Source organism: Bacillus bingmayongensis, from assembly GCF_000299035.1.
Taxonomy (GTDB): Bacteria; Bacillota; Bacilli; order Bacillales; family Bacillaceae_G; genus Bacillus_A; species Bacillus_A bingmayongensis.
This window is the reverse complement of the sequence record NZ_AKCS01000005.1, coordinates 56889-114559: the sequence shown is the minus strand read 5'-3', so window position 1 is coordinate 114559 and position 57671 is coordinate 56889. Positions and strand designations below refer to the sequence as shown.

Here is a 57671-nt window from a genome sequence, read left to right as displayed (position 1 = left end):
TATTCTATAAAATAAAATGTAATAAGGCTTCTATGAATCTCATAGAATACCTTACCCCTAATAAAAAGTAAAAAAGAATCCTTGATGGATTCTTTTTTACTTTTTTACCATGACATATTGATAAAGAGCATGTGCAACTCCGTGTTCTTCATTCGATAGCGTTTCATAGTGACAAATCCGTTTAATTTCGTCCACTGCATTTCCCATTGCGATAGATATATGTGCCTTTTCCATCATAGAAATATCATTTAGCCCATCACCAATTGCAACAGTATTTTCCACTGGAATATTAAGATGTTCAGCTAAAGTATATAAACCATTCCCCTTTTGGGCGTCACAATGGTTTATTTCTAAATTATGCCAATACGAAGCAGTAATTGCTAGCTCTGTATTATGTTGAAAATGCTTTTTTAACTTTTGTAATTTCTCGATATTATAGGAAAATGGTAAAAGTTTATGCACATAAATCTCTTCTTCTAATATCAGTTTACAACTTTCTGTTATATGAAATGCTGTATGTTCAAGATACAATGCTGCGATGATTTCTGGCTCTTCTTGATCTATATCTTTTTTTGACCTTTTTATCCATTCTATTTCCTGATTTACACTTTCTTCACCATACGCCGGAACGTATACACCTCGATCTGTATATAGTTGATAATACATACGATTTCGTTCAAGATACTCGACAATTTCAAATGCCTGTGTATTTTGAATTGGGCATCGCTTCATCATTTTTTGATCCGTATAAATAAGAGCACCGTTTTCTGCGATAATAGGACATTGTAAATTAGCTTCGAGTAATAGACGTTCAATATCTACTATAGAACGTCCTGTACAAATCGCTACTACATGCCCCTGCTCCTGACATTTCCGAATAGCTTCTGCGTTTTCTTTACTAATCATTTTATTTCCGGAAAGAAGAGTTCCATCTAAATCAATTGCGATTAGTTTCATTGTTCCGTCACCACTTTCTATAAATAAACATACTTGTATAAATACACAAACGAGGAATCGTTTCCATGTTCGCATCGTCAAGCACACCTTAGTTATAATTTATGAAAAGCGTTTCAGGTCAAGGGGTATTTTTCAGTTCGTTTGAAAAAATCTTAGATATTATAAAAAATAAAAACTCCTACTTAAAATAGGAGTTTTTATTTTTTATGCTTCATTTCTTTAAAAGAACAGGAAGCTGTTTTAACGTTTGTTCATTCTCTAAAATACAGTTCGCTAAATGAAAGGATGGAGAAAGCTCTAGCTTTTTAAAAGTGCTAATAAACGTAGTTAATGCAACTTCGGCTTCTAAACGAGCAAGTGGTGCACCTAAACAAAAGTGCGGCCCTTTGCCAAATGTTAAATGTTTTTCATTTCCAGGCCGATGTAGATCAAAGCAATCTGCTTGTGAAAATTTATTTTCATCTAAATTGGCAGCACTTATCCACGTAATAATCATTTGACCTTTTTTCATTTTTGGTCCAAATATTGTTGTATCTTCCGTTATAGTACGGGCTAATGTAACTGGGAAGCGATAACGTAGTACCTCTTCTATCGCTTTAGGAGTCAACTCTGGACTTTCACTTAGTTTTTTGTATACCTTAGGTGCATCTACTAAGAAGCAATAAAAGCTATTAATAATAAGGTTTGTAGTGGTTTCATTCCCTGCGGCTAAAAGTCCTAATGAAAATGTAACAATTTCCTCGTCAGTCAATCTTTCTCCCTCATACTCTGCTCTGATCAGATCTGAAATAATATCTTCTTTCAGATGGTATCGTTTTTCTTGAACAATCGGGAGAAGATAGGCTTTAAATTCATGTAAAGCAACTTCTTTCTGCTTATCTAAATCGCTAAACTTCTCTTTACTATATGGCATAAACAAAATATCTGACCACATCTTAATTTTTTTCCTGTCTGTTGTTGGAACACCTAATAAATCAGAAATGACGGTTACAGGTAGAGGTGCGGCAAATTGCTCTACAATATCAATTTCACCATAATTATTCATATCTTGTACAAGTTCATTTGCAATTGCTTGTATCCGTGGCTTCCACTGCTGAAGACTTCTTGGGGTAAATGCCTTTGAAACAATAGAGCGAACATTTCGATGCTCTGGAGGATCAGAAGAGTTTAAATTTACTCTTGTTTCTAAAGGCGGGACGGAAAATTGACGACGATCCCTTCTACTTGAAAATAGGTGATAATCAGATAAAACACGGTTCACATCATCATATAAAAAAACATTCCATACATCCTGCTCCGCATCATAATAGACCGGATGATTTTCCCTCATATGCTTATACCACTCATAAGGATTCCACAGCTCTTCTTTTGTTTTGAGTTTTGAAATTTCATGAACTAAAATCACATTTTCAGGCGAATTCATAGTTCTTTCCTCCCTTTTCTTTTAAAATAAAAAGTAATAGGTAGGCAGTTCAAAGATGTATAGACTAACATATGTTATTTTAACATATATAAAAGAGATATTTACGGATATAAACTTGAGAAAAAATTAGGGGGATACATATGTATGTTGATATTTTACTACTCGCAGAATTAACTTCTGGTCCAAAGTATGGTTATGAAATAAAGAAAAATATTCAAAATCGTCTTGGAGAAAATTTTGAATTGAATCATAACATGCTCTATCCTGCTCTTCGTCGTTTTGAAGATATGGGAGCAATTACAAAAGAGATTCATCAACAAATGGGTAAACCAAACCGTAACATTTATGCATTAACTCCTACAGGTGAAGAAATCTTTTATGAAATGATGCGAGAGTTCCCAGAGAAACTAGCTGCTAATGATGCTGAATTTCTTGTACGTGTTGCACTGTTTGAGAAACTGGATTACGAAGCTCGAAAAGAAGTTTTAACGACTCGTCAAAATGTGCTATACACACAATTAAGCTCCATTCAATCTTTAGCTGAAACATCACTTTTTATTTCTGAGGTCATACAGCATAGTAAATCACGTATTGAACATGAGCTAGCTTGGATTACTTCTCTCATGAAAAAAATATAAAAAATAACAAGAAAAGAAAAAACATTGAATGAAAATGAAATTTATTATCAATACTATAATTAATAAAAGGGCAACCAGCTGCGGTTACCCTTTATCGTTTAAGCTTCAGGAATGAAAGTTTTGCAATCAGTTTCTTCCGTTGTAGATGCTTGGTTACCTTTATGACTTACTACATAAATTGCATCTGCGTTACATTTGTTTCCGTTACCCCAATATTTACAGTTATTTACTTCGCATAAAACATCTTGTGCCATAAGTATCACACCTCCTTATTCTTTTATCATTAACAAATTTGGGAGGTATGATACTTCTATTTTTTCTTTGTATTGATACTACGCTTGCTAATTATCATGAAAAATTGGACAAGAAAAACATTTTCCTCAAACTTTTTTCTCTGTTATATAATTGATTTATTATTTAATAAATCATAAAGGAGATTGTATTATGAAAGATCCGTGGAACCCTACAACAAAGGAAATTATTGAATGAGCTTATACAAAACATGCTGTTTTCCCTGAGCAAGACTGGGACTTATCGGTTTGTACTATCACTAATGCAGCAGAAATTATACTGAGTATTGCAAGTGATACAAATTGTCCTAATCAAACTTTTTTTCTTCATTGTTTATATCTATTAGTTGGAGATGCTATTCGGACTGACGGAAACACATATGATTTACAATGCCTTCAAAACATCTTACAAAGTGCAGCAAGTTCAACAAATACAGATATTTCAAAATGGGTTGAGCGCTCCAAAACCCTTCTATCTAAACCAGAAACATTTAATTATGATCTTTGGTGTGATGGTGGTTTTGTTTATAAAATGGATAAAGTGAATGAAAAAAAGAGGACTCACCTTTCATAATGGAGTCCTCCTTTTTTGCATATTTTTCACACTTAAGCGTCTGATAATTTTTTCAACGCATCCATATTTCCACTTACAATCACATCAATATTTTTAGAAATAGTCTTAATGTCCAAGTCCCACCACTTTATTTCTAACAATTCATTTATTACATCATTTGAAAATCTCTTTTTTATCTCAGTAGCAGGATTACCACCAACAATTGTATATGGCGGAACGTCTTTTGTTATAACAGCTTTAGCAGCAATAATGACCCCATCCCCTATTCTAACTCCAGGCATAATCGTTGTGTCCATTCCAATCCATACGTCATTTCCGATTACCGTATCTCCTTTGAACGGTAAATCAGAAAGTGTAGGCGTGAATTTATCCCAGCCATGACCGAAAATATTAAATGGATACGCTGAAAACCCATCCATTCTATGGTTTGCGCCATTCATAATAAATGTAACACCGGGTGCTATACAGCAGAATTTCCCCATAACCAATCGGTCTCCAAAAATTTCATAATGATATAGCACTTGCTCTTCGAATGTTTCCTCGTCTTTCGAATCATAATAAGAATAATCTCCAACAATAATATTTGGTTTTGTTATTGTATTTTTGATAAAATGAACACTTTTGTTTCCTTCAATAGGATATTTCACATTTGGATTAGGATTCATGCTGAACAGCACCTTCCTCATTTGAAGTTCCTATTACTGGTTTCAAATTGTATATTGGCAAAATAAATAATACACCAATAATAAATAGTAATGCTGTTCCTTCATACATTGTACTAAGTGAAAATACTTCTTTTAATGATCCTGCTATACTCATCGTTAATACCATTGAACCTGTAAATAACGGGCTCAAAATCCCATTTACACGCCCAATAAAGTCTGTATCAGAGTTTTGAATAATTAGTGTGTTTATCCCAATTTGTATACAAGGAAGAGCTAGCCCGCTGAAAAACTGAGCAATAAGTGTGATCCATAAATTTGTAGAAAATCCGATAATACCAATACCTACAGCCTGTGCAAACATTCCTAAAATTAACATCTTTTGTGGAGCAATATTTTTCGCAAACACCATTGCTAAAGTACCACCAATAATCATTCCTGCTCCATTTACAGTTAATAACCATTGTAAGCCTTCTTTTGGTAGACCTAATTGTTCTGTCACGATAAAAATACCTAGCGGCTGAATCAGACCAATCCCTAATCCTGCTGCCATAAAACAAATTCCGAGTAATGTTAATGTTTTCTTTGCCTTTACATATTTAATTCCGTCTACCATTTCTTGCAATAAACTAACTTTTTTCTTTTCTTCTTGTTCTTCAATATCTTTTGGCAGAAATAACAAGACTAAAGCCGCAAGTAAAAATGCAACACCCGTCACAATAATTGAAGTGTAAATTCCGAAGGCTTGAAATATAAATGTTCCAAGTATAGGACCTAATACCATGAAAATCGCAAAAATGGTTTGATATAATGACATAGCCAACTGTACTTCTTCTGTAGATAGATGTTGTTTAAATAATTTCATACCTGAAGGCTGTGAAAATTGCGAAAGAATTGCAGAGATAAGTGTAACAAAAAATACAACTTTCCACGTACCAAACATAAGTGTGAAAAGTACTGCAAATACAGATAATGAACTTAAAGTTTCGCACCAAATCATCGTTCTTTTTGGTTTCCACCTATCCGCGAATGTGCCTCCTATAAATGAAAAAATAAAAATTGGTGCAAATTCCGCAACTGAAATCATAGAAATGGCAAACGCATCACCATTCGTCATATCCATTACATACAGCAGTACCGCAAAGTTTCGGATCCAAATTCCAATCTGGAGAAATAATGCTGAAGCAATAATTGCTTGCACAAATCGATTTTTTAATACTACAGACATACTACTCTTTTGTTTCGCTTCTACATTCATAGACATAATAAAGCCCCCTATTCTACATTCTGAACAGGAGGCAGCACCATCATCATATTATAAAAGTCAGTTTATTCGCAGTGCGAAAATACATCCCTTTTACATATAAAAATGTACATACTAATCCTATTCAGAAGAATATTTCGTTTTATAACGAAGATTTCTTAAAAAATAGAATTAGTTGATCATTGGGATGTTTTCACCCTTCCGTTTCGATTTTAAATGACACATACATACTCTATGTGAATGAAATACAATGTATGCACGTCTCAAATACTTATTCTAGAAAGTTAACGGCAATTCCTCTAAAGAACGCATTAAATAATTGCCTTGCCACTTAATTTTTTCTCGCTCACCTTTAATTCGCATATTAGGCACACGTTTTAGCAATGTGGAAATTGCAATTTTTGCTTCTAGCCGGGCAAGTGGTGCTCCTAAACAAAAGTGACTCCCAAGTCCAAAGGCAATGTGCCTGTTATTTTCCCTTGTAATATCAAAAACCTCTGGATTTACAAAAACATTCTCATCACGATTCGCTGAAGCTAATGAAATAGTCACCATATCCCCTTTTTGAATTTCTTGATCATGTATCATAAAAGGTTCAGCTGCCCAGCGTGCTGTCGTAACTTCAACAGGAGAATAATAACGTAATCCTTCTTCAATTGCGGAATCAATAAGCTCTGGGTTTTCCTTTAATAACTGTAATTGATCTGGATTTTCTAATAATGCTAGTACTGTATTCGTAATGAGATTCACAGTCGTTTCGTGCCCAGCTACAATGAGTAACATAATCATTGAATAAAGCTCCCGTGCACTTAATTTACTTCCTTCGCTTTCCGCCTGAATCAATGCGCTAACTAAATCTTCTTCTGGATCTTTTCTTTTCACATCAACTAAATATTGGAGGTATGTAATAAACTCAGATAGTTTTTCTTCCGTTTCCATTATTTCCTCTTGTGTTTCAGGTGAAGCAATTACAGCATGAGACCATACTCTAAATTTCTCTTGATCTTCTTTTGGAATACCAAGCATTTCACTAATTACATTGATTGGTAATGGGAACGCATAGTCATTAACAAGGTTTAGAGAGCGTTTCTGTTCGGCATGATCTAATAAATTATCCGCAATATGCTGAATACGTTCATCTAATTGTGAAATCATCTTGGGAGTAAATGCTTTCTGGACTAATGATCGTAATCGATTATGATCGGGCGGATCCGAATTTAACATATGAGTCGTTAAATAGTCTCCATTGTCTACAGAAAGAAATGGATTAATCTCTACTTTTTCAAATACATTTTCAGGGTCTTTCTTTAAACGAGAATCTTTTAAAAATGCTAATACATCTTCATATCTTGTAATAAGCCATTCAGTACCCAATTCCCCCTTATATACAAACAAAATAGGTTGTAATTTGCGTGATTCCTTATAAATGTCATAGGCATCTTCTTTAAATTCCCGAGAAGCTAACTGAATACCATCTGTTATTTTTTGACCAACCTTGTTTTTAGAAGACATTGTACTCCCTCACTTTCATATATTTGTAAAAATCACTTCAATATATGAATTATAACTTAATAAAAATGCGAAAATTGTAAATTTAGTGTTATGGATCTTACTTTAAATATTGAAAAATAATAAAACGATGACATTTTCAAAAAAATAGGCAAGAAGAATGTATTTTCCTCTCGCCTACTGAAAGTTTCTTTCCCTCCGTTTATTTTATTGCTAAGCGAAACACATGAAATTGCTAATTTGTTGATATCGGTAACTTACTTTCCGGCGACGCCCGTCTTGCCAAGTGTACCCTGATACTCCATTCCTTCTCACTTCAGTTGGGAAAAACCATAAATCTCTTCCAAAAGGTCCTGGTCGATGTAAACGTAAGTATCCCCATCTTCCTAGACAATTGCACATCCATGATTTTATATTACTGCTTTGTACAGGAGCAGCAAATGTTGATGGTACAGAAGGTGCTTGTGATGGTGGTGGTGACGTTGGAGCGTCTTCAGCATCATCAGGTCGATATTCTTCATGCTCAGTTTCTCTTACTTCACTAGATGGTTCATATCCAAAGTTTTGTGGATTATAATACGGTGTTTGATTATACTCTACATATGGAAAATACGTTGGTTGATTATACATAGAAAAAATCACCTCTTATGATTTATCACTCTATCCATTCATATGTCGTATCGTTTTTATATGTAGCTTATTTATATAGCCCAAAATAACGAGGAGATTTTTAAGTGTTCAATCAACCCATCTTCTCATCTTGAAGTAAAAAAGACTCCTATTAATAGGTAATACTGAATCTAAAATATTTAAAGAAATATAAGTATTACTACACGACGAAGCATGTTGTTTAAAAATGTAGTTTTAAGGTGTATCAACACTTTGCTGGATACGTTTATTTTTTATGACTTCTCCTTCGTTTTATCACTACTATGAATTTGAAATAGAGTCACGATTTTTCTATAATTTTTTAATAATAAATTAGTTAAAAATAAAAGACTACATACTATACGTGAAAGAGTATAAAACAATAGAAGTTTTTATTGGAAAGTACCCCACTATTAGGAGAAGTTATTTAAAAACTTATGGGGATTTATGTAAGGCGTGCAGAGCCTGTCCCCACAAATAGTGGAGTGCCCCATAACCATCAAACTAAAATTTTATAGTACCCCAAGAACAGAATTAAATGCCTTTATTAGTCCAACACAAATAAACCTCATGGATAACATGAGGTTTATTTGATTCGCAGTAAAACTAATCCTTTTACTATTTTCTTTTCAGAACTACATTTTTGAACAAACTTTATTTCAAAGCTACAATTCACTCTATTTTGAAAGTTTTTCCCTCTTTGTCTTTATCGTCATAAATGTATGACAAATACTCCAGCCGTCGAATTTTATAATTATAAATCACGGAACAATTTCAAAAACAGTACCTCGGTTAAAATCAGTCACTTTCATAGAGCCATAAACCCCTAAATATAGTCTGGTTTGATCCAGATTCGTTCCCAAATTAACATAATAAGCTGATTGAGATCCAAAATTATAATCGGTTTCAATCACACTAAAATCATTTAGTTTACAATCTGTCCTTACTCTGGTATAGGCTAAACCCCCTCTAACCGGAGGCCGAGATTCTTCATACCGGGCAAGATCGGTAAATACAACGCTTCCCGTTAAATTTGGGATTCCGTTCCCCATATATGGCTGGACTCCTGTAAGTGCAGTTCCCCCAAACTTATTGGGCCGGGGATCTTTATGAAAATAACTAGTTAAAGGCTGAAGACGCCTCACTAAAGTTTTTACTGCTTCATCATAATAAGCGATTGTTTTTTCAGCCAAAGCCGGATTTGCAGAGCAGCCCCTTATAAACGAAGTAGGAAAAGCACCTTCCCACCCTCGCCAGCCAAAGTTTATAAATCCTTCTTGATCAGGTGTAGAGTTCATTAATGAAGCTTGAATAAGCTGTGTAACCGGCATTGGTTTATAATGAACGAATGAAAAAATCGACTCTACCAAATCCTGTCCGACATTTCCTGCATATTTAATATATTGATTATAAAGCTTTTGAAATGAAATGCCTGGTATATTACGAACCCCTTTGGCGATTACCGTAAGCGTTTCCTGAATAGGTGCGGGAAGTTCATTAAAACGTGTGACTACGGGTGGATTATAGATAAATGTATTCTTAACTACATCAATTCCAATTATTTTACCAGCCATTTCCATGTCATCCTGACTTAAATTAAATGGATCATAGCCTGAACCACCATCTCCGGTTGTTAAAACAAGTTTTCCGGTTTCAGGTGAAAAGTTTAAGCTATTGAAACCATTATGATTAAAAAATGGTCTTCTTAAGTTAAGTAATGTCCGTCGTTTTTGAGGTTGACCATTCGATTGTAAAATCCATTCTTCAACTGTATCAACATGATCATATTGAGTTTCTCTATTTATCCATCTTAGGTTTAACGTTCTGGGATCACACGGGTTAGGCTTAAAAGATTCAGGAAGAGCACCTGGACCTTGTGTTCCAGCTACTGAATAATGAAGATAAAACAGCCCGTTATAATAAAATTCTGGATGAAATGCTAGCCCTAGCAATCCCCGTTCATCATATCCACTACCAGAAACACCTAGTTCAGAATTACCTAGTTTTATGATTCGCGGGCGAATATCTAAAAAAGTCCTTATATCTCCGTTTCCTGTGTAAAAGATCTCTCCTACTTGGGTTGCAATAAATAATCTTTCAATTGAGTCACCCGGAAGTATAGCTGTTTTCAAAACAGTAGGTAAATTTATCTTACTTACAATGGGTCGTAAACTAACCTTAACTTTTATCAACTAACTTTACACTCCTTCTTATTGTCTTCTTTTATAAGAATATGATTAGAACTGTGCTATTAGTATCAAATTAGGGCCGGGGAATTGAGTAAATTTCCTTTTAATTTTGGTACGTTTTTGATAGGTTCTATGTGGATATTCAGATGGATATATGGAAATTTCAAACTGTTTATATTACTCAACGCAATTAAGGTGTAAAATTTAAAACGACTTTATTATCCATTTTTTAAATAGTTACGATTTTATTTATTGCGGATTAAATAACTTTAAAGGGCAATACTACTTACAAACTGTAGCCTTGCTCTTAGTTTTTTACATCAGTATGCAACGACTTTATTGTCTCTGTGCATCTCTAACAATCTACTCTCTAGGTTATTGATTGATATTCTAATGAAATAAGACATCACCATACGTTCGTAGTGATGCCTTATACTGTAGATCATGTATTACATTCGTTAAATTAGTGATTTTTATTATTTTACTCATGTGAAAATACCAAATTTCTTACGCTCTTATACTTTTATTATGGGAAAATTCTTTTAAATGGAGCTTAACTATTTCTTAGTTAAGAAGTAGAAGAATAAATGTATTCAAAAGATAATTAGGAAAATATGAAAAATACTGTACCAGAAGGCAAGTGTAAAATTTCTCCAACTGTAATTTTTTATTAATCATTTGCTTTGACTTCTAACATAGTTTTTTCAGCTCCAAGGCCACAAGGGAGATTAAGCATTGTTATTCAAAATGTTTCACATACTCCAATAACGTTTGGTATTGCTGATCAAGGGCATATTCATCTGTTCCAATTGGGGATTTAAAGAAGAGTGATAAGTGCTCCATTATTCCTACCTTCCCCTTCCGAAGTGCATGATCCATAAACCGGGAAAGGTCAATTATAAGGGGAGCAGCTAAAATAGAATCAATGCCTAGCCAATTGATTTTCATTGTCATCCTCTCTCCTAGCCACCCTTCAAAGTCAACCGTATCCCATGCTTCTTTTCTATCTCCCCGGACAGGAAAATAATCAATCCTAACTTTATGATCAAAATGACTGTACCCTAGTATACGTTCTAATCCAATGGATTTTGAATCAATCTTTGTTGAAGAATGCCTCGGATGATCCAATATTGCACCATCTTGATTCCCTAGGATATTCGTGCTGTACCATCCGACAATATTCAACCCTCGCTGTTTGAACATTTTCCCTAAAACATGTTTATATAAAGTCTGTCCTGTCCTTCCATCTTTCCCTGCTGTCGGAACACCCTGAATTTCTGCAAGCTTCTGCAGCGCCGGTATCTCAGCCGTCACACTCGGCGTAAAGTTCACATAAGCACATTTAGCCTTCATTGCCGCATAAGCGTAAAGCATACCTGGTCGAATGTCCGGTGAATTCTCTCTTAACGCGGTCTCAAATGCTTTTAATGATTGATATAACGAATGGTTTTTTGTTTTTTCTTCTGTCGAAGCGGTGTTTATCATAACAATTCTCTCAAGATCATATTTTTTCCTAAATACCTCGATGTCTTCTTGTATCTTATCCACTGCGCTCTCTAAAGTCTCAGGCTCTCCTTTCAGTCTATATACCCCTTTGACAAAATCATTCACATTAGCCAGTGGCGCTTGCCAAACAGGAACATCATTGAGATTCATTTCAATCTTCTGCAAAATAGGTTCCTGAATGATACCATGACTCTTTACTGCTTCCATCAATGAATTTTTTTGTATATCCCATCCACCGAAAGCAATTTGGTCAAGCAGAGTTAGCTGCAGCGCCTCAAATTCCTTCTCTGAAGAAATAACTCCCCTTAACGGAGCAAGATTTTGATTGACTGCAAAGAGTCCTGAAATTGTTGTTGTTGCAACCGCACCCAGCATCCCCACGAATAACACACCCGTTTGATATGTCACTTTTTCACCTCTTCTATTTTCTTGAAAGTTGTAACAATAAGTCATGGACTTCGGTCGCTTCTAATGTTTCTGGAAGTTCAAAATCGTTCCCTGTTACTACAAGTGATACATAATCCCCTTCGTCCTTTGGCGGCAAACCGTGAGATCCTTTGATTCGATCCGGTTCTAGTGGGATTTGGAATGTTTTTGGATTTACAAACAGCTCAACTGGATCATAACCGGGCTTCCTATGAATATCCACAGTGTATGCAAATTCTGGTGCCTGTTCGCTATTCAGCCACCAGTAATATACAAACCAGCTGTCGGGTTCTGCAATTGCAATTAACTGACCTGAAAGCTCATGATCAATCTTATGAGCTCGCTTTTCCTCCTCTCCCCATACCTCGGCTATACCTGGGATTTTTTCAAGAATTGCCTTAACTGCCCCTATATCATGTGGGTCTTGAATATACACATGGGCCAATTGATGGTCTGCCAAGGCAAAGGCCCTCGACATCTCTAAATCGAGAAAATCCATATTTTCAACATGTTTGATAGCCACATATCCCTCTTTGTTCAACGTTTGATTGATAAGGATAGGTCTGTTAACTGACTTGAAGTTATATTCTGATAAAACAACGAGACGTGTGTGATCCCTTAATCCGCGTTCTTCCAGTTGCCCGATAAAATTTCCAATCAAATCGTCAATTTCTTTAACCGATCTCCTTGCTGCTTCACTATTCGGTCCAAACCTTTGCGCGTTATAATCTATATTGGGTAAATATACAAGCGATAATCTTGGTTTGTAGTCTTCTAATACATCTATTGCTGCATGTAAGATCCATTCACTGGACTTGACAGAGGAGAGTGGGCCCCAGAAACTTTTCAGGTCAAATTCCCCATATTTCTCCCTCAATTTTCCGTATAAGTCCCTCGGCTTCGAATCACACCACAAGATCATTTTGTTATCGAGATGGATAGGGGCAGGTGTAACTACATAGTCCGCTGTGCTCAGCTTGCTGAACTGCCAAAATAGCACTGCTGTTTCAGCTGTCGGGTCTTCTTTCTTCAACTTCTCCCAGATCTTTTCGCCTTGAATTGGAACCATCGTCTGATTCCACATTGTAATTTCTTTAGTATCCAAGTTTGGGAGACCGTTACAAATAATTCCATGTTCAGCAGGCGGAGTTCCAGTGATATAAGTAGCTTGTATTGAACCAGTTACAGCGGGAAATACTGGCTTAATTCTTGCATGTTGACCATCCTTTAATAATTCCTGAATATTCGGAGTTAATTCGGTGTCATTCAGATGTTCCACTGTCAAACTGATAATATCTAATACAACCACGTTTTTTTTCTCCAAAGATAACCATCCTTTCATCTAAGTGACCGGAAAGATACGAGACATGATATAACTCAGAATTAGGAAAGAAGATACAGAAAAAAAAGCTGGCCATCCGCCAAATGAAGCAGCAATCGCCCCATCCAATAACGGAAGACCTACTATACATGTTCCGACAGCCTTTCTAATGTTAGGTGATGTCGGCTTTGCTAGTGCTGGTACAATCCCTGAAAAAGTCCATAACAAAAAAAAGATTAAAGCAATAACTGTTGCTCCCCTTGTACCGTCGAATTGCAAGAATAAAATAACAATAGCACACGTTAAAACCGACCCTGCCATGATTCTGACTCGATTCGGATGACTGCCATTTCCAACCTCGCCTTTGGACATCACAGTAACAGTGAAAATATATAAAAATCCTAATCCCGCTATCCACCAAAATTGCGCTAATTTATCTGTTGCCACGCTCAACCCTAATAACAAATTGACTCCTCGGCAAATTCCCATTGTCAACGGTCCAAAAACATCATGATGCTTTGAATAGCGATTATAAACGAATACCAAAACAATGAGAATGCACGCAATCAAAAAACTTATCTTGGACACAAAACATACAGATACAACACCAGCCGTAAGGAGTACAAGACTAAAACGCAGCGCTGAACGAAGTGAGATGAGGCCAGATGTCAAAGGCCTTTCAGGTCGCTCTTTCTTATCAATTTCAAAATCAAAAAAGTCATTTAAAATAATTCCTGTCGCATATATACATGCACTTGCAAACATGAGAAGGATAATCTGAATGAAGTAGCTCTGATCCAAAACTACACCTGCAATCCAAGTACCTGCCAATATGTCTGCCATAGCTGTAAAGGTATTCGGAAATCGTATGAGCTCAAAATAGGTGCGAATCTTTCTCATAGGCTGTTAATGATGCTTTGCACATAGTCATAAGATTCCGTGGCAGCCTGTATCGCCTGACTTTCATAGGGGTATAATTCAATGGTAACAAAACCATCATAGCCCGTTTTCTTTATAGATTGTAAAACTTCAAGAATAGGAATAGCGCCATACCCTGGAATGAGATGTTCGTGAACACGGTCCTCGGCAATATCCTCCAGATGATAATGCTTTGTATAGGGCAACAACTTATGAACTAATGTAGCCGGATCCTCTCCAACACAAAAAAAATGTCCTATGTCAAAATTTAATCCAATTGCCTGGGAGGGAACAGACTTCTTGAATTCAATAAATTGATCAGATGTTTCAATTAGCAAGTCCGGCTCCGGTTCAACAAGAATTGTTACACCAGATTTTTCGGCATGGTCAGCTAATTCCTCCATTGCCGAAATAAAAACTTTATTTGCCCATTCCCTTCCTACATTGATGAGCGGCCCCCCTGGTTCGGTAGACAATGTCTTTGCACCGAGTTTTCGAGCCAAGTCAATGCAGTTATGCGTATGTTCTATACGCTGTCTTCGTTCTACTACATCAGCCTCAACAAAAGACGGGTGCCAATTATCTTTTATTCCATACAGCATGAACGCATTCAAATTTGATATAGTCATGTTTCGTTTCTTCAACCTGTCTTTAATCATATCTATCTTCTCGTTGGTCACTTCAGGTGGAAAAGCATGCGGGATGTCTAGTAAGATTTCTATTCCTTCATATCCGATTTCAGCTAATAAATCGATTGTTTTTAACAGGTCAAATCTCTTAAATCCATTACTGCTATATGCGAGTTTCATGGTCTTTTCACCCCTTATGAATCTAGTTTCAACTTTCCAGACTGTTCATAAAAGCGGAACGGGTTATTCCAAACTAGCTCTTGGATGATATTTTCCGTATGCCCTTTCTTTCTCATCTCAAGCGCAGTTTTTACTACATTAAGAGGATTAGACGGTCCCCAGTCCGCTGCCGTATTAATCATGATCTTATTTGTGCTGTAATGTTCGATGATTTCAATTGCCTCGCCAGTTGAAACTTTTGTCGGATAAATTGTCATCCCGCTCCAACCGCCATACTCCTGGAAATTTAAAACAGAGTCCCAATGTTTGTAAAAAAGATGCGAAGTTTTGAATAAAGATGTAACATTTATAAAAAAAGATACGGGGCTTTATCTCTTCAATCATATTTAGGACGTATAAATAAACCGCACATTGTCGTCAGAAAAGGAGTGGATTCCCCCACTCCTTTTCTTATCCCTTTATTTGTTTAACAACATCTCTTTAGTGCTAAATCAAGCCTTAAATTTCGTTTTTCTTATCTTTCAGTAAAAATTTTTATAGAAGTTTTTAGAAATATATGTTTGTCCTTCACTTTTTTAATTTAACACTATAATAGCGCATCGCTTTCAAAGTACCTTCCATTTCAAATACACCTTGCCCAATTAACGTACGCAAGCGATATTCCAGAAAAACATCCCCAACTGACTGTTCCAAATGCCCAAGAACTTCGCCAATTAGTCTTGGAGCCTTATAAAAATCTCCTTCTGTTCTTTCTTTCTCCAAATTCTTTGCACATTCAATGATGAAAGAATCGAAATAATCTTCTTGTACAGATTGAACTTGGTTTTCATTCCAAATTCGTAATAAATCTGTAGTTTCAGAGAGTAATTCCCATTCTTGTTCAAGAGTTTTTCGTGCTTCATTAGTCAGTAATGCATCTTTCCCGTACTTTTCATAAATAACTGCTAGTTTCTCTGAAGATAACTCCCCTGTTCCGCGTATATCATAACCTTCTGGGAACAGTTCTCTGTATGCTTCTGATGTGTTAATTACACGAATATTATCTCGATTTTGTAAATGTGCAAGTACAAAACAAAGACCTACATGTTCATGCGCATTATCAGCTTTCCAAATTGTGATTGGTATATCTAGAGGAATAGACTGTAATTCTTCCATCGATTGTCTAAATGTTGATAAATATTCTTCTTCAAAATAAAGATCATAAGAATTTAAATTTCTAGATAGCCATTGCTGACGTGCTACTTGTCCAGCTTCTAACTCCAATTGATGGATTGGCCCGATAGAGAATGCATCTGAGAAAAGAATTACATAGTCTTCTTTTAAATTAGCTTGTTTCAGCATGTACTTAATACACCCAGCTGGCGAGTCACCAAATGCAATATGTACATGTTTACTCTCTCTAATATGTAGCCTAGGTTTTTGTGATTCAATGAGTTGTTTTGGGATTTCTGTTAAGATTGCCATTCTATCTTCGCTTGGCTCTGTTTCCATTAAATCGAGTTGAATTAAGATGTGATGAAGTAAAGATTTCGCTTCATCATCTGGCATATTTTTAATAATTTGATTCAGTTTTTCTATCACGTATAATCCTCTCTTTCGTATGTTACAGTTAATTGTAGTATATCAGAAGAGCTCATACAAAGACCTCTTGAAAATAAAAATAATGAATTAAGTTCACTTAAAAGTAGCAAAAAATTACTTTCTTTTAGCAACCCCTCGTTACCAACCGCGCAAGAATAAAATCTTCTTTTCTTTTTATCAACTTTTTATATATAAAAATATTTTTTCTAAAGATAGAAAGATACGATTTAAGAGCAATATTGGAAGGAAATCCTTTGTATCTCAGAAGTTTTCTAAAATTAGACAGTACCTTTGAAATAATGTCACTGTTTTTAGAACAAGCATACTGAGCTTACTAAAATATTACGAATATCGAAATCTTTGAAGGGTAAGATAGTTATAAAACATCCGATTTCATAACTTGGAGGAATCAAACATGCCTATTGAAAACTACGGTGTATTTAAAGGAAACGTCAAAAATTGGAATGAAGAAAGAGATAATGATACTCCTCACTTTCAAATTCACATGATAGGTGAATTTAATAGATATTACAGAATCGCTGTTAATGTCATGTCTAGTGATGATGAATCTGTGCTTCTCTATAAAGTGGACGAACAATATGATGCTTCTGCTATTACTCAACTTCATAAAATGGAGAAGGGATTTACTCCAATTATTTACTGTAATAGACAAGAAATAGCGCTTGACTATATTCGGGGTAACTTATTTGACCCCCGAACTATGAAACCTTTGCCTCATAATGTTTCAGGGCCAGATAATGATTTAAATGAATTACTTATTAAGTACATAGAAAAGGCGAAAGAAGAAAGTGCAATCGTTTATGTATATGGATCTAAGTGGGGACCTGAAAAAGGGCAAGATGACAAGTTTAGATTTTCTCCAAAAAGAGGTATTCATAATGTTCATATGAACCAAGGTAATGATGAAAATGGACGTTGGGGAGATGATAACGGAATCTGGCATGATGGGGGAATTCTCATCCAATTTACAAATAATTGGGTTGCTATCTTTTTAGCATTTCAGTCTCAATCATGGTGCACAAACGATTTGGGGCATCCAATTCGAGACTGTACACATGAAAATTGAGATGAAAAATAAAGCGAATTTTTTAAAATATGTCCATGATGTACACTCCCTTTATATAATGGAACTTAACTTATTTATTTTTGATATAAGTTTCAGCTTGTGAAAAGATCTCCCATAACAATGATTGTACCCATCTTAATTATGGGAGATACTGATACTCTGAATTTGGTAAATATACTTATTCAAGAATCATTTTTTAAACTAACTTCCACTTTTATTTTTAAATTTTTTATAAGTTATAATTTTCCCTCACCAACCTTATGATAAAAAAATTCCATCGTAGTAACACCTGAATCGTTAGTTTGAGTTACAAAAATGCTGATGTTCCAATACAATACAACAACTATTGAATATAATTGTGATAAAATCACGTGAAATCAATGAAATTGTCGCTCTAATTGAAAAAGAATAGGATTATGTTGAAAGAACCAAAATAAAAAAGAACATAGAAAAAGGCGATTTTCCATTCAAGACTGAATGAAAGATCGCCTTTCTAATTCTACATACGTTTTGTGAAATTAAAAACGTATATTTTTCAACCCCCTTCCTGGTAATACTGATTCAGTATTCTTTATTTTTTAAATTTTCTTTTTTATATTCTATTTATAATATACACTTATTTTTGGTTGTTCATTTCAAATACTTGTTGTACATCTTTATCACCACGCCCAGATAAATTCACAATAATACTTTGATCGTTTCGTAAGGTTGCTGCTAACTTTATAGCATACGCCACCGCATGAGAACTTTCCAATGCAGGAATAATCCCTTCAACACGAGATAACTTATGAAAAGCTTCTAATGCTTCCTTATCATTAATTGCTACATATTCTGCACGACCAGTTTCTTTATAATAACTATGCTCTGGTCCAACACCTTGGTAGTCCAGTCCCGCAGCAATGGAGTGCGCCTCTGCAATTTCTCCATTTTTGTCTTTCATCATATAACACTTAAATCCATGGATGATACCAGGCTCTCCTGCTGTAAGAGGTGCTGCATGCATCCCTGTTTCAATCCCTTTACCACCTGGTTCAACACCTACCATTTTTACTTCTTTATCATTATAAAATGGGGCAAATAGCCCAATCGCATTACTTCCTCCACCTACACAAGCAACCAAATAGTCAGGTAAACGTTGTTCCTTTTCAATATGTTGCGCTCTTGCTTCTCTTCCAATTACAGCTTGGAAATGACGAACAATCGTTGGATACGGATGTGGTCCCAGTGCAGAACCTAATAAATAAAATGTGCTTTCATAGTTTTGAGCGTAATCTTCAAGTGCCGCATCTACTGCTTCTTTAAGAGTTCGTCCTCCTTCTTGAACAGCAATTACCTTAGCCCCTAATAGTTCCATGCGAAATACATTTAATTGTTGGCGTTCTGTATCCATTCCTCCCATATAAATCGTACAATCTATTCCGAACATCGCACATGCAGTAGCTGTAGCCACTCCGTGCTGCCCTGCTCCTGTTTCTGCAATGATGCGTTTTGCTCCCATTCTCTTCGCGAGTAAAATTTGCCCTAATACATTGTTAATTTTATGGGCTCCTGTATGATTAAGGTCTTCTCTTTTAAGATAGATTTTTGCACCACGAATCTCTTCACTCAAACGTTTCGCATAATACAACGGATTTGGGCGCCCTACATATTCTTTAAGATAGTATTCATATTCATTTATAAACTCTGGATCATCTTTGTATTGATTAAACGCATTTTCTAGGTGAATTAAAGCCTCTTGTAGCTGTTCTGGTACAAAACTACCCCCAAAATCTCCGAAATATCCATTTTCCGCTTGTAATAAATTCATGTTAATTCCTCCTTGTAATTTATAAATATTGAATGAGAAAAGTAAAAAAATGCAAAAAGCCCTCTACATGCTGTATGCATGTAGAGGGCGATATATACGATTATACCGTGGTGCCACCTCTTTTGGTTCTTTATCACATAGACTCAGAACCCTCTCGTTTTTGGATACGGAAAAATAAATTCGATATCCTCATCCTTGTAACGGCGGAACCCGGGTCGCATACTCCTAATGTTTCAGCGTACCTCTCCTAAGTCCATTCGGCATAATCTATCGTACTGGATCGCACCAACCCCAGCTCTCTGTAACGCATCAATTAAACGTACTCTTCTTAGTCAACGATTTTTGATTATTGAAATTTAACTATGATATTATAGAACTATTTTTGTTTTGTCAATTGAGAAAATTAGAAATAAAACTATTTATTCAACATAAACTAGCAATTAACAGTCCTAAAACACTTGATACGAAATACAGGAAAATAGATGGTTTCTCGATTTCACGTGCTTGAAATGAGACCATATTTTTTTGTATTGTCTATCGTAATACATTATTAATACTTATGTAAATTTATATAGCACCTTTTACTATGTTACGGATTATCAAAAAATGAAGACGTATTAATACGTTGAAAATTGTTGCATAAGTGCTGCTCTCATCATTTCAACTGGATATTTTGGTATTTTCAGCATAACAGTACGATTTAAATATTGGTTTAATTCTGCAATATTAATAACATCCCGTTTGTTTATTCCCCATTCATCATAGAAATAACTTTCAATTGTAAAAATCGCTTCATTCATTTGCGAAATGATACTACGATTATTCGTCGCTGTATATTGAATAATAGGATCTTGATTTAGATATTGCTCAATCACTTCCGGTTTAATTCCATCTAATAATAAGTTTGTTACTAAATCTTTCTGGAATAGAAGATTTAATTTTTGTAATTCCCGTTTTGTTACCCCATATATAACAAAATGATACCTTGTGATATTATTCATAACAACTACACATTTCTTACGATTGATTCTAAATAAGTGCGCATGCCAGCAATTAAGGGAATTGTTATCACTTGTTGGGTCTATTTTCTCTACTGTTATTCCCATTTCATCTGCTAGTTTTTTTGTGCATTGGATAAGTTGCATAATAATTTAATTCCTTTCGTTGAATCAAAATTCTTAATCAAAGATATCATTTCTTTACTTGTTATAAAGTATAACAAAAAAAGGTCATATTTAAGGCCTTTTAATAAAAACGTCTAATACAAAATTCAAATTTCTTAACAAAACGTTCTCTTGTGCATGCTGTTAAAAATAATTGTTCTAATGATTGTGTCATGTCAGCAATCCTCTTAAAGGTAAGCTTCTTCTCTCTGTTTTATGGCAGCGTTGGAGAAAAAGATTAGAAGCGTACATGCATTTAAGTGGTAACCTTTTAGAATCTAGAAATTTCAAAAGCCCCTGTCCAGTCAGATAAGATTACTAAGTCAAGTAAAATCATGAATAGTTTTACCTTTCAATCGTAATCAAAAATACTATTCGCATTACAAGTAGCCGAAACCAGGAACCACAGTCCTTTGATAGGAACTGCTTATATAATTGTTCATTTCACTAAAGGAATATAAATAAATTCATACATAAACTTTATGAATTTTCTCACCAATTAAACAATAGCAAATTCTTCTACTATTTTTTCATACCATATAGATTCATTAGATGTACGATGGTGATCTACAATGTAAACTTTTAAATTTGTTGATGTATGTAATCTCAACTTTTCTTGATATTGTCTTAATAATTGGTGCTTGTTACTACCATCAGTCTTATAATGGATAATAATAAGTTTTTTATTTTCTTCTTCCACTAGGCTTCTTAACATCCCGTTGATATGTCCATCATCACCATTAAAACCATAACCAATTATACAAATGATATCAGAATTAACAAAATGATCATATAAATCCACATATTTTCTCGACATAGACACTGAAGTCAAAGGTTTTATCCCGCTTTGGGTAAACATAAATGGAACCAGTATTTTCCCACCACTCTCCTCCACAGTAGGTTCTTTTAATATTGTATTTTTATATGGATCATAGAATTCATCAACACTTCCATTCAAATGATATATCGGAATATCCTCGAGCCCAAGGTTAGCAGTTACTTGACTAACAAAATTATTATAATTTGTTGTACCTATCGCTTGTACGTGAAAATGATCTTTTAATTGTAAAAGATCATGATAATAGCCTGGCCCTTCAGAAATTTTTGCATCATCGACTTTAACATGATTTTTTATATAACGTTGGACTGTGTGAAGAAAAATACCAATTCGAGTAAATTTCGCCCAATGGGCTTTTGGTTTATACAAGTATGCAAAATGACTATCGATTAATGTTTGATAATCCATAGCCTGACAATAGATTTCTTCTAAAATATTACGTCCCAATTCTTTGAAGATAGTTAATCCTTCTGTTTGTTCATTTATTTCAAGAGGTTGTTCTTCAATAACGATTTCCATTCCTGTTTGACCTACCCCTTGATAATTCAGAGAAAAAATACCTGTTAAATCATCAAATACTGTAATTTCATCTGGTGCTTCTGTAAATAACTCTTCATTTAGTTGGGAAACTAAGCTCTGTCCAAAAGCTCCTAATAATAATTCTAAATAAGCCCTTACAATTCTCTTTAAGTATCGATCTTGTGGAAATTTTTCTAGTAATCTTAAAAAAGCAGAAAAATAATGAGATTCGAAAAGTTGTACACGTGATGCTAATTTTTCATTTAACCGAATTAATTGATTGTATAATACATCGCCGATCTGTTCTTCAGTTTCATCAAAATATTTATTTCTAATAATCTCTTCTGTAACATGCCAATTTCTTAATAAATCTGAAACTTTATTATCAAAATTCTCGAGATACTCTAATATGTTAGCCCGTCTATGTTCTAAGCTAGAAGCAATGAGGCCTTCAAATTCCCCCTTTCCAAAAACATTTAATCTCTTAGTATTATAATTATCTGGCAGCCATTTTGCAGCAATTTGAGATCTAGGTTCTATATTTCTAATTTGCTCACGAAAAGCTTCCTTATCTTGATCATTAGACATTCTAAAAATCTCTAAAGCAAATTTTCCTCCTGAGGGTAAACCATATCCAATTTCTGCTCCTGCTCCAAAAAACAAAGATAAATTAGGTAAATTCATGTTTTCTCCTCCAACAATTGTAACTATAGAACTTAATACCATTGTATTTTTTTAATATTTACGACCAGATATTCTTTATAAAAAAATATTTAAATATAATATCTGCACTTAAATATAATTATACAATCTGTCATATAAAAAACTCCTTCTTATAATCTGTTTTGAATTTTTTTCAGTAGGATACCACAAGCATTCTTTCTTTAACTTCTAATTCTTCAGCTAATTCTCGAATTTGCATTTTTCCTCTTGCTTGTAACAATTCTATCATTCGTAAACACTTACTTAATTTGCTCATAATATTCCTTTCTTATCGTTATTCTTCTAAATAAAACTCTTCGATAATTAAGCTATTCATATGTTAATTATTATACAGTGAAAAACGCTAAATGCCCCATCAATTGTATGAAGGAGCATTTCGGGTTCAGCTATTTATATAAAAACATTCTCTATACTTTATAACGATTTTTTCTTCGTTCCATCCTTGTTTGACCTTGTGGTGTTTCAACTTCATGATGTTGGTGCTCTGTTTGCGTTGTATGATACGTTTGTGCTCGTTCTTCACGATTTGGTTCATACGGACGTGTTTCTTTTGAGTTAGAAGATTTTCGACTGAACTTTGGCATCTTCACTTTCAATCGTGGTAAACTCGGAATACGAATCTTAAATTTCGGTTTGATTCGTTTCTTTTTTTGTTTGAATAGGTTTGTTTTTTCTTGTTTTTCATTACTATTTTCACGATGTAGTGCGTTTGCAAGGAATCCACCAAATAAAAAGCCTACTACTAGCAGAAGCAGATACAATCGTTCTGCTGTCAGTAAGTTCGTAATACGCTGAAGAACTACTAATGATTGGATTTGTTTTATATCCCATAGTAACGCCCCCCATAATGCAAGTAATCCTAAGGTAATTGCATAGGTACGAAATCGGAATAATAACGGAATTATCGCAATACATGCAGCAATTTTTGCATTTGCTACTAAGGAGCTCATTGTTACGTATTGATCCCAAATCGCCAGCAAGAATGTGATAAATATAGTATAAGCTATCCAACTAAATATTCGTGAATGCATTCGTTTTGCATAATAACTTCCTAAACTAGTTAAAAATAATAATCCACCTATATACAATGACAATTCTAGAGGGATTTGTTTCATAATTCCTGCAATCGGAAACAGGCAGCTGAGCACCATTAATAGCACATCAAGTTTCTTCACAATTCTCCACCCCTTTCAGCTATCTTTCTACCTTCTATATAGCAAATTTTATTTTTTTATAACATATTACTCACTTCTGAAAAAGTATAGCATAAATGTATTTTGCATAGGTTAACGCTCAATGAAATAATAACATTCCTAAAAGATATCTTAATCCTATTCATGCCAAAAAGTAAACAAAAAAACAAAGCTATAAATGACAATAGATAACTACATTTATATAAAGAAATGACAAATCCCGCTGATTTATAAATTAGCGGGATTTTGAATAAAGTTACATAAAAAGGAAATAGAAACTTCGTGCTTTGCAAGACCGACATTCATCCCCTTCCTACCACATGTACTATGTCCTGCGCGTGTTTGAGTAAGGGGACTTCTGTTGGAGTACTGTTAAAATTTATTCATATTATATTTATAATTCAGACACATCTGTCATGCTGCTTTCCTAATATTTAGTGATATTATTAATTTATCGAATTCGACTTAATTCGATAAATAATAAATAGCCTTCTTTACCCTTGCATCCCTGCCCCTACCTAGCAGGGATGCTTGTCATTATTTTCATATCTGCAAGGGTGTGATGAACAAGAGATCCGAGACTTGAAGATACCATTTTAATACGATTATACTTTCACTCATAACGCATATACTTCACACGATAGCATATTTACTATTTCTCATTCACTCCCAAAGCTCCACGCGCCATCTTCAAATGTGCTTCCTCCTTCGTCTGAAGAGCAAATAATCCAATCATCACCGGATAAGCAGCACCAAGTTCAATAATGTGTTCAAACATTCTCGGCCAAACTTTTCCTCCTGCTTTTTCATATTCGTTTAACAATACTTTCAAATTATCCTCTCCAAAGATTGTGAGATAAAGAGTAAAGTCCGTAGCTGGATCCGTTACTTTCGCTTCCGTCCAATCTAGCAGACCGGTTACTTTGGTATTTTTATCAACTAAAATATGCGGCGGATGTAAATCGCCATGAACAAATGCAGAATGCTTTGGCCAATACGTTTTATCTGCAAGCCATTTTTGCCAGCGCTCCCATAGTTCACCTGACACACCAAGTTGCGACTTTATTTGATGCATCCTGTCTATTAACAATTGCTTTGCTTCAGCAGGTTGAAGAACTTCAATTCCATGTTTATTCGCCTCATTATGATCAATCGAATGCAAGGCAACAAGCGATTCTGCTAAAGATCGAACAAACGTTATAGATGGTGGATTATTTTGAATGCGCCACACATAATTTTGTATTTCTAAATCAATCACAGCAGCAGGATCACCCTTTACTAATGGATACGCAATTAATTCTGTTGTATTGATTTTCCAGTTTGGTACTGCAACAGGTAAATACTTTTGAACAAGCCCTAGTATTTTCCATTCTAACGCTCCTCTTTCAATGACATCTGCTCTTCTTGGTTTGCGAAGCACCCATGAACTCCCCTGTTCATCAGTAGCGAACACCACTTGAAAGTCCATTCCTGATTCGTTTAATTCAGCGCTTTCTTTATTCAATTGTAAGCCATTCTTTTCAGCGATCTTTAAAATTTCTTCTATACTTTTCTGTTCATTTACATTTCTCATAGATAAACACTCCTTTAAATTTCTTCATATAAGCACAAAAACACAGGCTAGTTGCCTGTGTTTTACGTAAACGGAATAAGCTATTACAAATAAACAGAAAGAACCCTCTTGTTTATAAATAAAGGTTTTCTCAGTCCTATGAATGGTCTATAGATAGAATAAAATAATTTATGATTCACATCTTATCACCTAGAAAACTTTATCAAAAAATAAAAATGTTTCTGAATCATATGACATTGTTTATTATATTTTTAAAGACATCAAAAAGAGAGTAGTTTCGTTCTCTTTTTACGTCACCCAAATAGGGTTTACCTTAAATTAGGCAGACCAATTCCGATTACCCTGCGCACAGGCAGAGCCTTTGTAGCACTATTCAATTAGCAGCTCAAAGTATCCATTCGGAATCTGGAAAATGCCATTAGGTAAATCCCTCCGTTCTTTATAGTTGCTTACATCATACTATGATTATATGTGTTTTTCAAAAAAAAATGATTTTATCTTAAATGTAGAAAATCGTTATTAAATGATACTGTTCCTATTTTTTATTTCGATCTTCCTTGCACCCAAGTAGCAATATCATTTATAACATATTCAGGAATATTGGCAGGTCTATTATATTCTTCTGGTTTACTCAATTCCCCATCCCCTTCTGTAAAGAAGTGATTTAACTTTGGATAAAGTCGATAATCTATATTATCACGATTTTTAAGTTGTTCTTTCCAAAGGGGGATTTCAATTTTGGATTGAACTTGATAGTCCCTTTCTCCTTGAATAATAAAAAGCGGTGTCTTTTGTTCCCTGGACATTTCTGCTGCTTTAATTTTACGGATAGAATCCCAAAATACTGGTGAGCCTAAATAAAAATCTTTTGGAGGATTCTGGCTAGAGAAATTAGGATCATTTAATAATTCAAATTGCGATTTGTAAAACTTATATTCTTCAGGTTTCATTCCTCCAATAGAAAACAAGTAATCAAATTGATCTAAAACAACATCTTGGATCGTGCGAGCTGGCCCTCCCATCACAATTGCCCCAGCAATGTTTTTGTTTTGATCTTTTTCAATCATTTGCGGGACCATCATTCCACCTTGGCTATGGCCGAGAATATAAATTTGATTCTTGTCTATCCCTGGTTGATTTTGCAGAAAACGAGTCGCAAGGAGGGCATCATCTGTTGTCTCTTTATCAACTGTGTAAAAAGGGCTTAATTGTGTTTTTAAGGTATGTTCGTACGTTCGTTTATTATAACGAAGGACAGCAATTCCTTTTGAAGCAAGACCTTCAGCTAGATCACGAAACGGTTTTAATGCAAAAGCAGTTTCATCCTTATCACTGGCTCCAGATCCTTGAACAAGAATAACCACTGGAAAAGGTCCAGCCCCCTTCGGAACAGACAATGTTCCTGGTAATGGAAACGCGCCACTTCCAACTACTACTTCTTTTTCAACAAATGATTCAGGCTTACTATATGATGGGCGTTCTGCAACAGAACTAAACGACATGCTAAGTTGAAAATCATCTATTTTTCCAGATGGATTCAATTTAATTAGTAAAGGCACAGTGAATTGTTCAAAAATTAATCCGATTTCTACATTTGTATGAACGGAATTTGTTTCTTTTTGTTTCACTTCCCCGATTCCAATAAAATGACCTGCTTGTAATTGTAGCGGGAGTCCCTTCCAATAGTTTTCCAACCATTTTTCAGATATTACCTTTTGCAAAGATCGAGAAGTTAAATCAAATGCAGATTTATAATTTTCAGTATTCATATCACGAATAAATTTAAGAGTAGTAGATATAAAAGGGGTTTCATCGCTGGTATTTTCTACTTCCTTAATATTTGTGTTTGTTTCTTTTAACATTGAGGTTAATTGCTGGCTGAATAATGGATTATTATACGAATTCATAAATAAATCAGGATAAAAACTTGTTTTCAGTTCATCTGTATTTTTCATCTCATTCAAACCAGGTGCGATGGAGAATTTCGTATGTGTAGTTGTTTCTTCCGCATATATAACAGTCGGAATGCTTATCGCAAAAATTGTACTTACAAGTAATAATTTATTCCCTATTCGTTTTCTCGTCCTCATATTTTTCGATTCCTCCAATATTAAATTTTTATAACTATCGTACAACCTAGGTAGATACATTTTCTAAAAATACGTTTGTTGATTATTTCCTTTAATTAACTTCTTATCCCTAAGAAAGCTTTCGAGAAAAAGTGAATGATTTGCTAAATTTGAAGTATATCAATCGATATTCCAATTATTGCAAGATGAATAGAGAGTAACAATTTTCTTTACAGCTATTTCCCTCCTAAGAATCTTCAATAAAAATCATACTCTCCCTCTTTTTATTGTGTAATTTTTTTATAATATGTCCGCAACTAATTACTGAATTTAATTTTTCTAAAACGTAGAATATTTTTGTACACAAAAAAATGACTAAACTAAGTTAGCCATTTTTTGTAATCCACAGTTACTTTTGCAATGTGAGTAATATCTTTTCCTTACAGACTTACACCTTCTCCCTTTTCTTCCACTGGCCACTTTTCTAATGTGTAAGCCATCTCCCAAAATGAATATTCATACTGGCTGCTAATTACAAAATGTTGTTTCATACGCTTACGATCAGCTTCTGTTACTGTTTCAGCAATTGCATCTAATCGTGCAATTTGCTCTTCTACTAAAGTACGGAACCAGTCAGAGCCGTATGCGGAAATCCACTCTTGGTAAATTGGTTCTTCAGGTTGACATTCTTTCAAACGTTCACCAATTTCATAATAAAGCCAATAGCAAGGTAAAATCACTGCAATAATATCCCCTAAATGTCCTTCATAGGCAGCGCGATACATATGTGATGTATACGCATAAGCCGTCGGTGCAGGAACGAATGATTCTTTTTCATCTTCAGTAATTCCTAATTTTTTTGCAAAATTCTCATGTAACGATAATTCAGCTTGGTATGTATTTTGTGCATGATGCGCCATGCGAGCTGTCGTTTCTAATTCAGTAGCTTTTGCCGCCCCTAACGTTTGGATTCTTGCGAAATGACTTAAATAATATGAATCTTGCAGTACATAATAGCGGAAACTAGCTAAATCTAGCGTTCCATCTCCTAGTTTTGTGACAAACGGATGGTTAAAGCTTGCCTCCCAAATTGGATTAACTTCTTTGCGTAATAACTGTGAAAATGACATTATAAGACCCCCAATAAATATATAAATTACAAATAATAGTTACAATCTGTATTTTTTATAAAATATTATTCATCTATTCCCACTAACTGTTCAATCTGCTCTTTAACATTTAAATTACAAACACCACCGTGGTAACAAATTACAGTCTCAATATCAAACTCTAAAAATCTTCTAAGCGATTCTGTAGCTATTTCCATATCTGGTGTCGTTTGCGGGACGGGCCCTTTTAAGTTTCCATCAACACATACCATTGCGTCACCTGCAATTAATGATTTATGTTTTTCACTATATAAACTAATATGTCCCGGAGTATGCCCTGGTGTATGAATTACTTTAATACCTCCGAAAAAGGGTAAACTTTGTCCATCTTTTAATGTTTGATTTACTTTTGCTATAGGTGGATTTTTATATAGAAATTGCATAACTTCCGGAAGTGCATCCCATTGGTCTTTACTCATTTTACTTGGATTTGTTTTCATTAAATGCACTTGTCCTTCAATATACGGCTTATCTAATTCATGTGCGTACACTTCAATAGGTTGATCTGCTTTTTGTTGTATTTCAGGAAGACTCCCAATATGATCTATATCCTGATGTGTTAAAATGACTGCTTGTAATTGTTCGAAAGGCACGCCAACATCATTCATCACATCACGAATTTGTTTCAATTGTCCTGGCATACCAGTATCGACCAATATAGCTTCTTTTTCATCCCAAAGTAATGTTGGATTTAATTCAAATCCTTGAATTTTTAATTTCAAAACCGCTAGACCATTTCCTATTTTCATGTTACACTTCCTCCTCGATACATAATGTAGTTATTATTCTTACTAAAATGTATCACATTAGAGAAAATAAGGTCAATCATAAAATATTTAATTATAACACAAAAATAATTATTTGTCAATACGTATTTCTACTATGATTCGTGCTACTTAGTTCCTCTTGTCAATTCAAAACCGCTCTTCTTTTTCATCATATATCTGTTCGATATAAATTAATCAAATCTTTTAAAGCCGCTGCCGCTGCTCCTCTTGGGCTCGAAGCTCCTCCGGTTGAAGTAACTTTTCCCATCGTATCAGTATGAAAAGTGATTCCTTTTTCCGTTCCATTTACATGAGCCAACGAATGTTCTTTCCCTATTTCACACGGGCAGACTTCAAGTTTAAGATTTCCTGAATAATCTTTATATGCTTTTGCTATTAGTTTTAGAGATTTACCTTGTTCTTTCGCTTTCAGTATATCTTGTTTCGTAACACTCTCTATACCTTTTATAGATATACAATTCAATGAACATTCTACTCGCAACAAACTATTTGCCAATAATAATAGTTTACAAGCACTATCCATTCCACTTACATCTAATGACGGGGCTGTTTCAGCTATTCCTTTTTGCTGTGCTTGATGTAATGCTTCCTGGAATGTTACATCTTTTTCATACATCTCTGTAAGAATATAATTTGTCGTTCCATTTAAAATACCTTCTATGCTTTCAATTTGACATCCAGCTAAACTAAATTGTCCAATATCTAAAGTAGGGAGTGCAGCTGCAGTTGCCCCGCTATAACGAATACGTACGTTTGCTAGTTTTGCTTTTTCTTTTATTTCTTTCCACGCGGTAACAAGTGCCCCTTTCGAAATAGTTACTACATCCATTTGATTTTCAATCGCTGTTTCAATGTATGTTCTTCCAGGCTCGCCAGTTTGAAAATTTGTTGGTGTAGATTCTATTAATACATCACCAAAAAGAATTTTTTCAGTTTTATCAAGTGGATAGTGTTTGATATATTTCTCTAATGCATAAGAACCAGTACCATAAATTAATAGTTCTTTAATATGTAAGCCCTTGTCATTATAAAGATTGACTGTACTTCCAATAATTCCAGTAATGACAAGTTCAATTCCGTACATCTCTTTTATATATGAACATTTCTCCAATACCAATCTCACAAACTCTTTACCAACAGTTCCATATCCAGATATCACCACGTTAACTCTCATATCATCACCTCAAACTACTATGCTATTTTAATGTTAGCTCCATTATACTCCAAAGATACGATACAATTCACGAAGTAAAAACTCCCTCACCATACTTTGAGGGAGTTCTTGCTTTTCAATATAAATATGAATTCAGTTATTTTGGTAAATTGGATAACTTTTCAACAATTGTCCGGTAAAAAGTATTAATATCAGAAAAACCTAATGAGTCCGAAACACTTAGTCCAACCATATCAAGGTGATCCCAATTTTGTTTTGTCTCAATATGATTCCATTTTCCAATCTCTGGTGCACTATTATTATTTATGATTGTATCAGTTGATGGCCCTACCATCGAACTTGTATTTACCACACCGTCATTTTGCCACCAAGATGAATCAATGAATGGTTGATTTTGTTCATACCTTTCATATGATCCTAAGAAAATTGCATTCCCCATTAACGTTTTATTCATTGTGATGTGCGGTAAGTGAAGCCCTGTTATAGGAGTTGCTTGTGTTGCATGTCCACTGTAAGAAAAATAATATACGTCTGGTTGCGCTTTTACCCATTCATTCAATTCTCTCGCTCCGTCTGTACTTAAATCCCATTGACTTATATCTTTCGTCCCATTCCAAATGGAACTATTTAACACACGATTTGAATATTGAAGAAATGACTCTCCGGCTTTCTTTTTAATTCCCCATTGATCCAATTTAAAGTCGTATAGTGATAGATTGTTATTTTCTCCAATTCCAGCAGTTGCAACTAGTAATTGCTTTACGGCTGGCAGAAGTAAACTTCCATCTGCAAGTGTCGTCCCGTTATGAGGCGTTGCCAATGTCGTTACACTATGAACATATGATTTTCCGCCATGGAACAATGGAGACATCTTCACATCTGCATGTTGTTTTGCATACTCCCTCTCCTCTTGATTTCCTTCTTTCAATAATTGAACGAGCGCGCGTATCGTTTGACCACCCATGCTATGTCCTACTAAATGAACCTTATTTGTTTCATTCCAATTTTGAACAGACCCTGTATATGTTCTACCATATCGATCGTGTCCATGTTTCTCCGCATGTGCTGCTCCATAATCTACTGTTCCACCATTAATTTCAGCATATAATTCACAAGCACGGTCCCAGTTACTTGATAATGGCCCAACGGCGGCGGTATGTACATTGTATCCATTCCTCTTTAAATTCTCTTGAATATCATGTACACCACCCCAATACTTTACACCCAACAATTCATCTCTTCCCCATCCCGTAAAACCATGTACTAAAATAATAGGATTGTTATTCTTCTTTCCCTCCTCTGCGTGCGTTGGCATTGGCAGCATTACACTCGAAGCGATAAAACATAAAATTAATAATCCCCAAAATAATCTTCTCATTTTACATCCCCTTTTCTTTTTTCTACCCCTCTAATAAAACGCTTTCATTTTTACCCCCTTTTTATGTAATAGAAAAAAGATTCACAAAGATATACCTACGCAATTCGCGAAGGTTATATAGTGTGGATCTCCAATTCTCTATCACATTTATTAACTTAAAGATACTGTAAACTACATCATTTGAATTGTCTATCAATTATGAAATATTACATAGTTGATAAAGTTTTGTTGACAATTCTCTTTTCTTCTACCTTTATTCTTTAACTTGTACAGCCATTTGTCATCCAAATTCATGAAAAAGCAAAGTCTTTACAGAAAGAGCTAAACGCCGTAAACTCTCAAATTGAAAGATATATTCAAGAAGAAGAAAGACACCGAATCGCGAGAGACCTTCACGATACACTCGGACAAACATTAACAATGATTAAAGTGAAAAGTGAACTGACAATAAGATTAATAGAAAAGGAGCCACCACAAGCAAAACGAGAATTAAACGATATTCTAGATACATCACGCTTTGCATCAAAACAAGTGCGTAAACTTGTTACTGATATGAAATATATATCAATCGAAAACGAATTTACTCACGTTCGTGAGCTATTACATACAGCCGGTATTCAATGTAACAAACGGAACTGTTAGAAATTATTTATCATCTGCCATTCAAAAATTTGAAGCTGAATCAAGATTTCATGCTATTCGTATTGCCGATGAAAAAGGTTGGTTATGATGAAAGATGCGGTGTAGAAAAGGGATGCTTCTCCCCTTATTAATATAAAAACTATTTTTCCATATATATACAATGAAAAACCTAGCATTTCTATGTATTCAATCGGTAGCTCCATTTGAGCTGTTTTGAGTGAAGCAACAACTTGACACACATACGGTGTATTTGAATTACCAGATGGAGATATTTTGCGTCAACATCATGAAGAACGAGTAAAGGGATGGATGAAGGATTTTAAACAGCTAGCATATGAGAAAGTGGACTATACAACAATGAACGGAAATCTTTCCAATGGGATAGTTTGTATAGACAGGTTAATAAAATAAAGATCATAGAGATAAGAAACGCAAGGATTCATACATACAAGTCCTTGCGCTCTAATTATGTTATTAAAAAGTTTATTTAATTATTTCACTCTTTTTTATTACCATGTTTCTGCATGACTGTACTGGACAATAGGAGTATTTGATTTAGATGAGATATCTTTAGTTGCTTGATGTGTTTCTGAAGAAATATTCAATCCACATGTTACAATGAAGGTAAACACAAGACCTGTGATAATCGATGTGATTTTTTTCATTATTTTAACGCTCCTTTTTCGAATTTTTTACCTTTAGCTTCATGGCTAAGGTAGAAATATTTACTTGCTTTGAAATGGTTATCTTCTTCATAAAACTTAACTGCTAATATACTTGCATATTCTTGTGTGTAATTAAAAAGTTGTTCTTTATTAAAGTAATTAATTCCCTTAATAATTGTTTCTTCAAGTTTTTCGGCTGATACATTTTTATTAAGCCCATCTAAAATTACAAAATGATGTTTATATTCCTCATTGTCTATTGTATTACAAATATCCAATCCTTTTTTAATAATTTCTTCAGCAATATTTGTTTCACCTAATTTAAAGTGTTCTTTAGCTTCTAGATACAAAGTTCTGAATTGATTAGGGATTTTATGATTAACCTCGGATAAATGTCTTATTGCTAAAGTAGATAAATTTTGGCTCGCATATAATAACCCTAAATTACTTCGTACTTTTAAAATTAATGTTTCTTCATTTTGTTTACTTAGAATGTTTATAGCCGAATTAAAACTTTCTTCCGCCTGTGGAAATTGCTTAATATCGATACAGGCTGCACCTAGAATGTTATCACAAGCTGCTGTATTATTCTCGTATCCTGATTTTTTAGTGAAAAATTCTTTTGCTTTCATTACATGTTTAATTGCTTCTAATGGCTGATAAGTATGGAGATAAAAAGAAGAAATTCGATAGTTAAATTCGGCTTTTTCACAATCATCTGGTATAAGTTTTAATAATCCTTCAGCTTTTTCATAGTGTTCCATAGCCTCATTGTTATTTGTAAGAAGTGTGGCATGAATTGCTTTGAAAAAATGATAATAATAAGATAAGGAATTACCTTTTGGAATTTCTAATGAATCGATTTTTTCAAAACTTGTCGGAGTTATATTTAAAATATCTGTTAAAACTTTATATCGGAAATCTAAAAGAGCATAATACAGCAATAAATTTGACTCTTCTATATCATTAATTTTTTTATCGATTTCTTTTTTTATTTGGCTTGCCGAAACAACTTGCTGCTGGATCATTAAGTGATACCATTGATTTAAAAGATTTGTAACTTGTTCATTTCCCTTTATTTGGACAAACATAATATCCCCCTCTTCTATTTATATTTTACTATGCTTAATTTAAACAATAACAGATATTAAATTTAGATAGGGAGATTCCGCTATTTCTCAATAAAAATCTGAATACTCTGATAATTTCAGTTCCTTCTATTATCTGGTCTCTCTTTTCTGGAACTCCCTGATATACTTCAAAAAAATTTTTACAAAAAACCCTGACTAATTGATTTTATTTTACCAATTTGAATGAGCCGGCTTAATTCTTGTAATTGCTTTCTATTAGGCTGTAACCATAAAAGTCTTTTTATATCCTTTAATCCCTTTCTTCTTCAATAGGTGGATGCACAATAGAAATAAGAACACCATTTTTTCTTTAAAATTTGAAAGCTTTTCTCTTGAACTTCTTCACTAATCGTATCTAATACGATATCGTATTCTAATATTAACTTTTTAAATACGAGCAAAAAAGACCCTCCACTTAATCCATATGTACAGTGGAGGGTCTTAAATATTCTTTTATATGTTTTAAAAGAAGGGGCAATCTATTTGATCAATACATTCCCAAGGCTTATTCTCTACACGTTCAACAAATTCTTTCTTTCTCATGGTTACTTTTTGAAAAGGATTCACTTCAATTTTAAACATAGACGTAGGTTCCATATACATGGAAAAAGCATGACTGGTTGGTAATGTTTTAGATACATCAATATGTCCCACTTGTTTAAACAATTGCTGGACACCGTATAAGAAAAAGCTTGTTACATCAGATTGCTTATTAATCCAATCAATCATTTCAGGAGATACAGACTTATTTAAATGTATTTTTATCCGATCGCCACGTTTATAACGCTTGCGCCCCATACTCACACCAACTAACTAATTGTTAAATTCGTAAACCCTAATTCTTTTTGTTTATGTTCTCTATATCGTGGTGAACACGTGTAAACTAATAATCCACGTGCATTTGTAAATAGAGGATTATCTACAAATATTACATTTTTTAAACGACCTTTTTGTTTTAAAATAAGTTGCAAACTATTTTTAATGATAACCGCTCCACCACCATAGATAAATACATATGGATCATCTTTCATATCATCAATTTTATTAATGATATCCGTTGCAACTCGTGCGGCTAATCCTAAAAGTGCTTGTTGGGACTCTTCTACTAGTAGAGCATGCCTTGGGTGTTTCTCATTTAAATAAATTTGATTAAACTCTGTAATACTATCTATTGTTTTTTTCGGATGCTTCCTATTCCATCTTGTAATAATCTGCAATAAAGTTTCTTTAACTCCATAGGACAATCCTTTACTTAATTGCGGTCTAAAATTCACTCCAAATGAAACAACTTCTTCAGTTGTACCAGCACCAATATCGAAAGACAATAATGTCTTGTCAACGAAATCAACCTCAGTAATTGCATTTTTTTCGCTTTCAACTTTATGTTTTAAAACATTTCCGTCTTCATCGTACACAATCCCCCAAGTACCGGATGCTCCTTCAGGTAAACATTTGCAAAACTCAACAGAAACATTTATCATAACATTTCTTCCATTTGGATAATGAAATATAACTTTATGATTTCCCATATAACGTTTGGAATTTTCTGCTGCTATTTCTTGCGTAATAATTTGCATCGGTAGCGCAACTGATAAATCATATCGAATATTGATATGATTGGAATTTGGGTTATGGCGCATAGCACTAATTGCCAAACCAGATAAAATCGTAAGAAGCATCAATTCATCTGTAGATTTATCAGACTTCTTCTCCACTTCTGTCCCTTTCAGCTGATCATTGATAACTTTTTGACCAACAATGTAACGGACATTATTTAACATGAGAGATGGAGAACTAATTGTTACATCAATATGATTTTCTAATTCTGACATCTGCACCTCCTCTTCATCTAATAAACCTGTCGACTCTCCAATATATAGTGAATAAATACTCGGAATATAAATCGGCTTTTGACCTTTCACCATTAACTTCAAACCGTTATTCCCAGCATCTGCACCAGCTTTTAAATGTACGGACATATATACCCCCCTAATTTAATCTGACATCCCTTCCCAATATATGCGGCTCATAACTTTGACATTCAAGTCAAATAAAAATCTTTTTCCTTTTTATTTTTTGATATTTGTTTCTACAATGAGAAATCAATAGTGAATTTTTATAAATCCCTTCATTTGTGTAAAATATATTTGACATTATTCTCTACCATTTTTATACTATTACGTGTAAAGAGTTTTTTACACGTATAAAGGGGTGAATCAGATGAATCAGAATAAGTTTATTTTTATTATTATTGTACTATCATTATTTGGAATACTCATATATAGCACATATAAATATATGACTGAAGGAACTATTCTCGGAGGGACCATTTTTGCGGGCTCTTTAATAATTAGTTATTTAATGAATCATATTACATGGGGAGATCCAAATGGTGTTTCGAAAGAAAGTCAAGATGAAATGGGACAACAAATTACATATAAAAGTTTCAAAATTGGATATTTTGTATTAGTCGCTATTATGTTTATTTTATTGATTTGGTCAGAAGGATTTTCTACCTTATACTCACTTGATGATATTCGTAATCTCCCTTTATTTATTGCACTTTGTTCTTCATTCATTATTATTCCATTTGTAGAATTTATTGTTTCGAAACGATATCATTGAACTACCCCCACCTTCACTTCGTTTAGAGGAGGGGGTCTTCTCGGTTAAAATAATAAAAAAGCCTACTGCATAAAATATTTTTGCAGTAAGCTTTTTTACTATAATTATTTACTTTTCTAATGGTAAGTATAAAACAAGTTGTCTTCCGATCGGGCCCATTCTTCTTTGACCTCTATCTTCAAAACCTACTTGTAAATACAACTTTTGAGCAGGAATATTCCGTTCGTTTACAGCTAGTACAATTTCATTTTTATTCGGAAAATAGGATGCTACAAAGTCATTTAATAATGTTAATCCCTTTTTCGCATACCCTTTTCCTTGTTTCTCGTAATTGATAGAAAAAGCAACTAAAAGTAAAGCATTAGGATTATCTGTATATTCAGCTACCCTTGCTCCTGATTGCAATGCAAAAATTCCTACTGGTGTATGATTTGCCATAATTACAACAACATTTCGAGTTACATCTTTTTTAGCTTTTTCAAGCAAGTCAATCGGTTTTGCTGTAAACTGAATTTGTTCACTAGGTAAAATAAATGCTTCTATGATTTCTTTATATTTTTCATCATATGGAATAAGTTGAATATCTTCTGCTTGCAAATTCATTTTCATTTCCCCATTTCTTCTCATTACTCACTTAATCCTTGCTGTGACTTGGAACGTACTCTTCCATCTAAAAAGATAATCTCAGCAAATGATTACGGTGTATTTCCTTTCCATGCAAAAGTTTGTTTATAGTTAGCTGAATTTTCATTTCCTTGTTTTATATGTAAACCTCCTTCTTTGTTAATTATTTTTCATCATTTTCAGATGGTTTTATATAATTTTATATATTGTTGAACTATTGTAACTTCCTCATTATTATTAAATCATATATTCCTCTTTCAATAAACCGAATATTAATAATTAACAAAAACATCTCGCGCCATATAGCACGAGATGTTTTTGTTATCTTTTAAGATGAGTATTCGATTGATCTTCTTGTTCTTTTCTTAATTGGTTTTCCTCATTTTTCGGTAATTGTTTGTCATTTTCTTTAATTGGATTCGTTTCTTTATTTTCTATCATATCATTTGGTACTTGTGGCATAACACGTCCAACAATTGCAGCAAGTTCATCAAGAATTCCTTCGCCAGCTTTTCCATGTCTAATTTGATTCCCCATTTGCTTTAATCGTTCATACGTATCAACATCTGCTACAACAACTGCATTTGCACCATTTGGATCATGTTTTAAGCTTTCAGCAACAGAATACTTGATTGATTCCACTCGAGAACGATCCAATTTCGCTTTTACATCTATACCGACAACTGCATATTTTCCTACAACTACCGCTGTTGCATCTTTCACCCCTGGTATACTAGAAGCTAAAGATGCTAAATGGTCTGCTACCTTTTCATTTGGCCTGTTTTGATCTGCCTTATAATTAACGTTTCTCATGGAAATATTTTGTTGCTCTTGTTTTTCTTGAGCATTATTTTGCTTCCCAACACTACATCCTGTAACAGCAAAACAAATCATAAGCATGTATATAAGAATTTTCATTATTCTCACCACTTTATCATTGATGTTTAATCATAAATTTTTTCGATAGCCTGCATCTTTTTCACTTTTTCTTCTCTTCCGTCATTCGCATTAATAAAAATTTGGTACGTATCTTTTCCTAGTGTACCAATAAATTCATAGCACAGTACTTCCTTATGCACGTCATTTACAATAACCGCTTGACGCTCTTCCATTACTTTTACATCTGGATTAATTTTCTTTCTTGCATCCGCGGCCGTTAATGTTGCAGTTGGAATGGTCCGCTTTTGATGTGATGCTAAATAATCTTTTGCTGAAAAACCAACAATTGATCCATCATCTAAAGCAATTTTCATTTGAATTGCTTCTGGATAAATACGCACATTATTTTCATTAACAACGTAGGTAAACACACCGATATTATCGTATTGTGAACTATCATACAGCTCCATATTGGTAAACTTATGGTCCTTTAAGAATGTTAATCCTTTACTTCCTGCGTCATTCAAACTAATTTTCGGTTCCTTAATCTCACGGTCATTCATCACCCAAATTGGATATCCACCTTTTTCGGTAATATCCATATAAAATTCATTCTTTGTTTTAGGATCTTGAATCTTTACACTATAAAAGGATTCTTTCGCACCTTTTCCACTTTTCTCAACTTCTACTTTTTCATTGCCTTTTAAATTTAAAAACGATTTTGCAATTTTTGCTGCTTCATCTTTTGAAATTGCTTTGCCTTCTGCTTGAAATCCGCCCTTTTTCTCCTTTTGTAAGCTTGTAAAGGTCGGACCAAAGTTAGTTGAAGAATAGGATGTTACATTTTTCTCAACCGTTTTAAATCCATCTATTATCGTGTTATCTGCTGGATCTTTATTTGATGCAAGCGCAAGTTCTACATCCATCCAACGTAAATTATTTTTTAAAACAAGATGTTGTACTTTTCGAAGCTCGTCTTGAATATCCCCTGCATTTGAATATAAATTTTGCAATGCTTTATACTCTTGATCGTTTAAAGGCTCTTTCTCTAAATCGCGAATTGCAGTACGATAACTAAAATCACCAATATTCGCTAGAAATTCCTCTGTTTTATTAAACGGCATTAATGTTAAAGGTAATTGTCCTACATCAGAACGAGCTTCCGATGTTAGACGCCATACATCTGATAATGCCGGTGATAATGATGTACGTGAATTCATTGCGAGTGTTGTTCCAATTTTATCGTGTAATAAATCAACTTCATATGTTAAATCATGAAAAGCTCGCTGGTAGCTGTTTTCAGCTCGAATCAGTACTGCATTTTTTTCTTGATGTTCTTTATAACCCCAATATCCTGTTCCTACTACACCAATTGTTAACAATACAATTATGATACCTCGTAACATTTTTTCACCTCCACTCTATTTACAGAAAATGTGTTTTCCAATTTTTTTAATTTGTGGTCGAGTCCAAATCCATTTACTCGTTGCGGTATCTGGATTGAAATAATACAGTGCATTTCCAGTAGGATCCCAGCCGTTAATAGCATCTAATACTGCTTTTTTAGCTGTTTCATTTGGTGTTAAATAAATTTGTCCATCCGCAACCGCAGTAAAAGCTCGAGGCTCAAAGATAACGCCAGATACTGTATTAGGAAAAGATGGACTCGTTACACGGTTTAAAATAACTGCAGCAACTGCAACTTGTCCTAAATACGGTTCACCACGAGATTCACCATATACAGCATTCGCCATTAATTGGATGTCATTTTTTGAATAACCATTTGGTACATTTGAACCTATATTTTTGGGTGGCTTATTACTTTGTCCACCAGTCGGTTTCTTATATTTTGTTGCTTTCACGAGCATCTGCTTCGTCTTAGCCCCCGCTAAGCCATCAACAGGTAAACCAAACTTTTGTTGGAAGTTTCGCAGTGCCCAATATGTACCCCAACCAAATACACCATCAACTTTTCCTTTATAAAATCCGTTATATTTCAATCGAGACTGTAATTCAATGACATCTTCTCCAGAGGCACCCCTTTGAATTACTTGATTAGAAAAGGCTTGGACATTTCTCGTTTGCCCGCTACTTACAATTATAGATATACCGATTAATACAAATAAAATCAGTATTTTAAAAATAACTGTATGACGCATATAGTTCCCTCCTTATTTGTAGTAATGATTTCATGGTTATGTTTTGTAAATAAAACGCTTTTATGTAAAAAAGACAAAAAAATCCAAACTTATATGATTTAGACTGCATGTATACAATAAGGAAAACGAATAAAAGGAGTTTATTATGAAGCGTATTTTTGCATGTTTCGTATTAGGAATTGTATTTGCTACAGCATATTGCAATACATATACCCATTCATCTGTTGTTCACGCACAACCACCCTATGCAAAATGGGGTAAACTTGCGGTAGAAAAAACGAAAGAAAAATATCCAACAGCACAAATTATTGATTACCTTCATATTGGGAGAAAGCCGAAGACGGTGAATATAACAACTGAAAAATTTAAATTATGGCTGCGTGAAGATGGAAAAGAGTATGGGGTTTTTGTTGATGTAGAGTTTGATACAAGAACGGAGAAGTTTTTGAAGATTACATTTCAGAAAAGTAGTAGTTAAAATGGGGTTCCATCAGCATGCATTCTTCTACACTGATGGTTAGTAAACCAATCCAGATTTCACGGACAGTTTTCCCACCTATTTTCTTTTGTTTCTTCAATTCTTGACGTTCATTCATGCAATAAACAAAAAGAGGGAATCATTCGATTCCCTCTTTTTGTTTATCATTTGTATACTGCAAAGCTTTTACATACGTTTCTCTCTTCTCAAGAGCTTTTTTTGCTTCTTCAGCTGTTAATACATAATCTACTACAAGATTATGTATTAAGTTCTCATCAGCATCTGGTAAAATAATTTTCATATCTTCAATTCTACACTTACTCTGTTCAATTGTTTTATTAAAACTTTGTATATTCCTTGCAATTTGAGCTAATTCTTCCATATGTGAAGAGTTGTTTAAATCTAAAAAAACGTTACTTTTAAAAACCGCTGTAAAATAATGATTCGAATTTTTCTTAGTTGCTTCCTCAACAATTTTTTTATCAAAAACGACATTTCCCGTTTCCATTTGATCAAATAAAAATATATTGTTATTTAACAATTTGGCATTATATTTTTTATATTTCTCTAGTAAGTCATTTGCTTCTTTTTTTAGTTTATAGTTATCATTAGTTACTTTAGGAGAAATTTGGCCATCAACCTTAAGTTGGAATTCCAGATTTGGGTTTTCTAATTGTTTTACATAAGCAGTTCTCGTTTCTGGGCCAAATAAATTCTTTCCGTCCCCATGTGTTTCAACTTGATTTAGCTTAACAGAAATACCATAATAAGACTTTGCATAAGCCTGTGCTTTTTTCTCAATTTCTTTATCTGATATGTCACAAGATGTTAATGGTAGCAACAGAACGAGTAGACTCCACATAATTTTTATTTTTGTCATATTTCATCTCCTTTTTAATCGTAATTTTATAATACAAAAATATTAAAATTAATAAAGAAAAATAAAATTCTACTCATAATTAGTAGAATTTTATTTTTCTAACAATGTAAACCTCAACCAGCAAATGAACTATTACTTATTAGTTCACCATTACAACTTTCATATTTTTATTTATTCTTTCACTCAAAACTTAGAGTGTATTCATTTAGCGCTAATATTCCCCTTTTTATTACCATTTAACTTTACATTCACATAAAAAACAAGAGTTTATGAAAACTCTTGTAAATGCTCTATAAATAATTTAAGCGGTACTAACCCACGCTTTGGCATTTGACTGCTTATTACTGCTACAAGTTCTAACTGTGGCATAATAATAATATATTGCCCACCATACCCCATTGCAAAATACATAGAATACGGTATGTGAAATCTTTCGTTATCTAACACCCACCAGTGATACCCATATGCTCCGACATGCTCATATGTTTGAAACCGAGCTACACTCGACTCTTCAATCCATCTTGCCGATACAATTTTATTTCCATCCCAAAATCCATTTTGCAAACATAACAGTCCTAATGTTAATAAGTCATCGACCTTCATTTTCATACCAAATCCACCGACATGAATTCCTTGGGGATCTTGTTGCCACTCATATTCAGCAATATGTAATGGCTCAAATAAATATTTCTTCGCAAATTGTTCAGTCGACATTCTTGTTGCGGCTTGTAAAATATAGCTTAACAGATGGGAAGAACCTGAGTTATAATTCATTTTCGTACCCATTTCTTCTATTAATGGTTTCTGTAAAATGTATTTTACCCAATCGTCTGATTCCACAAAATCATTAGGAAATACGACTCCATTCCCGAACTCCTTCCACTCTTCACCAGTTGTCATTGTTAACAAGTGATAAATAGTTAATTCTTTCTTTTCTTTTGGTACATTTGGAATCCATTTTGTAATAGGTGTATGTATGTTATTTATATAACTTTTATCTATCGCAATACCAATTAGAATAGATATGATACTTTTAGTGATTGAATTAATTTTATATAAATTTTGTGCGCATTCTTTTGTTTTATAGTATCTCGTAGTCAACTCACCTCGTTGAAATACAAGAAATGCATTGACTTTCTTCAGTTTAAACATATTTTCTAACGTGTGAAAATCCAATATTTATTCCTCCAAATACTTACCTTTTCTAATAGTCTTTACATATCTTCTTAGACAATATGTTTTACATCGAGAATATTTGGTATTCATTCCAAGTATGTATTAATAATTTTTATTATAAGTAATACTAATTATCAATAGCTACTATTTTTTCCTTTTTAAAAAATCTCTTCATCATTCATAAAATAAAAAGAGAGACGCTTGTCCCTCTTTTTTCACAATAATATCTGTACTTTAAATCCGTTGTTGTATTACAATGTACCTTTCATCACTAAGCCTAAAATCCCCATTACAACTGCCCCGATAATAATTCGCAAAATCCAAGTTGTGTTCATACTAATTTTCTCTAATTGCTTATTTATTGTCGCAATATCTTTTTCATTTATAGTAGTGCGCGTTTCTAAATTTCGGATATCACGCATTATCTCTTTTTGCTCTGACTTTAAGCTATCTATTTTTTGATTAAGTTGTTTTAGTTCTTTTAACTCTTCCATTCTTTCACTTCCTTATTTGAAATAAATAAGAAACAGTATTTTTTCCTATTTTGACTTCCCTCCCTCTAACCAACTTTTATAACATCTATATATCTTATTCTAAAGATAACAAAAACGTTCTTCTATAAATAAAACCAACGCTATTAGCAATTTTTCAATTATAACCTTGTTTTAAAAGTGTGATACTCTTTTGTGCTAGTATATGTTTCTCTTCACCTAGCTAAACCGTTTCATTTGTTCTTACATTTGTCTAGTAACAATATATGATCTGCTTCATTAAACATCTTTACATTGATGGAATTCCATACGAAAAAAGACCTTTCATTTATTTGAAGGGTCTTTTTTATTAATTATTTAAAAATCTTAATTAGATAACACTTTATTAAACAAGAATGATAAAGATAGAACTTCTTAGTCACCTTAATAAGAGCTACTGACTTTTTATAACTTCGTCCGCACATTCCAAAGTTCAGGGAAAAAGCATTGATCAAGAACACGCTTTAAATAAGAGACACCAGACGATCCACCCGTTCCCATTTTATGACCAATAATGCGTTCTACAGTTTTCATATGACGGAATCGCCACTGCTGGAGCCAGTCTTCAATATCAATTAACTTTTCTGCAAGTTGATATAAATCCCAATATTTCTTCACATCAGAATATACTTCTAGCCATGCTGCTTCAACAGTCGCATCTTCTTCATAAGGCTGTGTAATATCACGATTTAGTACATCTTTGTGAATTGGGAATCCCTCTTTTACAAGTGCCTGAATTGCAACATCGTAAAGACTTGGCGAATGCAGCGCTTTATGCAAGCGAGCATGCAGCTCTGGATCTTTTTCATAAATTTTTAATGCGTGCGGTGTTTTATAGCCAAGTGCGTATTCAATCATACGGTATTGGTAAGACTGGAATCCCGATGCTTGACCGAGTGAATCACGAAACTCGATATATTCAGATGGTGTAAGCGTTGCAAGAATATCCCAAGATTGAATAATTTGTGATTGAATTTTTGAAACACGCGCAAGCATTTTAAAAGCTGGTGCCAACCTTTCATTTTGAATAGATTCAATCGCTGCGCTAAGCTCATGTAAAATCAACTTCATCCAAAGTTCACTTGCTTGGTGAATGACAATAAATAACATTTCATCATGATGATCGGAAAGCCTTTTTTGACTTCCTAGCAAACTATCTAATTGTAAATACTCTCCATATGTCATATTTTCTTTAAAATCCGTATGAATTCCCTTTTCCATGATTACTTTTTCATTTTCTTTCATAAAAATGAACACCCCTTCTATGCATCATCTGTCTACTCTTATAGTGGTCTTATTACAGCACGAACTGGACTACCATCCGCATCTGTCAATGCAAGTGGCAAAGCAATCAGTTCATAATCTCCATCTTGTACATGATCTAATAAAACATTTTCTAAAATATGAATACCGTGCTTGAATAATTGGTGATGCGCCGCTAATTCTTTATCATCTAGCGGGTCTACAGAAGGTACATCCACTCCAATTAACCGGATGCCCTTCTCTGAAAGAAACGGTGCAATATCAGCACGTAAATATGGAATTATTTTGGGGAACTCCTGTGTATTACCATGTGAAGAAGTCCGCAGTAATAACCTCTCTACACCATCTAAAGAGAATTTTTCTATTTCTTTTGCACCAATGCTTTCCATACTTGATACATCAATGATTCGAGCTTTCCCAACATAGACATTAACATCTAAATCTAGTACCTTTTTTCCGTTGTTATCAAAATGAAATGGTGCATCAATATGTGTACCCGTATGAATACTCATCGTTAATTTCCCCACATTGACAGATCCGCTTTGTTCTTTTGACCAAGACACTTCATATGAAAATGGGGTATCTCCTGGCCATGTCGCAATCTCATTATTTAAAGGTTGTGAAATGTCAATCCAACCAGCTTCTTTCATCGCTATGCCACAACCTCTCGCTTATTTTCGAATTGTTTATATTCTTCATCTTTCATGATCTTCTTCAAAATTTGCACAGACTTCCACACCTCTTCGTACGTATTATATAAAGCAACTGGCGCAAGACGAACACCATTCGGAGCACGAAAATCAGGAATAACTCCATTTGCTTTTAAAGCTTTACATATACGTGCAGCTTCTGGGTGCTCTAAATAAATATGTCCCCCACGTTTTTCATCCTCTAATGGATTTCCAATTGTAAATCCCATCCCCTTCAATTCATGATTGATTAAATCTAGCATATAGCGGGTAATGTGTAATGATTTTTCTCGCAATCTTTCAATGCCAGCTTCTTTGAAAATCTCAAGAGAACCGATGAGTGGCGCTGTACTTAATACGTGAGGTGTACCAATTTGATACGCTCCAGCATGTTCAGCTGCTGTTAATGTATGTTCCATATCAAATTGCTTGTCTTTTCTAGAACTAAACCAACCAGAAAGCCCTGGAAGGCGATCGAAATGTTTTTTGTTTACATATAATCCAGCAACACCACCAGGTCCTGCATTTAAATATTTATAATTACACCATACTGCGAAATCAACACCCCATCCCTTAAAATCATGCGGAATTGAGCCAATTGAATGGCATAAATCAAAGCCAATATGGATCCCGCGTTTATGCGCTTCAATAGTTAATCGCTTCATATCAAGAATTTGCCCGCTTCGATATAACACAGCCGGTAATAAAATTAATGCAATATCATCCGTCATTGCATCAATAATATCTTCCTCTTGCAGTGTTCTACCATCTTGACTCTTGACTTGTACGAGATGTTCATCTGGATCTAACCCTTTTAAGCGGATTTGACTTTGCAAAGCATAAATATCTGACGGAAACGTTAGTTCATCAGCAAGAATCTTTGTACGAATCCCCTTTGGTTCATAGAACGTCGCAATAACTTGATGAATATTCGTTGTCGTGGAACCGGTTACAATCACTTCTTCCGGTAAAGCACCTACAAGAGGCGCAGTTAACTCACCTAATCGCTCTGAAAGAAAGAACCAGGGATGTTCCCCCTCTGTCCATCCGTCAATACCATACTCCTTCCACGAATCTAGCATAGTAAATAAAGATTTCTCTGCTCTTTTAGAAAGTAATCCTAAGGAATTTCCGTCTAAGTATATTGTATCTGCTTTCTTATAAAATTCTTTTTGAAATTCAGCGAGTTCATCGTGTTTATCACATTGGGTTGCATACTCATAAGATGGTTCAAATGGCTCTTGATACATTCTCTCACCTTCTTTTAATTTTCTATTTATTCTAACTAATTGAAATATACCATTATCATTGACATGACGTCAATGATATTATGTCAGTTGACTTTTTACATTCTATTCCACTAGAATAAAGTTATATTTTCAGATATTTCAGTGTAAAGGGGTGGTATTTTGAAAAAAGAACATCTTTCATCCAGACAACATCGATCACTCGAAACAAGAAAGAAATTGCTAAAGTCCGGACAGCATATATTTCTAGAAAACGGATTTCACAAAACAACAATCTCTCAAATTATTAAACATGCTGAAACTGGTTATGGTACGGCATATGTTTATTTTAAAAATAAAGATGCAATACTCACTGTCCTTATGGAAGATGTGATGAATCGCTTTTACAACATTGCTGAACGATCCTTTTTTCCTAAAACAAAAACAGAAGCGCATGATATGATTCAAAATCAAGTACGTGCCTTCTTACAATTAGCTGAGGAAGAAAGAAATATATTGCAAGTTGTCGAAGAGGCCATCGGTGCTTCAAAAGAAATACGTCAAAAGTGGAATGAGATTCGTGAGCGCTTTGTGAGACGTATTATGCAGGATATTACTTATTCTCAAGAAAATGAGTTAGCACGAGATGAATTAAACAAGTCAATTGTGGCACGTGGCTGGTTCTATATGAATGAGATGTTTCTATGGGACATCGTTCGAAACAAAGAGGAAATAGATTTAGAGGGTATTGTTTATACACTAACAGAGATGTATTCAGCAGGGTTATATAAAAACGAATAGCACACTTTCCTTTACATGAAGAAAGTGTGCTATTCTATCATTCTTATAAAAATAATCGTTACAACAACATTCTTGGTAACGATATTTAATCAATTTACTGTAATCTACTTACAATTCCTAAAATACATTTATAATCATTTCGATTCTTTCGCATCTTCTTGTACCCTTCTTTTGAATCAAAGATCAAACAAGTTTTTCTAAACCAAACTCGTAAATAGCATGATTCAAAATAAATAGGTTTCACAACTCCTTTTTGCTCAAACTCTGTTCCATCTTCTCGCTTTATTTCTGTTCGGATAAACCATTTATTTCCGATACCAACTTCTACATATTTCACTTATAACTCTCCTTATATGAAATACCTGTAATCTCCTCTTAGGAAATGTTGTTCTAAACATTCTATTATTTCCCTGGTAAGCGCATGTTTTGACAGATTCTCCTTTGTTTCTCCCTTACTGAAGTTAGCATAAAGGAGAAAGTTCTATAATGACGAATAACTCAAAAATAAGTAAATATTGTCTTTAGAGAGGTATATGTATTATGAATAATCAATTTACTACCCTATTAAGTGAAATGATTTTTGTAGAAAGACAAAATAAATTTCAAAATCCAGATGTTGTTCTCTATCATCCTGGTCATTACACTGAATTAAATGAACAAATTATCACATTATTTCATGAGGAAGGCTTTAAAACGATTATGATTCCCAGTGTACATAATACATTTTTAAATGAAAATGAGTTTATCTTTCATAAAGAAATTCTAGTTAAATCAGGAATTCCTGAAGAATTAGTTATTCCAATAACAGGAGAAGCTACTACCGCTAACGATGTTATAAAAAATGCAATGCTTCACCTATCCAAAACAACAGTAAGTAAAAATATTTTACTAGTAGGTAAGACCTTTTTTATGAAGAGATTCTTACTGATAGCAACCGCATATGCTACTAGCAACATAACTATTGATGTTCTTCCATTACAAGATAATAGAAATCTTACGAAAGATACTTGGCACTTAACTGATATCGGTAGAAAGAGAGTATGGAATGAATATCATATGATTTCCCGATTCCTTCAGCAAAATTACATTTGAATGATATACCTTTATCCTATTAACTAATTAAAATGTATAAAAATTTTTATCGTTTACTATTTCCCCGGTAAGCGCATATTCCGACAGAACGTGCACTAACGTATAAAAGAAGCAGGTTGATAGAAACCTGCTTCTTTTACAACTGAAATCGCTGCATTCGTTTATAAAACGTACTACGCGGGACATCTAATAGTTTTGCCGCAAGCGATACATTTCCCTTTGTTTTTTGAAGCGCTTCAATCATTCCGTCACGCTGTATTTTTTCACGGAAGGTTAATGTATGTTCTGGCTTAACGTCTTTTTGTTCTTTTAATTCAAGACCTTTTTGATTTTCATGCATTGTTTGTAATAAGAAAGAAATTTGCTTTTCACATATTTCTCGTCCTTGCGAGAGAATATATATACGTTCTAACATATTTAACAATTCGCGTATATTTCCTGGCCATTCATGCTGTAGAAACTGATTACAAATACTAGATGGGAATTGAACATCCCAGTCTTTCTTTTTACAAAAGTCTTGAATAAAATATGGAATATCCTCTTTTCTTTCACATAAAGAAGGTACATAAATAGGATATACATGTAAACGATAGTATAAATCTTGGCGGAATTTCCCTTCTTCTACTAACTGCAGTAAATCACGGTGCGTTGCAGTAATGACGCGAATATCCACTGGCACTTCTCTCGTGCTTCCAATCGGTGTTACTTTACGCTCTTGTAAAACACGTAGAAGTGCTACTTGCATTTCGGGCGGAACTTCCCCTATTTCATCAAGAAAAATCGTTCCACCATTTGCTTGTTCGAATTTTCCTTTGTATCCTTGGCGGCGGGCACCTGTAAAGGCTCCTTCTCCATACCCAAACAGTTCGCTCTCCATTAATTCCTTTGGCAACGCTCCGCAGTTAACAGCTACAAATGGACCGTTTTTTCTTGTACTATTCTCGTGAATTGCTCTTGCAACATACTCTTTCCCAACACCAGTTTCCCCGCAAACATAAACACTTGCATCAGTCGGAGAAACAAGCTTGATTTCTTCTAACGTGTGCTGGAACGAATCGCTTATTCCCACAACTCCTGGAAAATGTACTGTCTTTTCCATTTGAAAAGAGTCATACACTTTTTCAGGTTGATTTCTTGATAAGTAGATACATTTCCCTATCATCCTATCATTATTATATACAGGTACCTCCATCCGACTTTGAAACCCGTACTGCAATAAATCATTTACCTTCATCCGTGACCAATCAGAAACTTGCTCTCGAACCGGTTTACTTGCAGAAATGACAACTTGCCGATGATTACAAATAATCAATGGCTCGTCACTATCAATTACATCTAAAAAACGATGAATTAATTCTAATTCATGTTGATGCACACGAATGCTACATTCACGCTCAATTGCATGTGCAATAGATGTTACCATCCCTAGCATATACGGATGGGAAAATTCAATCGGGCATGAAAAATCAAGGACACCAATTAACTTGCCATCATCATTATGAATCGTTGCGGCTGCACAGCTCCAGCTATGAGACGCGACAGAATAATGTTCTGTACCACTTATCATAATTGCTTCTTCTATCGCAAGCGCTGTACCAATCGCATTCGTTCCAACAGCTGCTTCTGTCCATTTCACACCTTCAATAAAATTAATATGCTTAGCTTGCTTTAACGTATTTTTATTTCCAGTTATAGAAAGTACGTATCCATCAGGATCTATTAATAGTGCCATCATTTGTAATTCATCTATTGTTTTTTTCATATTATGCAAGTGTGGTAAGGCTATATCAAGGAAGATTTCGCTTTTTTTCTTTTGTTCAAAAAACGTATTTGAAGTTAAAATATTCTGACCTTTATTCATATGCGGATTGACATTTGCTTCTTTACATCGGTGCCAAGATTCTGAAATTCTTTTGTTTATTCTAGTAGAATCGAGCACACCTTCATCAACAAACTTTTTCCATGTATGTAAGTAAAACGGTGAAGCTAACATTCTATCATCTCCCTTTTCTTCATTGTTGGAGATTCATTTTTAAGAGGGCATGCGAGGAAATATAATTTTATTATAAAACTCCATAAAAACGTTTTCAATACAATCAAGGAGATGACACAAATATGTTAACAATTCGAATATCTTAATGAATACTTTTATACTTTCTAAATAATACTAGATTTTGCAAAATAGAACTCACTGCAATGAAAACCCATAACCACTTCATCGGATGATTGTTTAGAAAAAATATGGTACTTCCTATAATGAACAAAACAGTGGACATGATACTAATACATAATTTTGTTCTTAATTGCAACATTCTCACTCCTTTACACGTATGCTCCTACTCTATTTTTTAATTTGTTCGTGTAGAAATATATATAACTTCATAAGTTATTATCCATTAAATCTTCCCATAATGATGGTATTATAGTACTTACCGTTAGCAAGTCTTTTATCATTCTTTAATACACCTTCAATTTCAAACCCTAGTTTTTTATAAAGTGTAATAGCTTTATCGTTTGTTTCTAGCACATTCAAAGCAATCTTTGTAATTCCATTGGCGTCAGCCCAACATATAGACTCTTGTAAAAGATTTTTACCAATCCCATGTCCCCAAAACTCTTTTAATACGCATACACCAAACTCTACTTTATGAGAGAATCGCTTTAAATACACTCCCTCGCATCTTGAAAAACCAACAATCCGTTCGTTCACTACAGCAACTAAAAATAAGTTCCTGGGACTTTCAGTATCCGTTTGTATAATTTCTTCAAACCCCGGTATATCTATGAATGCCTCCCCTTTTTCTCTATCCATATTTTCGGTCTCTCCATCAATCTGTAATCTTAAATCAGACAAATCTTTTGCATCTTTTTCAAGTGCGGATCTAACAGTATAGCGCATCCCATTTACATAAAATTCCTGTTTATTAATTATCATGGTATACTCCTTTGATATGAAGTTGATTTAAAGACTAGAACGGGTAAAAATCTTTGTAATTCATTACAATTCTAACCAAATAACCTGCCCTGATTTATTTCCATAGGATATTTTTTCAGGTGGTAAATCTTGATAATCTTAGTTTATCATAGATGTAGCCGTCACCATCAAAGAATCTTTGTATAAGCCTTTTCCTCTTTCCCCCTTTCATAAACCTAAAAATAAAAGAGCCGACATAGGTTAAATATATACAAAGATAGTTAATTACTGAAATGTAAACCTGCATCATAGATTACTTGACACTCTATAATACAGGCCATTTTTTACACATTCTTCTCCTCGAAATATCCTTATAAAGGTGATTCCTTTTGTTGCTTTTCATACGAATCATTAGGACTGGAATTCTCTGTTCGTTTCATCCATTCCCCGACTAGATTCTCAAATAACTCAGGTTGTTCAATCTGTAAGTTATGACCCGCCATATCTAAAACAGCAATTGTTGCTCGTGGATACTCTTCCATAATCTCCAATAAGTCTTGATATCCTACAACTATATCTTGCCTTCCAGCGAGTAAAAGAACTGGTTTGTCGTATTTTTGTCCATTTGCATTGAATGATAACGTATAATTTCTTTGAAGCATTTCCACAAACTCTGTATTAGCTACTGTAAGCCCTGGTTTGATTTCTTCTTTATACCGATTGTATGTATATGAATTTGCTATCACTGCTAGCTCACAAAATTCGTTTCTTTCATCCGATGAAAGTTTATTTAAAAATTCATCATCACTTATAATCCTATTATATTTTGGGACTGTTCTTGCTTTATGATCTGCAATTATAACAGGGCATATGAGCAATAAACCATCAACTCGCTGAGGCATTTTTGAAAGGATTGCTCTAGATAAATATCCGCCATATGATTCTCCTGCGAGTAGAAATTTTTCATTTGGAACAACCTTTTCGATAAATAAAGTCAAAACATCCAATAAAACATCAGAACTATTTATCCAATTAGGTGCAGTCGATTTTCCCATACCGGGTAAATCAATATAAATGCGCTTATAGCCTGTATGTTTATGAAAAACTGATTCCATACATCCCATCATTAGCCTATGATCAACAGAGCATCCATGTAAGAGAATTACAGGTTTTCCCTCACCAATTATTTCATAATATATTTGTGCATCTTTAATGTGGCATATCATAAAAAATCCTCCTTATTTTAAAAACAGAATCTTTTCTATTTCATTTCTTCATTCAACTCACAATATGCTTTAAAGGTTGATATAAACCCAATAAAATTTCATCATTTCACCAGAATATACGTTCTTATTATATAACACTTAAACAAAGACTGACAAATCTGATTTTTTAGACTGAAATACTTTCAACTTACAAATATATGGTTCTAATATCTCGATGCCAAATTATTTTACAATCTCGTCATACAATAAAAAGAACAAGTTTGTGATATCAAACTTGTTCTTTTCCAACCATATTACTCACGCATGCACAGCATGTCCTATTGCCTGTAACAACGCTTCATGAATCGCTTCAGACAATGTCGGATGTGCTGCAATAAAATCTCTCATTATATCAGCTGTTACTTCCGTATGCAGCATGACAGTTCCTTGTCCAATCAGTTCTGTCGCACGAGGCCCAATGATAGAAATCCCAACAATTTCTTGATACGTTGGCTCGACAATTACTTTCACTTTGCCGATTTGTTCTCCTAAAATAAGTGCTTTTCCATTCGCGGTAAATGGAAATTCTCCAATGAGAACATCTCCATATCGCTCACGCGCACCCTTTTCCGTTAAACCAACACTTGCAATTTCCGGAGCTGTATATATGCATCTCGGTACTGCGTGATAGTTCACTTTTGCTTCTTCGCCACATGCATGTAAAGCAGCTGTAGCCCCTTCATGAAAGGCTACATGAGCAAGTTGAATTCCACCAATGATATCACCTGCAGCATAAATATGTGAAACATTCGTCTGCATATGCTCATTTACAGCAATTCCTTTATTTGAAAACTGTACCCCAGCTTGTTCAAGTCCCAATTCATTTACACGTGGTTTTCTACCGACCGAAACAAGAACATATTCTGGATTTAATTCATGAGAACCATCCTTATTTTCAAACAATGCTTGTTTCTTATGATTATTCAAACCTTTTAATCCTGTTTCGGTAAAAATTTGAACACCATCACGCTCTAGTTTTTCTCTTAAAATACTTGCGATGTCTTCATCTTCACCTGGAAGAAGTTGTGCTGCCATTTCCACAATTGTTACCTTCGTTCCAAGCCGGCTATAAATACTAGCAAACTCACACCCTATTACCCCTCCACCAACAATGAGTAATGATGCTGGTATATGATTAAGGGACATCACATGACTACTATTTAAAATCCATTCCCCATCAAACGGTGCAAATGGTAATTCAGTAGGTTCTGATCCAGATGCGATAATAAATTGACTCGCATCTAAAGTTTCTCCTTTACCACCCTGTATAATTTGTAAACGGTGATCCGTTTGAAAACGAGCTTTTCCTTTTATCACTTTAATTTTATTTTTCTTCATCAAATATTGAATGCCTTGTACGAGCTGAGTGACAATGTTCTTTTTCCGGTTCTGCATTTGCTGCCAATCAATTAGAACATCATCTTGAGGAATTCTTACCCCAAATTCCTTTGCATGTTTCACTATATCGTGTACTTCCGCACTTTCTAACAACGATTTTGTCGGCATACATCCTACATTTAAACATGTACCACCAAGCGCATTCTCCTCAACAAGAATAACTTCTTTCCCATTTTGAGCAGCCGTAATTGCTGCGACATATCCAGCTGGTCCCCCGCCGATTACAACTAATTTACTCATTCTCTCACCTTCTTTTTATAAAAGAATTGTCACTGGCTCTTCTAAATATTGTTTAATCGTACGTAAAAACGCAGCGGCTGGTGCACCGTCTAATACGCGATGATCAAATGTTAGACTTAAAGGCAAGATGCTGCCTTTTTGTAATTCTTCTCCTCTATATACAGGAACATGTTCAATCGCTCCTACACCTAGAATTCCAGTTTCTGGCGTGTTTAATACAGGTGTGAAATATTCGATTCCATACGCACCTAAATTACTAATTGTAAATGTTGTTCCTTGCATATCATCACTACTTAGACTACCTTCTCTTGCTTTTGCTGCAACGTTTTTAATTTCTTTAGACAATTGCACAAGTGATAAATTGTTCGCAAAGCGGATTGCTGGTACCACTAAGCCATTTTCTAACGCAACTGCCATACCTAAGTGTACATGTTCAAATTGATGGATTGTATCATCAATATAAGCACTATTCATCCCTTTGTGCTCCTCCAGTGCTAAAACGACAGCTCGAGAAACAAAATCTGTAATCGTTAATTTATTTTCATATCGTTTTTGAACAACTTCTGTCATTTGCTTATGTAGGTTGATTAAATCTGTCACATCCACTTTCATTGTTAATGTTAATTGCGCACTATTTTGTAAACTTACATGCATACGGCTCGCAATCGCTTTACGCATACCAGTAACAGGAATTTGTTTACTTTGTTCTTGCTCAGCTACTTTTGGAATTGTAACTTTTTCTTCTATCTCTTTTAAAACATCAACTTTCGTAATTCTTCCCCCAGGTCCTGTTCCTATTAGTTTAGTAATATCAAGATTTTCAGCTTTTGCAATTTTTCTAGCTACTGGCGAAATTTTAATTCTTTGTTTCATTCCTTCTTTCGCATATGGTTCTGGATGCTGTACATTTTGGGTAGGCGTTTCTATTTTAGGAACTGAATCTTCTGAAACAGACTTCTCTTCATGCTGTGGCACCGATTCATTTGGTTTACCTATATAACAAATAACAGTACCTGGAGGAACACCTTGATCCTCTCCTACAGCTATATCTAAAACTGTTCCGTCTGCTGGAGACTCAATTTCCATTTCAATTTTTTCTGAGTTAATGCTAGCAATTGATTCGCCCTTCGTAACATTGTCACCTGTTTTTATGTTCCAAGCTGTTACAATTCCTTCCTTCATTGCCATTCCTAATTTCGGCATTACAACTTCAACAGCCATGCTTTCTCTCTCCCTTCTCTTGTTTCCTTACACGTTTAATAATGAACGGTCTCCGATCATTTCAGATACTGTTTCAATTACTTTTTCAGGTGTTGGCAAGTATAACTTTTCAAGTGGTGGTGAGAATGGAACAGGTGTATGTGGTGCTGTAATTCTCTTAATTGGTGCGTCCAATAAATCAAAGCCTTTATCTGCAACAATTGCCGCAATATCTGTTGCAATACTACATCTTGGGTTCGCTTCATCGATAACGATAAGGCGATTTGTTTTTTCAACAGATGCCAAAATTGTGTCTTCATCAAGCGGTGATAAACAGCGCGGATCAATCACTTCTACTTCAAATCCTTTCTTCGTTAACTGTTCAGCAGCCTCTAGTGCCGTATGAACTTGTTTTCCAATTGCCACAATTGTCACATCAGATCCTTCTCGTTTTACATCTGCTTTTCCTAATGGGATTGTATAGTAATCTTCAGGAACTTCACCTTTCATATTGTAAAGTGTTTTATCTTCAAAAAAGATAACTGGATCATTATCTTCAATTGCTGCTAGTAATAACCCTTTTGCATCATATGGAGTTGACGGAACGACAACTTTAATACCAGGAATACTTGTAAATAATGCATATAGACTTTGTGAATGCTGTGCTGCTGCACTAAATCCAGCACCATGCATCGTACGAATCGTAACTGGCACTTTCGCCTTCCCGCCAAACATATAACGGAATTTCGCCCCTTGGTTTAACACTTGATCTAGACAGCTACCAATAAAATCATTAAACATTAACTCAGCAATTGGACGTAATCCTGTGGCAGCAGCAGCCATCGCAGCTCCCATATAGCCAGCCTCAGAAATTGGTGTATCTAAAATGCGATTACGACCAAATTCTTGCACAAGTCCCTTCGTAACCCCAAGGACACCACCCCATGCTTCATCATCTTGCAGGTGATCAACTTGCGCACCGCCAGCAACATCTTCCCCGATTAAAATAACATTTTCATCACGTCGCATCGCTAATTTCATCGCTTCATTAATTGCACTTGACATACTTACTGTTCTAGTCATTGTTTTTCACCCTCCTCTTATTTGTAAGAAACATACACGTCTTTTAGTAGTTCCTCATCAGCTGGATATGGACTATTTTCACTAAACTCAATTGATTTTTGTACTGCTTCATCGACTGCTTTTTCCATATCGACAAGCTCAGTTTCTGTAAGTAATCCTTCATTAATCAAATGTTTACGGAAATTCACAATCGCATCCTTTTCATTTAAATGCTCTTCTCTTTCTTCCGCTGTTTTATATGTTTGTGCTTCGCCTTCGAAGTGACCATAGTTACGATATGTCATACACTCAATTAAAGTTGGACCTTCTCCGTTACGCGCACGTTCAATCGCTTCTTCCGCTGCTTTATATACGGCAAGAAGGTCTTTTCCATCTACCCTGACACCTGGGATATTATAAGCTTTTGCTCGATCTGCAATTGAATTACAGCTTGAAGCATATTCAAATGTAGTCGCTTCACCATACCCATTGTTTTCAGCAACAAAGATAACTGGTAGTTTCCAAATTGCTGCTAAA

53 protein-coding genes, 4 pseudogenes and 1 other annotated feature (1 of these 58 only partly in view) are annotated in these 57671 nt (G+C 34.4%); of the genes and pseudogenes, 8 read left to right on the top strand and 49 right to left on the bottom strand.

The window, feature by feature from the left end; all coding sequences use genetic code 11:
- Nucleotides 1-96: 96 nt before the first annotated feature.
- Nucleotides 97-957: a Cof-type HAD-IIB family hydrolase gene (locus Y7E_RS0100635; protein ID WP_026049030.1), complete on the bottom strand. Its 861-nt coding sequence runs from the start codon at nucleotides 955-957 to the stop codon at nucleotides 97-99.
- Nucleotides 958-1168: 211 nt separating this feature from the next.
- A complete protein-coding gene (locus Y7E_RS0100630) occupies nucleotides 1169-2380 on the bottom strand; it encodes a cytochrome P450 (protein WP_017149380.1) in 1212 nt (403 codons plus the stop codon).
- A 140-nt stretch (nucleotides 2381-2520) separates the two neighbouring features.
- Between Y7E_RS0100630 and Y7E_RS0100625 the strand changes: the two genes are divergently transcribed.
- Nucleotides 2521-3018 carry a PadR family transcriptional regulator gene (locus Y7E_RS0100625; protein WP_017149379.1) on the top strand — a complete coding sequence of 166 codons (498 nt, stop codon included), beginning with the start codon at nucleotides 2521-2523 and terminating at the stop codon, nucleotides 3016-3018.
- A gap of 98 nt (nucleotides 3019-3116) precedes the next feature.
- On the opposite strand, the gene Y7E_RS30855 is transcribed toward Y7E_RS0100625, so the two are convergent.
- The 12 genes from Y7E_RS30855 to Y7E_RS0100560 all read right to left on the bottom strand — a co-directional run bounded on the left by Y7E_RS30855 (nucleotide 3117) and on the right by Y7E_RS0100560 (nucleotide 16715).
- Nucleotides 3117-3272, bottom strand: a complete 156-nt coding sequence (locus Y7E_RS30855; RefSeq protein ID WP_003204488.1) for a DUF1540 domain-containing protein — start codon at nucleotides 3270-3272, stop codon at nucleotides 3117-3119.
- Nucleotides 3273-3914: 642 nt separating this feature from the next.
- On the bottom strand, nucleotides 3915-4547 hold the full coding sequence (locus tag Y7E_RS0100610) for a Vat family streptogramin A O-acetyltransferase (protein ID WP_017149377.1): 633 nt from the start codon (nucleotides 4545-4547) through the stop codon (nucleotides 3915-3917).
- Nucleotides 4537-5808 (bottom strand): MFS transporter, encoded by a 1272-nt coding sequence (locus Y7E_RS0100605; RefSeq protein ID WP_017149376.1) that lies wholly within the window; start codon nucleotides 5806-5808, stop codon nucleotides 4537-4539. Before Y7E_RS0100605 ends, Y7E_RS0100610 begins: the two co-directional genes overlap by 11 nt.
- A 276-nt stretch (nucleotides 5809-6084) precedes the next feature.
- Complete coding sequence (locus Y7E_RS0100600; protein ID WP_017149375.1) at nucleotides 6085-7320, bottom strand: cytochrome P450 family protein; 1236 nt, start codon at nucleotides 7318-7320, stop codon at nucleotides 6085-6087.
- Nucleotides 7321-7530: 210 nt separating this feature from the next.
- Nucleotides 7531-7947, bottom strand: coding sequence for a hypothetical protein (locus Y7E_RS0100595; RefSeq protein WP_017149374.1), 417 nt, complete (start codon nucleotides 7945-7947; stop codon nucleotides 7531-7533).
- A 779-nt stretch (nucleotides 7948-8726) separates the two neighbouring features.
- Nucleotides 8727-10157: a PQQ-dependent sugar dehydrogenase gene (locus Y7E_RS0100590; RefSeq protein ID WP_017149373.1), complete on the bottom strand. Its 1431-nt coding sequence runs from the start codon at nucleotides 10155-10157 to the stop codon at nucleotides 8727-8729.
- A 735-nt stretch (nucleotides 10158-10892) separates the two neighbouring features.
- Nucleotides 10893-12068 (bottom strand): inositol-3-phosphate synthase, encoded by a 1176-nt coding sequence (locus Y7E_RS0100585; RefSeq protein WP_017149372.1) that lies wholly within the window; start codon nucleotides 12066-12068, stop codon nucleotides 10893-10895.
- Nucleotides 12069-12081: 13 nt separating this feature from the next.
- Entirely contained in the window at nucleotides 12082-13395 is a 1314-nt protein-coding gene (locus Y7E_RS0100580) for an alkaline phosphatase family protein (protein ID WP_026049029.1), read from the bottom strand.
- A 33-nt stretch (nucleotides 13396-13428) separates the two neighbouring features.
- Nucleotides 13429-14307: a UbiA-like protein EboC gene (eboC, locus tag Y7E_RS0100575; RefSeq protein ID WP_017149370.1), complete on the bottom strand. Its 879-nt coding sequence runs from the start codon at nucleotides 14305-14307 to the stop codon at nucleotides 13429-13431.
- Nucleotides 14304-15134 (bottom strand): sugar phosphate isomerase/epimerase family protein, encoded by an 831-nt coding sequence (locus Y7E_RS0100570; RefSeq protein WP_017149369.1) that lies wholly within the window; start codon nucleotides 15132-15134, stop codon nucleotides 14304-14306. The genes eboC and Y7E_RS0100570 overlap by 4 nt, the downstream gene beginning before the upstream one ends.
- Nucleotides 15135-15148: 14 nt before the next feature.
- Complete coding sequence (locus Y7E_RS0100565; RefSeq protein WP_017149368.1) at nucleotides 15149-15391, bottom strand: hypothetical protein; 243 nt, start codon at nucleotides 15389-15391, stop codon at nucleotides 15149-15151.
- A gap of 310 nt (nucleotides 15392-15701) precedes the next feature.
- Nucleotides 15702-16715, bottom strand: a complete 1014-nt coding sequence (locus tag Y7E_RS0100560) for a DUF1835 domain-containing protein (protein ID WP_017149367.1) — start codon at nucleotides 16713-16715, stop codon at nucleotides 15702-15704.
- A 415-nt stretch (nucleotides 16716-17130) separates the two neighbouring features.
- Here Y7E_RS0100560 and Y7E_RS0100555 point away from each other — a divergent pair, with 415 nt between their 5' ends.
- Entirely contained in the window at nucleotides 17131-17802 is a 672-nt protein-coding gene (locus tag Y7E_RS0100555) for a YukJ family protein (RefSeq protein WP_017149366.1), read from the top strand.
- 616 nt (nucleotides 17803-18418) lie between these two features.
- Here the strand turns inward: Y7E_RS0100555 and trpB are convergent.
- The 11 genes and pseudogenes from trpB to Y7E_RS0100500 all read right to left on the bottom strand — a co-directional run bounded on the left by trpB (nucleotide 18419) and on the right by Y7E_RS0100500 (nucleotide 32142).
- Nucleotides 18419-19609 (bottom strand): tryptophan synthase subunit beta, encoded by a 1191-nt coding sequence (gene trpB, locus Y7E_RS0100550; protein ID WP_017149365.1) that lies wholly within the window; start codon nucleotides 19607-19609, stop codon nucleotides 18419-18421.
- A gap of 80 nt (nucleotides 19610-19689) precedes the next feature.
- Nucleotides 19690-19954 (bottom strand) — a binding site (T-box leader).
- Between the two features lie 272 nt (nucleotides 19955-20226).
- Nucleotides 20227-20754 carry a DUF6933 domain-containing protein gene (locus Y7E_RS0100545; RefSeq protein ID WP_017149364.1) on the bottom strand — a complete coding sequence of 176 codons (528 nt, stop codon included), beginning with the start codon at nucleotides 20752-20754 and terminating at the stop codon, nucleotides 20227-20229.
- A gap of 517 nt (nucleotides 20755-21271) precedes the next feature.
- On the bottom strand, nucleotides 21272-22813 hold the full coding sequence (locus tag Y7E_RS0100540; protein ID WP_017149363.1) for a hypothetical protein: 1542 nt from the start codon (nucleotides 22811-22813) through the stop codon (nucleotides 21272-21274).
- Between the two features lie 187 nt (nucleotides 22814-23000).
- Nucleotides 23001-23108 (bottom strand): annotated as a pseudogene (locus tag Y7E_RS33065) (helix-turn-helix transcriptional regulator); the annotation flags it as partial.
- 151 nt (nucleotides 23109-23259) lie between these two features.
- Nucleotides 23260-24027, bottom strand: coding sequence for a DUF3959 family protein (locus Y7E_RS0100530; RefSeq protein WP_017149361.1), 768 nt, complete (start codon nucleotides 24025-24027; stop codon nucleotides 23260-23262).
- 670 nt (nucleotides 24028-24697) lie between these two features.
- Complete coding sequence (locus Y7E_RS0100525; RefSeq protein ID WP_017149360.1) at nucleotides 24698-25618, bottom strand: macrolide 2'-phosphotransferase; 921 nt, start codon at nucleotides 25616-25618, stop codon at nucleotides 24698-24700.
- A 542-nt stretch (nucleotides 25619-26160) separates the two neighbouring features.
- Entirely contained in the window at nucleotides 26161-27708 is a 1548-nt protein-coding gene (locus Y7E_RS0100520; protein WP_017149359.1) for an alpha/beta hydrolase, read from the bottom strand.
- Between the two features lie 419 nt (nucleotides 27709-28127).
- Entirely contained in the window at nucleotides 28128-28817 is a 690-nt protein-coding gene (gene tenA / locus Y7E_RS0100515) for a thiaminase II (RefSeq protein WP_017149358.1), read from the bottom strand.
- A gap of 65 nt (nucleotides 28818-28882) precedes the next feature.
- Complete coding sequence (locus tag Y7E_RS0100510; RefSeq protein ID WP_017149357.1) at nucleotides 28883-29605, bottom strand: MBL fold metallo-hydrolase; 723 nt, start codon at nucleotides 29603-29605, stop codon at nucleotides 28883-28885.
- Between the two features lie 187 nt (nucleotides 29606-29792).
- The gene (locus tag Y7E_RS0100505) at nucleotides 29793-30818 is read right to left on the bottom strand and encodes a homoserine dehydrogenase (protein ID WP_026049028.1); all 1026 of its coding nucleotides are present in this window, start codon (nucleotides 30816-30818) and stop codon (nucleotides 29793-29795) included.
- A 136-nt stretch (nucleotides 30819-30954) separates the two neighbouring features.
- Nucleotides 30955-32142, bottom strand: a complete 1188-nt coding sequence (locus Y7E_RS0100500; protein ID WP_087957750.1) for an esterase/lipase family protein — start codon at nucleotides 32140-32142, stop codon at nucleotides 30955-30957.
- 318 nt (nucleotides 32143-32460) lie between these two features.
- Between Y7E_RS0100500 and Y7E_RS28830 the strand changes: the two are divergent.
- Together Y7E_RS28830 and Y7E_RS31155 are read left to right on the top strand one after the other, a co-directional pair.
- Nucleotides 32461-32817: pseudogene (locus Y7E_RS28830) on the top strand (sensor histidine kinase); the annotation flags it as partial.
- A 1-nt stretch (nucleotide 32818) separates the two neighbouring features.
- Nucleotides 32819-32926, top strand: a pseudogene (locus Y7E_RS31155) (DNA-binding response regulator); the annotation flags it as partial.
- A gap of 421 nt (nucleotides 32927-33347) precedes the next feature.
- Here Y7E_RS31155 and Y7E_RS32465 read toward each other — a convergent pair.
- From Y7E_RS32465 to Y7E_RS0100465, 5 genes and pseudogenes are all read right to left on the bottom strand, one after another.
- Nucleotides 33348-33503, bottom strand: a complete 156-nt coding sequence (locus Y7E_RS32465) for a Phr family secreted Rap phosphatase inhibitor (protein WP_017149352.1) — start codon at nucleotides 33501-33503, stop codon at nucleotides 33348-33350.
- Nucleotides 33503-34594, bottom strand: coding sequence for a response regulator aspartate phosphatase (locus tag Y7E_RS0100480; RefSeq protein WP_017149351.1), 1092 nt, complete (start codon nucleotides 34592-34594; stop codon nucleotides 33503-33505). Before Y7E_RS0100480 ends, Y7E_RS32465 begins: the two co-directional genes overlap by 1 nt.
- 197 nt (nucleotides 34595-34791) lie before the next feature.
- Nucleotides 34792-35025 (bottom strand): annotated as a pseudogene (locus tag Y7E_RS34005) (zinc-binding dehydrogenase); the annotation flags it as partial.
- Nucleotides 35026-35095: 70 nt separating this feature from the next.
- Nucleotides 35096-35431: a hypothetical protein gene (locus tag Y7E_RS0100470; RefSeq protein ID WP_017149350.1), complete on the bottom strand. Its 336-nt coding sequence runs from the start codon at nucleotides 35429-35431 to the stop codon at nucleotides 35096-35098.
- Between the two features lie 11 nt (nucleotides 35432-35442).
- On the bottom strand, nucleotides 35443-36612 hold the full coding sequence (locus Y7E_RS0100465; RefSeq protein ID WP_017149349.1) for a ParM/StbA family protein: 1170 nt from the start codon (nucleotides 36610-36612) through the stop codon (nucleotides 35443-35445).
- 241 nt (nucleotides 36613-36853) lie between these two features.
- Here Y7E_RS0100465 and Y7E_RS0100460 point away from each other — a divergent pair, with 241 nt between their 5' ends.
- The gene (locus Y7E_RS0100460; RefSeq protein ID WP_017149348.1) at nucleotides 36854-37258 is read left to right on the top strand and encodes a hypothetical protein; all 405 of its coding nucleotides are present in this window, start codon (nucleotides 36854-36856) and stop codon (nucleotides 37256-37258) included.
- Between the two features lie 108 nt (nucleotides 37259-37366).
- Here the strand turns inward: Y7E_RS0100460 and Y7E_RS0100455 are convergent, their stop codons facing one another.
- The 4 genes from Y7E_RS0100455 to sleB all read right to left on the bottom strand — a co-directional run bounded on the left by Y7E_RS0100455 (nucleotide 37367) and on the right by sleB (nucleotide 40920).
- On the bottom strand, nucleotides 37367-37861 hold the full coding sequence (locus tag Y7E_RS0100455; protein ID WP_017149347.1) for a GNAT family N-acetyltransferase: 495 nt from the start codon (nucleotides 37859-37861) through the stop codon (nucleotides 37367-37369).
- A 342-nt stretch (nucleotides 37862-38203) separates the two neighbouring features.
- Nucleotides 38204-38800 (bottom strand): YhcN/YlaJ family sporulation lipoprotein, encoded by a 597-nt coding sequence (locus tag Y7E_RS0100450; protein WP_017149346.1) that lies wholly within the window; start codon nucleotides 38798-38800, stop codon nucleotides 38204-38206.
- Nucleotides 38801-38826: 26 nt separating this feature from the next.
- Nucleotides 38827-40167, bottom strand: a complete 1341-nt coding sequence (ypeB, locus tag Y7E_RS0100445) for a germination protein YpeB (RefSeq protein WP_017149345.1) — start codon at nucleotides 40165-40167, stop codon at nucleotides 38827-38829.
- Nucleotides 40168-40182: 15 nt separating this feature from the next.
- Nucleotides 40183-40920, bottom strand: a complete 738-nt coding sequence (sleB, locus tag Y7E_RS0100440; RefSeq protein WP_017149344.1) for a spore cortex-lytic enzyme — start codon at nucleotides 40918-40920, stop codon at nucleotides 40183-40185.
- Nucleotides 40921-41065: 145 nt separating this feature from the next.
- On the opposite strand from sleB, the gene Y7E_RS0100435 reads away from it, so the two are divergent.
- Nucleotides 41066-41398 carry a YqzG/YhdC family protein gene (locus Y7E_RS0100435; protein ID WP_017149343.1) on the top strand — a complete coding sequence of 111 codons (333 nt, stop codon included), beginning with the start codon at nucleotides 41066-41068 and terminating at the stop codon, nucleotides 41396-41398.
- Here the strand turns inward: Y7E_RS0100435 and Y7E_RS34000 are convergent.
- From Y7E_RS34000 to kynU, 7 genes are all read right to left on the bottom strand, one after another.
- Nucleotides 41373-41516, bottom strand: a complete 144-nt coding sequence (locus Y7E_RS34000) for a hypothetical protein (RefSeq protein WP_017149342.1) — start codon at nucleotides 41514-41516, stop codon at nucleotides 41373-41375. The two genes, Y7E_RS0100435 and Y7E_RS34000, sit on opposite strands and share 26 nt — an antisense overlap.
- 21 nt (nucleotides 41517-41537) lie before the next feature.
- The gene (locus Y7E_RS0100425; protein ID WP_017149341.1) at nucleotides 41538-42278 is read right to left on the bottom strand and encodes a hypothetical protein; all 741 of its coding nucleotides are present in this window, start codon (nucleotides 42276-42278) and stop codon (nucleotides 41538-41540) included.
- Between the two features lie 267 nt (nucleotides 42279-42545).
- Nucleotides 42546-43454, bottom strand: coding sequence for a serine hydrolase domain-containing protein (locus Y7E_RS0100420; RefSeq protein WP_017149340.1), 909 nt, complete (start codon nucleotides 43452-43454; stop codon nucleotides 42546-42548).
- Nucleotides 43455-43705: 251 nt separating this feature from the next.
- Entirely contained in the window at nucleotides 43706-43948 is a 243-nt protein-coding gene (locus Y7E_RS0100415) for a hemolysin XhlA family protein (protein ID WP_017149339.1), read from the bottom strand.
- 441 nt (nucleotides 43949-44389) lie between these two features.
- On the bottom strand, nucleotides 44390-45229 hold the full coding sequence (kynA, locus tag Y7E_RS0100410; RefSeq protein WP_017149338.1) for a tryptophan 2,3-dioxygenase: 840 nt from the start codon (nucleotides 45227-45229) through the stop codon (nucleotides 44390-44392).
- A gap of 38 nt (nucleotides 45230-45267) precedes the next feature.
- Nucleotides 45268-45897, bottom strand: a complete 630-nt coding sequence (kynB, locus tag Y7E_RS0100405) for an arylformamidase (protein WP_017149337.1) — start codon at nucleotides 45895-45897, stop codon at nucleotides 45268-45270.
- Nucleotides 45898-45899: 2 nt separating this feature from the next.
- Nucleotides 45900-47186: a kynureninase gene (gene kynU, locus Y7E_RS0100400; protein WP_017149336.1), complete on the bottom strand. Its 1287-nt coding sequence runs from the start codon at nucleotides 47184-47186 to the stop codon at nucleotides 45900-45902.
- Between the two features lie 159 nt (nucleotides 47187-47345).
- Here kynU and Y7E_RS0100395 point away from each other — a divergent pair, with 159 nt between their 5' ends.
- Nucleotides 47346-47963: a TetR/AcrR family transcriptional regulator gene (locus Y7E_RS0100395; protein WP_017149335.1), complete on the top strand. Its 618-nt coding sequence runs from the start codon at nucleotides 47346-47348 to the stop codon at nucleotides 47961-47963.
- A 94-nt stretch (nucleotides 47964-48057) separates the two neighbouring features.
- On the opposite strand, the gene Y7E_RS0100390 is transcribed toward Y7E_RS0100395, so the two are convergent.
- Complete coding sequence (locus Y7E_RS0100390; RefSeq protein ID WP_017149334.1) at nucleotides 48058-48300, bottom strand: DUF3977 family protein; 243 nt, start codon at nucleotides 48298-48300, stop codon at nucleotides 48058-48060.
- Nucleotides 48301-48503: 203 nt separating this feature from the next.
- Between Y7E_RS0100390 and Y7E_RS0100385 the strand changes: the two genes are divergently transcribed.
- Nucleotides 48504-49055: a hypothetical protein gene (locus Y7E_RS0100385; RefSeq protein WP_017149333.1), complete on the top strand. Its 552-nt coding sequence runs from the start codon at nucleotides 48504-48506 to the stop codon at nucleotides 49053-49055.
- A gap of 136 nt (nucleotides 49056-49191) precedes the next feature.
- On the opposite strand, the gene Y7E_RS0100380 is transcribed toward Y7E_RS0100385, so the two are convergent.
- The 7 genes from Y7E_RS0100380 to acoA all read right to left on the bottom strand — a co-directional run.
- Entirely contained in the window at nucleotides 49192-51048 is a 1857-nt protein-coding gene (locus tag Y7E_RS0100380; RefSeq protein WP_017149332.1) for a sigma-54-dependent Fis family transcriptional regulator, read from the bottom strand.
- Nucleotides 51049-51444: 396 nt separating this feature from the next.
- Nucleotides 51445-51990 carry a GNAT family N-acetyltransferase gene (locus Y7E_RS0100375; protein WP_017149331.1) on the bottom strand — a complete coding sequence of 182 codons (546 nt, stop codon included), beginning with the start codon at nucleotides 51988-51990 and terminating at the stop codon, nucleotides 51445-51447.
- Nucleotides 51991-52340: 350 nt separating this feature from the next.
- Entirely contained in the window at nucleotides 52341-53195 is an 855-nt protein-coding gene (locus Y7E_RS0100370; protein ID WP_017149330.1) for an alpha/beta fold hydrolase, read from the bottom strand.
- A gap of 297 nt (nucleotides 53196-53492) precedes the next feature.
- Nucleotides 53493-54872 (bottom strand): dihydrolipoyl dehydrogenase, encoded by a 1380-nt coding sequence (gene lpdA, locus Y7E_RS0100365; protein ID WP_017149329.1) that lies wholly within the window; start codon nucleotides 54870-54872, stop codon nucleotides 53493-53495.
- A 15-nt stretch (nucleotides 54873-54887) separates the two neighbouring features.
- Nucleotides 54888-56093: a dihydrolipoamide acetyltransferase family protein gene (locus Y7E_RS0100360; RefSeq protein ID WP_017149328.1), complete on the bottom strand. Its 1206-nt coding sequence runs from the start codon at nucleotides 56091-56093 to the stop codon at nucleotides 54888-54890.
- 27 nt (nucleotides 56094-56120) lie between these two features.
- Nucleotides 56121-57155 carry an acetoin:2,6-dichlorophenolindophenol oxidoreductase subunit beta gene (gene acoB / locus Y7E_RS0100355; protein WP_017149327.1) on the bottom strand — a complete coding sequence of 345 codons (1035 nt, stop codon included), beginning with the start codon at nucleotides 57153-57155 and terminating at the stop codon, nucleotides 56121-56123.
- A 17-nt stretch (nucleotides 57156-57172) separates the two neighbouring features.
- A protein-coding gene (gene acoA, locus Y7E_RS0100350) for an acetoin:2,6-dichlorophenolindophenol oxidoreductase subunit alpha (protein WP_017149326.1) crosses the window boundary here: on the bottom strand, nucleotides 57173-57671 show its 3' end. The gene runs 500 nt beyond the window's last position; 499 of the gene's 999 nt are visible here — the last part of the coding sequence; the start codon falls outside the window, past its right edge — the gene reads right to left on this strand; it ends in the stop codon at nucleotides 57173-57175.

Coding starts and splice junctions, on each gene's coding strand:
- tenA (WP_017149358.1), bottom strand. CDS start 28,817: ATGTCATTTTCACAGTTATTACGCAAAGAAGTTAATCCAATTTGGGAG.
- Y7E_RS0100425 (WP_017149341.1), bottom strand. CDS start 42,278: ATGACAAAAATAAAAATTATGTGGAGTCTACTCGTTCTGTTGCTACCA.
- Y7E_RS0100625 (WP_017149379.1), top strand. CDS start 2,521: ATGTATGTTGATATTTTACTACTCGCAGAATTAACTTCTGGTCCAAAG.
- Y7E_RS32465 (WP_017149352.1), bottom strand. CDS start 33,503: ATGAAAAAAATCACATCGATTATCACAGGTCTTGTGTTTACCTTCATT.
- ypeB (WP_017149345.1), bottom strand. CDS start 40,167: ATGTTACGAGGTATCATAATTGTATTGTTAACAATTGGTGTAGTAGGA.
- kynU (WP_017149336.1), bottom strand. CDS start 47,186: ATGTATCAAGAGCCATTTGAACCATCTTATGAGTATGCAACCCAATGT.
- Y7E_RS0100370 (WP_017149330.1), bottom strand. CDS start 53,195: ATGATATGCCACATTAAAGATGCACAAATATATTATGAAATAATTGGT.
- sleB (WP_017149344.1), bottom strand. CDS start 40,920: ATGCGTCATACAGTTATTTTTAAAATACTGATTTTATTTGTATTAATC.
- Y7E_RS0100540 (WP_017149363.1), bottom strand. CDS start 22,813: ATGAATTTACCTAATTTATCTTTGTTTTTTGGAGCAGGAGCAGAAATT.
- Y7E_RS0100520 (WP_017149359.1), bottom strand. CDS start 27,708: ATGAGGACGAGAAAACGAATAGGGAATAAATTATTACTTGTAAGTACA.
- Y7E_RS0100500 (WP_087957750.1), bottom strand. CDS start 32,142: ATGCTGCCAATGCCAACGCACGCAGAGGAGGGAAAGAAGAATAACAAT.
- Y7E_RS34000 (WP_017149342.1), bottom strand. CDS start 41,516: ATGAATGAACGTCAAGAATTGAAGAAACAAAAGAAAATAGGTGGGAAA.
- Y7E_RS0100525 (WP_017149360.1), bottom strand. CDS start 25,618: ATGAGAAATGTAAATGAACAGAAAAGTATAGAAGAAATTTTAAAGATC.
- Y7E_RS0100600 (WP_017149375.1), bottom strand. CDS start 7,320: ATGTCTTCTAAAAACAAGGTTGGTCAAAAAATAACAGATGGTATTCAG.
- Y7E_RS0100595 (WP_017149374.1), bottom strand. CDS start 7,947: ATGTATAATCAACCAACGTATTTTCCATATGTAGAGTATAATCAAACA.
- Y7E_RS0100380 (WP_017149332.1), bottom strand. CDS start 51,048: ATGTTAGCTTCACCGTTTTACTTACATACATGGAAAAAGTTTGTTGAT.
- acoB (WP_017149327.1), bottom strand. CDS start 57,155: ATGACTAGAACAGTAAGTATGTCAAGTGCAATTAATGAAGCGATGAAA.
- Y7E_RS0100545 (WP_017149364.1), bottom strand. CDS start 20,754: ATGCAACTTATCCAATGCACAAAAAAACTAGCAGATGAAATGGGAATA.
- Y7E_RS0100415 (WP_017149339.1), bottom strand. CDS start 43,948: ATGGAAGAGTTAAAAGAACTAAAACAACTTAATCAAAAAATAGATAGC.
- Y7E_RS0100385 (WP_017149333.1), top strand. CDS start 48,504: ATGAATAATCAATTTACTACCCTATTAAGTGAAATGATTTTTGTAGAA.
- Y7E_RS0100450 (WP_017149346.1), bottom strand. CDS start 38,800: ATGAAAATTCTTATATACATGCTTATGATTTGTTTTGCTGTTACAGGA.
- Y7E_RS0100455 (WP_017149347.1), bottom strand. CDS start 37,861: ATGAATTTGCAAGCAGAAGATATTCAACTTATTCCATATGATGAAAAA.
- trpB (WP_017149365.1), bottom strand. CDS start 19,609: ATGAATTTATTACAAGCGGAAAATGGATATTTCGGAGATTTTGGGGGT.
- lpdA (WP_017149329.1), bottom strand. CDS start 54,872: ATGAGTAAATTAGTTGTAATCGGCGGGGGACCAGCTGGATATGTCGCA.
- kynA (WP_017149338.1), bottom strand. CDS start 45,229: ATGAAAGAAAATGAAAAAGTAATCATGGAAAAGGGAATTCATACGGAT.
- Y7E_RS0100460 (WP_017149348.1), top strand. CDS start 36,854: ATGAATCAGAATAAGTTTATTTTTATTATTATTGTACTATCATTATTT.
- Y7E_RS0100605 (WP_017149376.1), bottom strand. CDS start 5,808: ATGTCTATGAATGTAGAAGCGAAACAAAAGAGTAGTATGTCTGTAGTA.
- eboC (WP_017149370.1), bottom strand. CDS start 14,307: ATGAGAAAGATTCGCACCTATTTTGAGCTCATACGATTTCCGAATACC.
- Y7E_RS0100510 (WP_017149357.1), bottom strand. CDS start 29,605: ATGAAAATAGGAAATGGTCTAGCGGTTTTGAAATTAAAAATTCAAGGA.
- Y7E_RS0100630 (WP_017149380.1), bottom strand. CDS start 2,380: ATGAATTCGCCTGAAAATGTGATTTTAGTTCATGAAATTTCAAAACTC.
- Y7E_RS0100435 (WP_017149343.1), top strand. CDS start 41,066: ATGAAGCGTATTTTTGCATGTTTCGTATTAGGAATTGTATTTGCTACA.
- Y7E_RS0100375 (WP_017149331.1), bottom strand. CDS start 51,990: ATGATAATTAATAAACAGGAATTTTATGTAAATGGGATGCGCTATACT.
- Y7E_RS0100480 (WP_017149351.1), bottom strand. CDS start 34,594: ATGTTTGTCCAAATAAAGGGAAATGAACAAGTTACAAATCTTTTAAAT.
- Y7E_RS0100565 (WP_017149368.1), bottom strand. CDS start 15,391: ATGACAATTTATCCGACAAAAGTTTCAACTGGCGAGGCAATTGAAATC.
- Y7E_RS0100570 (WP_017149369.1), bottom strand. CDS start 15,134: ATGAAACTCGCATATAGCAGTAATGGATTTAAGAGATTTGACCTGTTA.
- Y7E_RS0100465 (WP_017149349.1), bottom strand. CDS start 36,612: ATGTCCGTACATTTAAAAGCTGGTGCAGATGCTGGGAATAACGGTTTG.
- Y7E_RS0100555 (WP_017149366.1), top strand. CDS start 17,131: ATGCCTATTGAAAACTACGGTGTATTTAAAGGAAACGTCAAAAATTGG.
- Y7E_RS0100360 (WP_017149328.1), bottom strand. CDS start 56,093: ATGGCTGTTGAAGTTGTAATGCCGAAATTAGGAATGGCAATGAAGGAA.
- Y7E_RS0100610 (WP_017149377.1), bottom strand. CDS start 4,547: ATGAATCCTAATCCAAATGTGAAATATCCTATTGAAGGAAACAAAAGT.
- Y7E_RS0100470 (WP_017149350.1), bottom strand. CDS start 35,431: ATGGGGCGCAAGCGTTATAAACGTGGCGATCGGATAAAAATACATTTA.
- Y7E_RS0100635 (WP_026049030.1), bottom strand. CDS start 957: ATGAAACTAATCGCAATTGATTTAGATGGAACTCTTCTTTCCGGAAAT.
- Y7E_RS0100505 (WP_026049028.1), bottom strand. CDS start 30,818: ATGAGAGTTAACGTGGTGATATCTGGATATGGAACTGTTGGTAAAGAG.
- Y7E_RS30855 (WP_003204488.1), bottom strand. CDS start 3,272: ATGGCACAAGATGTTTTATGCGAAGTAAATAACTGTAAATATTGGGGT.
- kynB (WP_017149337.1), bottom strand. CDS start 45,897: ATGAAAGAAGCTGGTTGGATTGACATTTCACAACCTTTAAATAATGAG.